Genomic DNA, 57,671 nt, shown 5'->3' with positions numbered 1-57,671 from the left:
CCCGCCGCCCGCGCACGACGACGTCGTGGAGGACATCGCGTGAGCGCCGCCGACGATCCACGGGCGGCGCAGAACAGCATCCGCGACCAGCTCGTCGCGGCCGCGCACCGTGAGCCCGACCCCAGCCGGACCGCGCAGACCGCGCTGCGCGACGCGCTGGTCGCCGCCGGCGTGCGCGAGCACGAGAGCGCGGTCGCGGCTCACCGCGGGCGCCGCCGCCGGCGCCACCGCCGGACCGCGGGGTTCGCGGTGCTCGCGCTGCTCGGGGCCACGGCCGTCGCGGAGGGCACGGGCCTGATCTCGGTCGGCGAGCCGATCAAGCCGGCCCCGGGCCTTGAGGCGAGCGACCCGAAGATCACGGCCGCGAACGGCGAGCGGATGGACATCGTTGCGACTGCGCCAGACGAGCAGCGCAACGTGTCCTACGGCTTGGCGACCTATACCTCGGCGGCCGGCAATGACTGTGTGATCGCCGGCCAGCTCCGCGGCAACCAGCTCGGGCTCGAGCGCTATGGCACGTTCCATCGCTTCAGCGACCTGCGGCCCGGCGTCTGCGTCGAGGACGGAGGCCAGCGGACGAACGACCTCGTGAACGTGGACAGCGATCCCCCGCGCACGTTGCTCTACGGCATCACCACACCCGACAAGCCGGGCACGGTGACGCTCCGCGCGACGGGCGAGAAGCGCGCGATCGACCCGGTCGACGGCGGGGCGTGGCTCCTCGTGTACGAGGGCCGGCTCACCGTGGCGGACTTCAAGCTCGAACGACCCTAGCCGAAGCGACTTGCCTTGATCGGCCGTTGCGGAGATGGTCAGCACTGCTGATACCTCACTCGCTACGGAGGGCGTTGCCAATGCCGCTCAACCGACTCGTCGCTCTGCTGACCCCCGTCCTGGCCCTCGCCGCCGGGGGCTGCGCCACCTGGCTGGCGCAGAACTTCCCGGGCGTGAACATCCCCCAGGACACGCTGCAGGAGATCTTCATCGCCGGCGCCGTCGCCGTCCTCGCCCCCGCGCTGCACTGGCTGCACGGCTGGCAGAAGTGGGAGGCGCGCGACGCGATCGCCGTCGCCGCCGCCGACGCGAGCGACAGCGCGCACGCCGCCGCGGCCGAGGAGGCCGCGGTCGACGACGATGACGAGGACGACGACTGGGATCTCGACCTCGATCACGCCGGGCTCGACGACGACGAGGACGCCCTCGCGCTGGAGGCGGGCGACGAGCAGCCCGCCGGAGTGGCGTGATGGCGGCGGCCACCCAGGTCGACCGGCTGCGCGCCGGCAAGATCCTCAACCCCGAGATGGTGATCGAGGAGGCCAAGCGCGAAGGGCTGCGGCTCTCGCTCGCGTGCGCGATCCTCGAGAAGGAGTCCTCCGGCGGGCAGAACGTCTTCGGCCACGACCGCGACACGATCTTCGCCGGCGCGGGCGCCGTGACGCGCGAGAAGTACCTCGACTACAAGCGCCAGCGGGACGCGCAGCGCGGCCGGCACCGGATGCAGGGCGTCGGCCCCGCGCAGCTGACCTGGTGGGAGTGGCAGAACGAGGCGGACGCCGAGGGCGGCTGCTGGCAGCCGCGCTTCAACATCCGGATCGGCTTCCGCAACCTCGTGAAGCTGATGCGCGCGCACGGTGAGCCGGACGGCATCCGCCGCTACAACGGCACCGGCGACGCGGCCGAGGCCTACAGCCGCGACATCCGGGCCCGCGCCCGGCGCTGGCACCAGACGCTGTCGGGCGCCCGGCCGCCGGCGCCGGCGACGTCGCTGCGGCGCGGCGACACGGGCAAGGCCGTCCTGATCCTCACCCGGCGGCTCTCGTTCGTGCGCGCCGCCAAGACCCACAAGGGCTACCTGGACGGCAAGCGGACCACGTTCGACGCCGAGACCGAGCTCGCGCTCAAGCGCTTCCAGCGCCAGCACGGGCTCAAGGGCACGGGGGTCGCGAGCGCGGAGACGCTGCGCACGCTCGACCGCGCGACGCGGGCCGAGAAGGCGCGCCGCAAGCGCCCTGTGCCCACGCCCGGCACGCCCGCGCGCAAGCCGAAGCCCGCGCTGGCGGAGCTCGTCAACCACTACGAGCGCCGCGCCGCCCTGTCGGACCGCGCGTGGGCGGAGCTGCTCGCGTACGGCGGCCGGCTGCGTGAGGTGCTCGAGCACGAGAAGGCGCACCCCTCACACCCGTCGCCGAACGGCGGCGGGTCGGACGCGCTGGCCGACGCGCTCGCGCGGATCGAGGCCAAGCTCGGCATCCTGATCACGATCGAGGAGCGGCAGACCGAGCTGCTGACCGGCGGGCCGCGCCCACCCGTGATCGACGTCACCCCCACGCCGCCGGTGATCGACGCCGGTGTCCCGGCGGGTTCCGTGGCGACGGCGACGGCGCCCGCGGAGGCCCCGGTCGCCACCGCACCGGTGGCGCCGCCCAAGCGCCGCGCGCTGACCGAGCTCGACCACGCGGAGCTCGTGGGCCGGATCGCGCTGCTGGACCGCATGGCCCACCGCGCCCGCGCCGAGCTGATCGAGCGCTACGAGGACGCCGAGTCCGAGCTCGCGACGTTGCGGCCGCGGCGCACCAAGGTCCCGGCCGTGCGCGACAAGATGCGCCGCCCCGAGCACGGCGGCAACGGCAGCGGCAAGCTGCCCACCAAGCCGACGCCCGACCGCAAGCCGGACCCGGGGCCCGCGCAGGGCGGCCGCTCCGTCGTGGCCAAGCGCGGCGACACGGGCGTGTTCGTGCGCCGCTCGAAGCTCGCGCTCGCCCGCTACCTGAAGGGCCAGGGCGACCCCGATCTCGCCCTGCGCAAGCAGCTGCGCCGTGACGCGCGTGCCCCCGGGCGCCGCAACCTCGCGACCGGCGTGTGGGAGAAGGGCGTCCGCGCCGCGCAGCGGGTCGCCGGCCAGCGCGTCGACGGCCAGCTCGACGGCGAGCTGATGCGGCTCCTGCAGCCGTTGTGGCCGACCGACAGCGCGGCCAAGCGCGCCGTCCGCTCCACCCCGGCCTGGCGCACGATCCCCGGGCAGCTCACGCCGAACTTCAACGTGAAGGAGTTCGCCTGCAAGGACCGCGGCCACACGACGTACATCGCAGGGCTCATGCGCGAGCAGGGCCTTAGCCGCAAGGAGGCCAAGCTGCGCGCGAAGGGCCTCGCGAAGCGGCTCGAGCACCTACGGAAGCTCGACGGCGGCAAGCGGCTGGTCATCACCTCGGCCTACCGCTCGAAGCCGTACAACAAGTCGGTCGGCGGTGAGCCGAACTCCGCCCACCTGCGGGGGTACGCCGTCGACGTGCAACCGCCGAGCGGGGTGTCGCTCGATCGCCACCACGAGAACGCCAAGAAGGCGTTCGAGTGCGGGATCGGCTACTACGCGAAGGGGCGTGGCTACTTCATCCACTGCGACTTCGACCACACGCTCGGCAAGCGGCGCACCTGGCGGGGGTGAGTGTCCCGCCGGCGGGACAGGCGACGACTCGGCCTGCGGCCTCGCGTCGCTAGGAGGGCTCGCCCGGGGGCTCGCCCGGGGGCTCGCCCTCCCGGGCGCCGTCATCCCGACGCTAGTGGAGAGTCGCGTCGGCCGCGGCCGTCGTCACCGCGCGTACCCACTCGCGCAGCTCCTGGTCGGCCGCCTCGGCGGCCCGCCGCCAGCGCTCGGCGACGTCCGAGCTGACCTCGACGCGCACGACCGTCGCCGGCACGGCGCGGTCGGCGGCACGGTCCGCGCGCATCCGCCGGCGCAGCTCGTTGCGCGACCAGCCGTGCATCACGGCCCGGTGCAGCCACAGGTCCTGCTCGGGCGCCGGCAGCGACGCGACCTCCGCGTGATGCTGGAAGCTCAGCTCGTCGCGCCGCCGGGGCGCGTCGACGTTGCGCGCGACCCAGGCGTAGTTGCGCAGCGTCTGGTAGTCGAGGTCGGTCGCCTCGATCGCGGAGCGGTAGCGAGCGCCGAACCGGCGCTCGCCGAACAGCAGCCACTCCCCCAGCGCCCAGGCGCTCCCGCTGGCGATACGGGCGATCCGCCGGCCCACCCCCGACCACTCGTCGAAGGACATCGAGGCGCGGAGCTCGAGACTCGCCGCTCGCGGCGGCGCCATGACATCCGCGTGCATCAGGACGCGATGGTGGCCGACGCCGTTGAGGTGTGTCAACGCGGGCCCCGCAAACCCTCGCGGGGCCTTTCAGTCCGATTAGTGGTCTGTTTTCGTTCTGACTGGATTCACTGCCCGATGGTCGCGAACCGCAGCAGGTCGCCGAGCGTGAAGTGCCCCGCCTTGACCGCCTTCAGGCCCTGCGGCTTCCAGGTCGGCTGCTGGCGCAGGAAGCTCTGCGGGTCGTGCGCGAGCAGGCCGACGAGCACCTCGCCCACGATCCGCCCGCCGACCGGCCCGAGCCGCTGGCCGTTGCGCGGCGCGTTCTCGGCCTCGCGCAGGACGTAGTACCAGAGCGGCGTCTCCGCCTCGAGCGCGGCCCGGTGCGCCGCCGACAGGTTGAAGCGGTCCAGCCCGAGGTTGCTGACGGGTGTCGCGCCGATGGCCTGCGCGACCGCCTGCCCGGACGGCAGCTGCAGGGCCTTGCCGCGGCGCAGGTTGAGCACCGGCAGGCCCGTGTTGGCGCCGTCGATCGAGCCCGGGAGCTTGAGCAGCGGCTTCGCGAGCTGCGTGTCGATCTCGCGCGTGAGCTGCGGCTGGGAGCCGTCGATCTCGACGAAGTGGCGCCAGTCGATCGTCCACAGCGCGGGCAGCGGCCGGAAGCCGTTCAGGTGGCCGAGGATGTCCTCGTCCGCGGTCTTCGCGGCCGAGAAGAGCGGCACGCCGACGACGATGTCGTTGAGGTCGTAGGTCGGGCGGACCTGGCTGTGCCCGTAGCGGTAAGCGGCGCCGGAGAACTCGACCGGGATGAACGCGCCTTCGCGCGGGTCGAAGAAGCGCAGCTGCGGCTCACCGGCGTCCGGGAGCAGCTCGTTCGCCAGGTCCTCACCGATGATCCGCGGGAGGAAGTCGTGCACCACGACCCACTGGTAGTGCCACGTGACCACGCGCCGCGCCTCGGCGAACAGCGCCGCGCCCTTGAGCGCCGGCTGGGCCTTGGCGACCTTCTCCACCACGTTGTTGTGGAAGCGGATGAACGCGTGGTGCAGCTGGGAGACGATGATGTTCTCGTCGTTGCGCGGGTCGGGGATGATCGCCCGGCCCTGGGCGTTGCGCTGCAGGTCGCGACGCTCGAATGGGCTGTCCTCGGGGTTGCGGCCCTCCAGCAGCCGCACGCCGCGCCGGTCGGCCTTGGCGAACTCGTACAGGAACGGGCTGCCGGACGGACCGTTGCCGTAGAGCGAGTCCAGGTCGAAGCGCGGTGAGCGGAAGTTCGTCAGCGCGTCCGGGTCGTTGAACTTGCTGAGCTCGGAGAGCGGGTCGAACGTGATGTCGTGGTCGACGAACTGGCCGAAGTACGTGTAGGCCGACGGGATCTTCGGGTTGTCGCCGCTCGGCGCCTCGCGGTCCGCCATCGCCTTGCCGAGCGCGATCAGCGCGTCGCGGTCGTGACGCGGGGCGGGCAGCGAGCGGAACATGCGCCCGAAGCGGCCCTCGAACAGCGGCGAGCGGGGCACCGCGTCCTGGCCGCGCGGGATCAGCGTGCCGTGGTGGGTCTCCCCCTCGGCGGTCGCGGTCGTGGGCTCCTGCTCGACGATCGACATGGACGTGCTCCTCGGCGGACGACGATGTTGATCCGACCGTAACCCGCATGGACGTGCCGGTGGGAAAACTCGGGCTTGAGCGACCTTGACCGAAACTTGAGAGAACCCGGGTGCAACCAGGATTCACGTGATCGTCACCGCTCCGATGACCTTGAGCATGACCCGCCGTGTGCTCGCCTTCGCCCTTGCCGTCCTGACCGTCCTCGTCGTCGCGCCCGCCGCCCGCGCGGACCGGGAGTTCACCACCCGCTTCGCCGCCGACCAGTACGGCGACATGGCGCTGATCGGCAATGGACTCATGACCTGCCCGGCCGCCGACGCCGACTGTGCTGCTGCGCAGAGCGGCACGGCGACCACGCGTGCTCGTGACAACGACTTCAACATGACCTACGTAGACGTCGACGGCGACGGCAGCACGTTCGACTCGAGCACCTCGACCCTGACGATGCCGGCCGGCGCGACCGTGCTGTTCGCGGGCCTGTACTGGAGCGGCGACACGTCGGCGAACGCGACGATCCCGTCGGGCGCCACCTCCACCCCGACCCCGGCGGCGGCGCCGAACGCGGCGTTCGCGAGCGTCGCGCTCTTCAAGACGCCGGGCGCGTCGAGCTACGCGTCGCAGACCGCGGACGCGTTCGACACCTGGAACGGCGGCACGGCGCGCTACAGCGCGTTCAAGAACGTCACCGCGCAGGTCAAGGCCGCGGGCAACGGCGTCTACACGGTCGCCAACGTCCAGGCCGGCACGGGCGCCGACCGCTACGCCGCGTGGTCGCTCGTCGTGATCTACAAGGGCGGTTCGGTCGAGCGCAACCTGCGCGTCGCGGACGGCCTGAAGACGGTCTCGAGCACGAGCGGCACCGTGTCCTTCCCGGTCAACGGCCTGAAGGTCCCGAGCGGCTCCCCGGCCGCGCGCCTGGGCATCGTGGCCTGGGAGGGCGACGCGACCCGCACCGGTGACACGGCGACGTTCGCGGGCTCGGCGCTCAGCAACGGCCTGAACCCGGCCGGCGACGTCTTCAACTCCTCCAACACGCGCAGCGGCGTCGCGTTCACGGCCAAGAACCCGAACAACCCGAACCAGCTCGGCTCCGACATCGACGTGTTCAACGTGTCGGGGGCGCTGGCGACGAACGCGAGCACGGGCACGCTGTCCTTCACCAGCACCGGCGACGTCTACGCGCCGGCCGCGGTCGTCACCGCGATCGACCGCGCGCCGGACGCGCCGAGCAACGAGGTCGCGCCGACCGTCTCCGGCACGACCACCGACGGCCAGACGCTCACGGTCGCCGACGGCACCTGGAACGGCACGCCGGACCTCGCGTACACGTACCAGTGGCAGCGCAACGTCTCGGGCACCTGGACCGACATCGCCGGCGCCACCGCGAAGACCTACACGCTCGCCTCGGCCGACGCCGGCACCACCGTGCGGGCCGCGGTCAAGGCCACCAACGACCTCGGCAACACGACGACCAACACGGCCGCCACCGCGACGATCGCGGCCGTCGCGCCGGTCAACACCGTCGATCCGGCGCTGTCCGGCACGACCAAGGTCGGCCAGACGCTCACGACCTCCAACGGCACCTGGAGCGGCACGACCCCGACCTTCACCTACCAGTGGCAACGCTGCGACGCGGCGGGCTCGGGCTGCGCGGACATCGCCGGCGCCACGGCCCAGACCTACACGCTGGTCGCCGCCGACGCGGGCGTGACGGTCAAGGCGAAGGTCACCGCGACGAACGCCGCGGGCAACGCCGCCGACGTCACCGCCGCCTCGTCGGTCGTCACGATGGCGCCGGTCAACACGGTCGTCCCGGCCGTCACCGGCACGCCGGTCGCGGGGAACACGCTCACCGCCTCCACCGGCACCTGGACGGCCACGCCGACCGCGACCTACACCTACCAGTGGCAGCGCCTCGTCGGCTCGACCTGGACCGACATCTCCGGCGCCACTGCCGCTTCGTATGTGGTCGCCCGCGCCGACCAGGACGCCAAGCTGCGCGTCCAGGTCAAGGCCACCAACGCGGCCGGCAACGCGACCGCCGCCTCCGCCCAGACCGCGACCGCCACGGCCGCCCCGCTCAATACGACGGTCCCGGCGATCACCGGCACCGAGCGTGACGGCGAGACGCTGACCGTCGGCGACGGCGCCTGGTCCGGCACGAGCCCGCTCACCTACGCCTACCAGTGGCAGCGCTGCGTCAGCGGCACCTGCACCGACATCAGCGGCGCGACCGCCAAGACCTATGCACTCACCGCCGCGGACGCCGGCAAGACGCTCAAGGCGCGCGTGACCGCGACCAACAGCGCCGGCAGCGCGCCCGTGACCACCGCGGCCACCGGGACGATCGCCGCGACCGCGCCGGTCAACACCGTCGCCCCGGCCGTCACCGGCACCAAGCGCGTCGGCCAGACGCTCACGACCTCCACCGGCACCTGGACCGGCACCGCGCCGCTGACCTACACGTACGCGTGGCAGCGCAACGTCGACGGCGTCTGGACGACGATCGCCGGCGCCACGAGCTCGACCTACACGCTCGCCGCCGCCGACACGGGCAATACGGTCCGTGCCCGCGTGACCGCCACCAACACCGCCGGCAACGCCACCGCCGACACGACCCCGACCGCCGCGATCGACGCCGCCCCCGTGAACACGGTCGCCCCGACCGCGACCGGCCTGGTGCGCGAGGGCGCGACGCTGACCGCCACCGACGGCACGTGGACCGGCTCCCCCGCGCCCACGTTCACCTACGCCTGGCAGCGCAACGTCTCCGGCACCTGGACGACGATCGCCGGCGCCACCGCCAAGACCTACACGCTGACCGCCACCGACGTCGGCAAGACCGTGCGCCCGGTCGTCACCGCGACCAACAGCGTCGGCGCGGCGAGCGCGAACGGCACCGCCACGGCGACGATCACGGTCTCGCCCCCGGTCAACGCCGTCAAGCCGACGGTGAGCGGCACGGCGGCCGTCGGGTCGACGCTGACCGTCGCCTCGAACGGCACCTGGACCGGCACCGCGACGATCACCTACGCCACCCAGTGGGAGCGCTGCGACGGCGCGACGTGCGCGCTCGTCGGCACCGGCCCGAGCTACAAGCTGGTCGCCGCCGACGGCGGCAAGACCGTCCGCGCCCGCGTGCTCGCCAGCAACGGCGTCGGCACGGCGAGCGAGGTCGGCGAGCCGACCGCGCTGGTCGCCTCCGCCCCCGTCAACACCGTCGCGCCGGTCGTCTCCGGCGTCTTCACCGCCGGCCGGACCGTCACCACCAACAACGGCGAGTGGAGCGGCACGCCGGACCCGGTGCTCGCCTACCAGTGGCAGCGCTGCAACACGGCCGGCACGACGTGCACCGACATCCCGGGCGCCACCGCCCAGTCCTACACGCTCACGGCGAGCGACGTCGGCTACGCCCTGAAGGCGCGCGTGACCGCGTCCAACGGCGTCGGCTCGGCCGGTGTCGAGGAGGCCGCGTCCGCGCCGGTCGTCGCTCCGGCCAAGGCGACGGGCCCGCAGCTCGTCACCGCGCCGGTGGTCACCGGCGACCCCGCCCCGGGTGAGCGCCTGACCGCGACCAAGGGCGAGTGGCAGACCACGGGCGACGCGACCTACCGCTACCAGTGGCAGCGCTGCGACGCCGCCGGCGTGTGCACGGACATCCCGGGCGCGACCGGCGACACCTACGACGTCACCGACGCCGACAGCGGCTTCACCGTCCGCGCGACCGTGGTCGTGACCGACAGCGCCGGCACGGGCACCGCCGTCGCGGGCACCGGCACCGCCGTCAGCGACCTCGGCTCGCTCGCCGGCTCGCTCGTCGCCCCGACCGCGTGCACGACGCTCTCGAGCACGGCGATCGCGCGCAGTTCGGTCGTCCCGGGCGCGGGCAAGTTCAAGCTCGCGCTCAAGGCCTCCAGCAAGCAGGTGAGCAAGGCCGCGCCGGCCACGCTCGCCGTCGTCGGGCCGACGCGCAAGCTCAAGGCGATCGCGATCACCGTGGACGGCAAGCGCGTCCGCGGCAAGGTCACCGCCGCCCAGCTCGTCGCCGGTCGCAACCACACGATCGTCGCCAAGCTCACGCCGAAGACGGGCCGCACCCGCTCCGTGAAGCTGGTCATCGCCACCGCCAAGTGCGCGCCGATCCTCACCGCCACGCAGAAGCGCGGCGCCCGCAGCCGTACGCTGCTGCTGCGCGTGGACTCGCGCTGGGCCGTCGGCGGCGTGAGCTTCAAGCTGACGCCCGCGCTGGCCAAGGCCATCAAGCGGGGCGGCGGGCTGCAGATCACCGGCCGCACCGTCAAGCACGCGACCTACAAGCTCGGCAAGAACGCCACGCTCTCGGGCGCCGGCAAGCCGACGGTCAAGCTCGCCGGCCGCACCGCGGTCGTCACCGGCCCCCCGAAGGGCACGGGCATCGTGACCCTCACGATCCCGGTCAAGACGACCGCACGCGGACGCTTCAACGCCACGGCCACCCTGTCCGGCGGGAAGGCCGCGGCGCTGAAGACGTCGCTCGGCGCGAAGAAGCGCCGTTAGCGGCGGACCACCGTCGTCGGGAACGGGAGCACGAAGAACGGACCGAACACGCTGACGCCGGGCTGGCCGAGCACCGTCGCCGTCTGATGGCATGTGCCCTCGTCGACGATGTCGTGCTTGGCCTCGCCGGTGCGGCGGTCCACGCTCACCCGGCCGACGAGCGAAGCGCGGTCACGCACCCGGCCGCGCGAGTCGACGAAGTACGCGTGGATCGGGTTCGTCGACGTGAACGACTTGCTCGTCAGCACCTCGTGGGCGAGGTCGGACATGTAGAGCTTGAATTGCTCGCCGGCCTCGTTCTGGACGACCGCGCCGTCGAGCGTCCCGACGAACGTAAAGATGTCCGGGAAGCTGTTCCCGAACGCGGGCGGGTACGGCAGCGGCCGGAGCGCCGTGACCGACGCCCGCTCGACGGTCTCGAACGTCGCGGACACCACGCGGTAGGTGCCGTTCTCGCACTGGAACGGGCGCACGGTCGTCGGCATCGGCTGCGACTCGCGCACGATCGGGAACCCGGCCTGCGGGATGCCGAACCGCCGGTCGTCGATGTGCGTGAACAGGCCGAGCTGGCTCAGCCCGACGACGAAGCCCGGCCCGTCGACCGCGACGAACAGCGGGTTGTCGATGATCCTCAGCGCGTCGGACCGGCCCCCACCGGTCGCGGCGGCGGTGCCCGCCGGCACCAGGCTCAAAGCAGCGACCAACGCAACGAAGCGCTTCACGGCAACTCCCTCCCTCGACGGTGACGAGCGTCACCGTATGGACCTCTCACGCGATCTTCATGGTCCGAACGGTGGTTGCGCATCACCCTTTTGGTGCGAGTGACGACGCGCGGCACTGGCACAATCAGTCGTCAGTGATCGACGCCGGCCCCAACACGCTGCTCGAGCGCGGGGCCGAGCTGGAGGGTCTCGCGAGCCAGCTGGGCGCCGCGCGGGCGGCGCAGGGCTCGGTCGCGCTGCTCGAGGCGCCGGCCGGGCAGGGCAAGACGTCGCTGCTGCGCGTGCTGCGCGCGGAGGCGGCGCACGACGGGCTGCGCGTGCTGACCGCGACGGGTGCGCCGCTGGAGCGCGACTTCGCGTTCGGGATCGTGCGCCAGCTGTTCGACGCCGAGCTGCACACCGCGGACGAAGCTCGCCGTGAGCGGCTGTTCGCGGGGGCCGCGGCGCTCGCCGAGCCCGTGTTCGCGACGGCACCGACGAGCGACGAGGAAGACCCCGCGCACAGCACGATGTACGGGCTGTACTGGCTGGCCGCGAACCTCGCGGCCGAGCAGCCGCTGCTGCTGGTGATCGACGACGCGCACTGGGCGGACGCGCCGAGCCTGCGGTTCCTGGACGCGCTCGCGCGCCGGGTGGAGGACCTGCCGGTGCTGCTCGCGATCGGCGCGCGGCCCGCGGAGCCGGGCGCCGAGCAGGCGTTGCTGGACGGCCTCGCGACCGCGCCCGCCACACGCCTGCTCCGCCCGCAGGCGCTGTCGGAGCGCGCCGTGAAGGCGCTCGTGAACGCGAAGTTCGACGCCGAGCCCGCGTTCGTGACCGCCTGCTTCGAGACCACGCGCGGGAACCCGCTGCTGGTGACCGAACTGCTCAAGGGCACGCCGTTCACGGGCCGCGCCGACGAGGCCGAGGCCGTCCGCACCACCGTTCCGGGCACGGTCGCGCGGACCGTGACGGCGCGCATCCGGCGCCTGTCCGATCACGCGCTCGCCGTCGCCCGCGCCACCGCCGTGCTCGGGGACGCGACGAGCCTGGAGCGCGTGGCGGCGCTCGCCGGGATCGCGCCCGAGGAGGCCGCGATGGAGCTCGATCAGCTCGCCCAGGCCGACCTGATCGACACCGCCGACGCGCGCTTCACCCATCCGATGGTCCGCGAGGTCGTCGAGTCCGACCTCGGCGCCCAAGGCGCGCGACTGCACCGCGAGGCCGCGCGAATCCTCCACGAGGCGGGTGCGCTCGACGGCGTCGTCGCCACCCACCTGCTGGCCGCGGAGCCGGCGCAGGACCCGTGGGCGTCGGCGATCCTCGCCCGCGCCGGGCGACGTGCGCTGGCCGAGGGCGCGCCGGACGTCGCGCTCACGCTGCTCGCGCGCTGCTCGCCTCCAACCCCGGACAGCCTGCTCGGGCTCGGCGTGGCCCAGTTCCGCGTCGGCGCGGACCCGATCGCCGCGCTCGACGAGGCCGCGCGCACCGGCTCGCCCGAGGTCGCGGCGGAGGCCACGAAGGTCGCGGCCGCCGCGCTCGTCCTGCGCAGCGAGCCGCGGCGCGCCGCCGCGCGACTCCGGGCCGTCCTCCCGTCCACGCCCGAGCCGGCCCGCGGCGAGCTGCAAGACCAGCTCGTGGAGACGCTCGCGTACCGCGACGACGACGCCCAGGAGTACCTCGCCGCGGTCGACGAGCACGCGCACACGGGTCGCCCGACGATGCTCTGCCACCTCGCCCACGCCCGGGCGATGGCGGGCGCGCCGCGCTCGGAGGTGCTGCCCGCGTGGCGGCGCGCGTTCGCCGACTCGCGGGTGTTCGCGCGGCTCGGCGTCGAGCGGTTCGCCGCGCTGTGGGCGCTCGACGCGCTGCTGGCGGTGGAGGCCGCGGACGAGGCCAAGGAGGCCATCCGCGCGATGACCGACCTCACCAACCGCGCCGGTTCGCGGTCCTCGGCGGGCGGCGCGGCCTGGATGGAGGCCCGCTGGGAGCGGCGCTTCGGCCACCTGCGCCGCGCGGAGGAGCTCGCCCTGCACGGGCTGGAGCTCGCGAGCGGCGACCACATCCCGGAGACCGCGATCGGGACGACGCTCGCGGGCATCCGGCTGGACCGCGGGGACGTCGCCGGCGCTCGCGAGGCGATCTCCACGATCCCCGAGCCAGGCGCGACCGTGGCCATCTTCGGCGTGTGGGCGATCCGCGCGCGCTTCCACCTCGAGGAGGGCGACCCGGAGGCCGCGCTCGCCTCGCTCGAACGCCAAGAGCGCGCGGACACCTCGCGGCGCTGGCTGATCGGCCTGCGCGAGGACTCCCACGCGCTGCGCGTGCGCATCCTCGCCGCGCTCGGCCGGACCGAGGAGGCCGAGGCGTTCGCGGCCGCCGAGATCGCCAAGGCCGCGGCGCGCGAGGCGTTCGGCGCGGAGTCCGTGCTGCGCCTGGCGATCGGTGACGTCGAGGGTGCGGTCGCCGCGGCCGAGCGCTCGCCGCTGCCGCTCGTGCACGCGACCGCGGTCGCCGAGCTCGGCTTCAAGCTGCGCCGCGAGGGCCGCCGCGCCGACGCCCGCATCCCTCTCCGCGAGGCCCGCGACCTCGCCCACCGCTGCGGCGCCACCGCCCTCGAAGCCCGCGTGCACGAGGAGCTCGTGGTCGCGGGCGCGCGCCCGCAGCGCCTGGCCTTCAGCGGCGTCGACGCGCTCACGGCGCAGGAACGACGCGTCGCCGAGCTGGCGGTCCGCGGCCTGCGCAACCGCGAGATCGCCGAAGCGCTGTTCGTGTCCCTCAAGACGGTCGAGGTGCACCTGGGCCGCGCCTACACCAAGCTCGGCATCCAGGGCCGCTCCCAGCTCGCCGACGCCCTTTCCGATTAAACGTCTTACTTAAACGTCCAGGACGTTTAAGTAGGGGTAGGGGTTGAAATAGGGGTAGGGCGCTGATGAGGGTCGGCGCGTGGGTGCGGAGGATCGGCGGTGTATGAACCTCCTCCCCGGCATCACCCTGAACGTGACCGTCGCCGGTCATGCGACCCACGGCGAGTACGCGCTCGTCGAGGCGGTCGTGGCCGACGGCGCCGAGATCCCACCGCATGTCGCCCAGCTCGAGGACGTGATCCTGCACGTCCTGCACGGTGAGCTGGAGCTCGTCGTCGACCGGCGGCCCAGCACGCTCGCCACCGGTGCGACCGTCGTGCTCGAGCGTGGCGTGCCGCGCCGCCTCACCGCGACGCGGCCCAGTCGCGTGCTCGCGCTGATCACGCCCGCCGGGCTCGAGCAGCTGCTCACGGTGGTCGCCGACCCGGCCACGGACCCGGACGACCGCGCGGCGCTGCTCGCGGTCGGCGGCGTCCAGGCCGTGCCCGCGGCATGAGCCGCCGGCCGACGCGGATCGTCCTGGTCGACGACCACCTGCTCGTCCGCAGCGGGATCAAGGCGCTGCTGAACGCCGAGCCCGACCTCGAGGTCACCGGCGAGGCGGCCGACGGCGCGTCCGGCGTGGAGCTCACGCTCGAGCGCCACCCCGACGTGGTGCTGATGGACGTGTGGATGCCCGGGATCGACGGGATCGAGGCGACCAAGCGCATCAAGGCCGCGGGCTCGCGCGCCGAGGTGCTCGTGCTCACCAGCCACGACGACCACCAGCTCGCGCTGCAGGCGATCCGGGCGGGCGCGACCGGCTACTTCCTCAAGGACGCGCCGCCGCAGCGGCTCGCCGAGGCGGTCCGGGCGGTCGCGGCGGGTGAGACCCTGCTCGCCGCGCCGATCACGAAGCGGCTCGTGGAGCTGCAGCTCGGCGACGCGCGCGGCTCGCTGCTGCATCGGTTCGAGACGCTGACCGTCCGCGAGCGCGACATCGTCCGCCAGCTCGCCCGCGGCTTCTCCAACGCCGCCCTCGCGCTCGAGCTCGAGCTCAGCGAGGCGACGGTCAAGACCCACGTGAACCGCGTGCTGACCAAGCTCAGCGTCACGAGCCGCGTCCAGGCCGTGGTGCTCGCCTACGAGAGCGGATTCGTCAAACCTGGACACACGGACGGGATCGAGCTGTGAATCATCCTTCCGGACCAGCGCGCAACACCTTTCGGTCGATGGCGCGGCTTCAGCCAGAGCGTACGTTCGCGGACCTGATGGTCCGCTTACTTGCTCCCCTGATCGCGCTCACGCTGGCGATCCTCCTCCCCACCTCCGCCCAGGCCGCGCCCTTCGCACCGGCCGGGACGATCGTCGTCAACTCGACGGCCGACACCGGCAAGCGCTGTGACGACCCCACCGCCACCGAGTGCACGCTCCGTGGCGCGATCAACCAGGCCAACGCCAGCGCCGGCCCGGACACGATCACGTTCAACCTGCTCGGCCCCGCCAAGTTCACCCCCGCGACCCCGCTCCCGCCGATCACCCAGGAGATCACGATCGACGGCACGGGCGGCGGCACGGTCCCGAAGGTCGAGATCGACGGCAGCCTGATCCCCGAGGACACCCGTCCCACGCTCGCCGCCACGGGCGTGCTCGCCGAGCCGCTCGACAAGCCCAAGGCCAAGGCCACGCGCTCGTCCGACGACAGCGTGATCCGCTTCTTCCGCCCGTGGGGCCTCGATCTGCGCAACGCCGACAGCTCGACGATCCGCGGCCTGATCATCCACTCGTTCCCCTACGCCCAGATCGGCATGGACGGCACCGACGCCGCCAACATCAAGGGCAACTGGCTCGGCCTCAAGCCGGACGGCAGCGTGTCCGAGCGCAAGTCGACCGAGGACCGGATGCTCGGGCTCTCGCTGATCAGCAGCGCGATGAACGTCATCGGCGGTCCCGGCGCCGACAAGAACATCATCTCCGGCACCGAGATCGGCGTCGTGCTGATCGGCCAGGCCACGGGCTTCGCGAACGACAACCTCGTCTACGGCAACTACATCGGCACGACCACCGATGGCCGCGGCCGCCGCCCCAACACCGAGACCGGCATCCTCCTCACCGAGCCGACGAACCTCGCCGGCCGGGGCACGGAGGAGAACCGGATCCTCGGCAACGTCGTCGTCGGCGCGCGCGACGGCTCCTACGGCATCAGCGTCCTGGCCGGCAAGAAGACCGAGATCTCCAGCAACTTCGTCGGCGTCAGCGCCGCGGGCATCTCGGAGTCCCCGACCGGCGAGGCGCTCGGCCACGACATCGGCATCTACGTCCACGACTCACCCGACACCGTGGTCGGCGACACCGGCCCGGCCGGGTTCAACATCGTCTCCGGCAACAAGGTCGGGATCGAGGTCAACGGCGGGTCGGACCGCACCGCGATCGCCGGCAACCTGATCGGCACGGACTACTACGGCACGACCGCCGCGCCCAACACCAACGGCGTCGCGATCGTCGCCGACGGCCTGGACGAGGCGCCCGCCGACGTCACGGTCAACGCGAACACGATCGCCGGCTCCACCAACTACGGCATGTACATCACGGGCGCGGCCAAGCGCCCGACGCTGACGAACAACCGATTCGGCACCGACCTCGACGGCGTGAAGGCGCTGCCGAACAAGATCGGCTTCGCCACCGGCGCCCCGGCCAGCGGCGGCGCGGCGCCCACCGACCTCACGTTCGGGCCCGGCAACGTCGTCGCCGGTAACAGCACCGACGGCGTGCAGATGTTCGGTCCCAGCGCGGTCGTCAAGGGCAACCGGATCGGCGTCAGCGCCGACAGCAAGCCGCTCGGCAACGGCAGCGTCGGCCTCAACGTCCAGGGCGACAGCGTGCTCGTGGAGAGCAACACGGTGTCGAGCAACGCCCAGGGCATCGTCGTCGCCGGCCCGACCGACAACGTCCACGTGCGCGCCAACCGCGTCGGCACCGCGCCCAACGGCGAGGCCAACGCGGCCGACTTCGGCAACGCCGGCGCCGGCGTGCTCGTGCACGGCACCGCGCCGGACGCGCCGAGAAACACGCGCATCGGCGGCTCCAGCAGCACCGACGCCAACGTCATCTCCGGCAACGGCCGCGGTGTCCAGGTCCAGGGCGACGCCGCCGACACGGCGATCCGCCAGAACATCATCGGCCTCGACAACGTCGCCACCGCCGCGATCCCGAACGACGTCGGCATCTCCCTCGCCGGCGGCACCGGCACTGTCGTCGGCGGCGCGCTCGGCATCGACGCGCGCAACTACATCGCCCGCAACTACGAGGCCGGCATCCGCATCAACGGGGCGAAGAAGTCCGTGATCATGGGCAACTACATCACCGACAACCAGGGTCCAGGCGTGCTCGCCGACGCGCGCGGTGGTGACGCGGTGATCGGCTACGACGCCGAGACCGACGGCAGCATCGAGGACGTCAACTGCCGCGACACGCGCTGCAACCGGATCGAGAACAACCGGGGCGCGGGTGTGCGGGTCGTCGCCGCGTCGCAGATCACCGTGCGTGGCAACCGCATGCGCGGCAACACCGGCCTCGACGTCGACCTCGCCGAGCAGGGCGCCACGGCCAACGACGAGACGGACGCCGACGACTGGGCGAACACGCCGATCGGCGTCCTCAAGTTCCCGGACAAGCTCGCCGGACGGCTCGACCGCTTCGACGCGCAGAACACGCAGATCGACGTCTACGGCTTCACCTCGGCCCAGACCCTCCAGGGCCGCCCGCGCGGCGGCGAGTACCTGGGCACCGCGTTCCCCGACGCGCACGGCGAATGGGCGCTCACGAACGCGAAGACCTACGCCGCCTACGGCGCGGTCATGACCGACCGCCTCGGCAACACGAGCGAGCTGTCGCCGCTCTGCACCGGCGACCAGGACGGCGACGCCCTGTGCGACAACTGGGAGACCGGCGGCATCGACTACGACGCCGACGGCACGCCCGACCTGCGCCTGCAGGACCAGGGCGCCAGCCCGGTCAAGCCCGACGTGTTCGTCGAGGTCGACTGGCAGGCGGGCCGCAAGCCGCACATGAGCTCGCTGTACGCCGTCAAGGAGGCGTTCGAGCTCGCGCCGCGCCCGGTCAGCCTGCACACGGCGATGGGCGAGGAGGTCCCGTCCAACGGCCCGATCAACGCCGACGGCCGCAACCCGCTCGGCCGCTGGGACGACGTCAACGACTTCCTGCGCGGCCTCAACGACGACGACCCGTGCGCGGGCTGGTTCGGCTCCGCGGACGACCGCGACGGCGAGCGGTGCTACGGGATCCTCGGCGCGCGCAAGCTCGCCTACCGCTACGCGCTCTTCGCCGGCCAGGAGAAGGGCGGGCACTCCGGCGCGGCCGACCCCGGCGGCGACGCGTTCGTGGTCACGCTCGGCGACTTCCCGCGCGAGGACATCATGCTCGGCGGCGGCTCGGGCGAGGACGGCTGCAACCGCCAGTACGACGCGTGCCTTGCGCAGCTCGAGTCTGCGGTGTTCATGCACGAGCTCGGGCACACGCTCGGCCTGCTGCACGGAGGCGACAAGACCGGCGAGAACAACGAGCCGAACTACCTGTCGATCATGAACTACTGGTACCTGACGAAGGTGCCGCTCAACAGCCGGCCGCTCGACTTCTCGCGCAAGACCCCGGTCGCGCGCAACGAGGCCGAGTTCGACGAGAACCTGCCGTTCTACGACAGCTACCCGCAGCGGGCGCAGGACCCGTGGACCGAGGCGGCGATCACCACGTACGACGCCGCCAAGGACGAGTGCCGGCTCCAGCGCGTGAGCCTCGGCCAGAAGATCGACCTCAACGGCGACCATGCGTACTCCACCCGCGCGATGGGGCTCAACGACGTCGACATCGAGCACGACGCCAATCAGCTCGAGGAGTGCCAGAAGCCGGAGAACCACACGTTCCTGACCGGCGCCGACGACTGGTCGCGCCTGCGCTACTCGCGCCACGGGCTGGCCGGTTGGAGCGAGGGGCGGTACGGCGACGGCGAGGCGCACGGCGTGCCCTCGGCCGCTTCGCTCGCCGCGGCGATCGACACCGACGGCGACGGCGTCGATGACGACAAGGACGTCTGCCCCGCGGCCGCCGATCCCGGCCAGGAGGACGCCGACAAGGACGGGCTCGGCGACGCGTGCCTGCCGTTCATCACGCAGCGCGACGTGTCGGTGGCGCTGAAGGCCGCTTCGGCCAACGTGCCGGTCGGCGAGACGCGCACCGTCGAGGTCGAGGTCGCCAACGCGTACCCGAAGCCGGCGACCGGCGTCGTGGTCGCGATCACGGCCCCCGCCGGCGTGACCGTCGACACGCCGCGCTGGGAGGTCGGCGAGATCCCCGTGCGCGGGTCCAAGACGCTCGAGCTGAAGGTGACCGGCACCGCGACCGGCCGGGGCGAGCTGACGGCCGAGGTGGTCGCGGCGGTCGAGCCCGACTTCGACTCGACACCGAACAACCACGACGCCACCGAGGACGACCAGGCCGGCAAGCGGCTGACGGTGTTCCAGCCCGGCGCGGCGCCCACCGCGGCGCTTCCGGCCCGCGCCGCGCGCGAAGCGGACGACGGCGAGGAGACCGGGCAGGTGCGGATCGAGCTGGACGCCCAGTCCGGCATGTCGGTCGAGGGTCGCCTGCGCTCGGTCGGCGGCACCGCGACCGCCGGTGAGGACTACAAGCCGATCGACATCCCGGTCACGCTCTCACCGTTCGACACCTCCACGCACGTGGACATCACGCTCTACGGGGACGTCGCCGACGAGCCCGACGAGACGATCGAGCTCGAGCTGAGCGGCGTCGACGGCGCGCAGCCGGAGACGGTGCGCGGCGTGTTCACGATCACCGACGACGACGATCCGCGCAAGCCGGGCGAGCTGGCCTACCTCGGCTGCGTCTCGCGCGACTACGGGCCGGGCAAGTCGTGCGACCAGCGTGAGCGCAAGCTCGCCGCGCCGACCGGCACGAAGGCGATGACCTCGGACGGCCGCTTCCTGTGGGTCGCCGACGAGACCAGCATCGTGCGCCTCAAGCGCGATCCGGCGACGGGCGCCCTCAGCGACACGAAGTGCTGGGCGACCAGCGGCCCGGCGGGTGACTGCGAGACGCTCGGTGACCTGAAGCTGGAGCCGTCCGCGGTGCTCCTCACACCCGACGACAAGCAGCTGATCGTGCAGGGCGGCAACTGGGAGGACGACGGCAACCCGCGCCTGAGCCTCATCTCGCTCGCGCTCGACGCCAACGGCGACCCGACGCTGACGGGCTGCATCGGCATGGGGGCTCCGGGCTGCACCACCCCGATCGAGGCCGACACGCCGATCATGTCCCCCGGCGGGCGCTTCCTGATCACGTCCCCGGGCGGCCAGAAGCGCAACTACGGCGAGATCAAGGTCTACCCGCTCTACAACGGCAAGATCGAGGCGCCCGTGCACTGCTACCGGCATCCCGCCGAGAAGCACCTGGGCTGCGAGCCGCTGACGGTCAACCTGTACAGCACGCCGTGGCTGGACTTCTCGCCCGACGGCAAGACGCTCGCGGTCCGCACGATGGACCACCTGGCGCTGCTCGGCTGGGACGAGGCGACCGGCACCCTCAGCCAGGACGGTGGCTGCCTGCGCGAGGGCGGCCAGTGCCGTCCCGCGACCGAGTGCCGACTCGACGGCCAGGGCGAGTTCATCTGCCCGACGCCGCCGGACTTCCTGTTCGGGTACGGGCCGGTGCGGTTCGCCGCCGACGGGCGCGCGCTGTACGTCAGCGCCCACCGCGGCAACCGCGTGACCGCCCTGCCGCGCGTGGCCGACCGGACGTGGTCGGTCGACCACGCGATGTGCGCCGGGCGCCAGGACACGGACTGCGCGATCAAGACGACGGTCGTCGACGAGGCGATCGAGCTGGCCGTCTCGCCCGACGGCGGCGACCTGTACGTGACCGGTCTCGGCGGCGGCGTGATGTCCTTCAGCGCCGACCGCGTGAACGGCACGCTGTCGGCGCCGCGCTGCACGCTGCTCTTCGATGGCGCCGTCTCCTGCAGCACCGTCATTCCACAGGTCGGCACCTTCCCGGCCTCCCGCGGCAACATGCTGTTCGACCCGTCCGGACGTGATCTCTACACCACGGCGATCCTCCCGGGCTCCAAGTACGGCATCGGCCGCTTCCTGCGCACCTCGCGGCCGCCGGGCGGCGGGAACCGCGCGCCGCTGTGCTCGAACGCGGACGCGGCGCTCAACCCGGGCGCGACGGTGGAGCTCACGCTGCGCTGCGCCGACCCGGACGGCGATCCGATCACGCTGCGCAAGACGCGCGGCGGCGGCGAGCTGACGGGGACGCGTCTGCGCTACACGGCGGGCGCGACCGCGGGGATCGAGACGGTCGGCTTCGTCGCCTCTGACGGCGGGCTGGAGTCCGCCGAGGCCGAGGTGCGCGTGGTCGTCGGCAACCCGCCCAAGTGCGACGACGGCGCGGTGAGCGTGCTGCGGCGCGGCAGCGTCGGGCTGCCGTTCAAGTGCGACCGCGGCACGATCGAGATCGTCGAGCATCCCGCGTACGGCGGCGTGGTCGGGAGCACCTTCAACGCGCACCCGGCCGGGCACGACGGCGTCGAGTACGTCAAGTACGCGGCGTATGACCCCGAGACGGGCGTGCGCTCGAACGTGGCCACGATCACCGTGACCGTGTTCCCGCCCCCGCCCGGGCCGGAGATCATCGAGTTCGGCGAGGTCCGGCTCGAGAACGACCGCGGCGGCGCGAACAACGGCTGCTCGGGCTCCTCGTGCCGGCCGTCCGGCGGCGGTGACCTGCCGTTCCCGATGCGCTGCAACGGCTCGCCGACGCAGACGCCGGGCTCGTGCTCGGGCACGCTCGAGGCGTGCACGCCGTCGGGCTGCTCCAAGCGAGCGGGAGGCACGCGCGCAACGGCGTCCGCCGCCGCCAAGCTCAAGGGCTCGCTCGGCAAGGCCAAGTTCACGATCCCGGTCGGCCAGTCCAAGACCGTCAAGCTGCGGCTCAACGCCAAGGCCCGCAAGGAGCTCACCAAGAAGGGCAAGCTCAAGCTGCGGATCGTGACCACCGTCAAGCTGCCGACCGGCAAGACGGTGACGAGCACGCGGACGCTGACGGTGAAGAAGCCGCTCGCGAAGAAGAAGCCCGCGAAGAAGAAGGCCGGCCGCTAGGGGTTGCGGCCGTCGCGACAGGCGCCGTCGTCGAGCGCGCTGATCCGGTGGCGGAAGCCGCCGGGCAGCACGACGACGGCGTCGAGCGCGACCTCCGTGCCGCGGCGGACCAGCTCCCCCGGGCGCGGGCACTGCTCGACGACGCGGGCCAGCTCGTCGGGCGGCCCGACCGGGGTCCAGGGCGCGGTCGCGGCCGCGCCGAGGCAGTCGGCGGAGTAGGTGAGGTCGGCGGTGACCGCCTGGCGTGAGGCTTCGGCGAGCGTCAGGTCGCGCAGGTCCGGCACCTCGATCGAGCCCTCCCGCGCGAGTGGGCGCTCGGTCTGGGTGCAGGTCGTCGGGCGCGCGGCCGGCTCGCGCTGGACGCACGTGCCGGGGAACTGGCGCTGGACGTAGGCGACGTTGGGCGCGGTCGGGTTGGCGAGCGCGATCTTCGCGCAGCCGTCCCCCACGCCCGCGCTCATCACGTAGATGCCCTGGTCGACGAGACCGTCCTCGTCGCGCGTGATCTGCTCGACGAGGCGGGTGAGCTGCGTGTAGGCCGGCGTCGGCGTCGCCGCGGGCAGCGTCGCCTCCTCGTTGTCGCTCGTGCGCGCGAACACCAGCACCGCCGCGAGGGCGGCGAGTGACGCGACGAGCAGGACGAGCGCGATCCGCATGGGACGGCGTCTACCCGTTTCCGAGCAGCGCGACGATCTGGGCGTGCCCGGTCCCGAGCTCGCCGACGGCGCCCTCCTCGACCCGGACGACCTCGATCCGCTCGGTTCCGTCCTCGAGCGGCTCCCGCGTGACCTCGACCGGGCCGTCGCCGGGCAGCGACGCGACCAGCGCCTGCTCGACGTCCTCCCCGACCCAGGCCTCGGCGGCTTCGAGCGCGGTCTGCCCGTCGGCGTCGCGCAGCGCCGGGTCCGCGCCGTGGGCGAGCAACGCGCGGACGACGCCGAGCGCGCCGCGCCCGGCCGCTCGCACGAGCGGCGCGCCTTCGCCGTTCGGGTTCGCGCCCGCCTCGAGCAGCGCGACCGCGGTCGCCGCGTCCAGGCGCAGCGCCGCGTAGACGAGCGGCGTCAAGTCGTTCTCCGCGTAGTCGGGAGCGGCGCCGCCCGCGAGCAGCGCACGTACCGCGTCGGTGTGGCTCCAGCACGCCGCGGCGCACAGCGGCGTGCCGTCCTCGTCACCCTCGTCGGGAGCGGCCCCGGCGGCCAGCAGCGCCTGCACCTCGGCGGCGTCGCCGTCGAGCGCGGCGTCGTAGAGCGGTGTCGTCACGGCGCGAAGGGTATGAAACGTGCCGGCTCAGGGCATCTCGACCGCATGCACGCACGCTTCGCCGGACTCGTGGTCGCCACGGCGCTCGCCCTCCCCGGGACCGCCGCCGCGCAGGGCGACTCCCCCAGCGAGTGGGGTGGCGGCGCGGGCGGCCACATCGCGCTGATCACGCAGGACCAGGACGACGGCATCGCGCGGCTCCAGGTGATCGGCCCGGACGGCGCGCGGTCGGCGTCCGAGCCGGTGACCAGCGGCTCCGCGCACCCGATCGTGACCGTCGGCCCACGCGGCGACGTGGTCGTCCTCTGGTACGACGGCGACCGGCAGCTGTGGGTCCGCTACCGGACGGCGGCAGGCGTGCTCGGGGCGCCGGAGCTCGCGGCCACGGGGGTCGAGTGGTCCGAGGCAGGCGTCCAGGTCGCGCTCGACGCGGCCGGCACCGCCACCGTCGTCTCCCTCACCCCGACGTCCAACCTGGACGCCGACGTGCGGGTGCGCACCCGCACCGAGAGCGGCGTGTGGAGCGAGCCGCAGACGCTCCCGGGCGGCGAGAACGTCTACGCGCCCGCCCTCGCGGTGACGCCGAACGGGTCGGCCGTGCTCGCCTGGCGCCAGCTGAGCCGGCGCCGCAACGCGACCGAGATCGTCGGCAGCACCCGGGCGCCGGGCGCGGCGACGTTCGCCCCGGTCTCGCGGCTCGTCGGCGCCCGACACGACCCGGGCGAGCCGTCCGTCGCGGCCAACGACCGCGGGGACGCCGTCGTCGGCTGGACCGAGTCGACGAAGGACTCGACCTTCTCCGTCCACGCGCGCTTCCGCTCGCCCGGGAAGGGGTTCGGCCCCGCGACCAAGCTCAACCGCACGCGTGACATGGCCGGGCCGTACGTCACGGCGCTCCCGAACGGCCGGATGGTGCTCGGCTGGACCGATCACATGCGGCGTCGCGCCGAGGGGCGCGTGCGGCTCGCGAGTGGCAAGCTCGGCCCGGTCCGCAAGTTCACCGAGGATCTGGAGCAGAACTCCGAGCTGTTCCCGCTCGCGGTCGGGCGCGGCGCGATCGCCTGGGCCGACCGCGATCCGGGCGTCGGCACGCTGCGCATCGCCCGCACGACGGCGAGCGGGCGCATCCTGAAGGGCGAGACGATCACCCGGGTGCGGGGCTGGACGCCCGGCCCCGCGTTCGCGGTCGGGCCGCAGGGTGCGGTCGCGGTGGCGGTCATCCCGCGCCTTCCGACCGACCCGTTCCGATGGGTGCGGGTCCCGTGAGCGGCCTGGTGTCCGGGCGCGCGCCGGTGGGCGCGACCGCCGCCACCGTGATCGACGACCGCGGCGACGAGCACCGCGTGCCGGTCGTGGACGGCGCGTACGCGGTCGACCTCGGCGACGTCGGCTTCAGCGAGCCGCTCGTGCGCTTCGAGGACGCGGACGGCGCGCTCGTCGCCGCGCCGCTGCCGGACGGCCCCCGCACCCGTGTGGAGGACGCGCGGGACCCGTGCCCGGTGTGCGCCGCACGCGCGTGGGTGCAGCTCGATGACGGCCTGCGCTGCGAGCGCTGCGGCTTCGACGCGGGCGCGCTGTGGGGCACGATGGCCAAGAGCGTCGCCGTGATGCCGGGCGACCCGATCGCGCTCGCACCGGGTGAGGAGAGCCCCGGTGAGCGGCGCGACCGCGAGCGCCGCGAGGCGCTGGCCGCCGCGCTCACGTTCCCGGTCTACGCGGTCCCCGACTGCGGCGCCTACCTGAGCTCCTTCGACGAAGACGCGACCTACGTCTCGATCACCCACCGCGCCGGCGAGGAGCTCGACGTCGTGACCGGCACGCACCCGGAGGTCGCGCGCGGGGACCTGCGCGACCAGCTCACCTACCGGCTCGACCCACCGTTCGACGAGGACGCGCAGCTGTCCCCCGCGGCGCGCCAGCTCAGCTACGACCACGCCGACCGGCTCCTGCGACGTCGCGTGGCGCGCCTGCCCGTCCGCACGCGGGAGCTCCTCGTCGACGGCGCGCCCGTGCCGTTCGCGTTCCTGGCGCTCGACGAGGCGTGGGTCGCGCGCGCCGAGCTGGGCGGCGCGACGGTCACGATCGCCGCCCTCGAGGTCCCGCCGGAGCAGGTCACGCTCGGCCGGCTGCTGGACGTCACCGACCCGTCCGCCGGGACGACCGTGGACGCTCCCCCGCGCGACGTCACCAGCCGCGCCGGCGTCGAGCGGCTGATCGCGGACTGCGGGCTCGAAGCCCACCGGGAGCGGATCCTGGCCTCCATCCGCCCGGGCTACCGGCTCGAGGAGGCCGACGACGGCCCGCACCGGATGGGCGGTCTGCCGGACCTGGCGCCCGGTGAGACGTGGCCGCTCGACGAGGAGGGCGAGCCGTACACGTTCGTCGCGCAGATCGACTGCTCCGCCCTACCGCCGCTGCCCACCGGCTTCGGAGCGCCGGCGTGGGACCACGGCGGCGCGCTGCTGCGGATCTTCGCCGCGGTGGAGGGTGCGGTCGAGGAGTTCCCGGCGGTCGTGCTGGCGTGCCCGGCCGACGCGCCGCTCACGCGCGCCTCCGGCGAGGATCTGGCCTACGAGACGGAGGAGCAGCACGCGCAGGCGGTGCCGTCGCTCACGACCGTGCTCGGGTACGGCTCCGGCGCCGACGACGAAGCGCGCGAGGCCTTCGCCGCGCTCGACCAGGAGCTCAAGCGCGGCGCAACGTTCACGAACCAGCTGCTCGGCCACGCCCGGTCGCCCTACGACGACGACGTGCGACCGGGCGCCCGCTGGGGCGGCATGGAGGACGAGGACCCCGACCAGTGGTGGGTGCTCGCGATGTTCAACACGGCCGGCTTCGAGGTCGGCGACGGCCACGGGCTGGCGTTCATGGTCCCAGCCGAGGACCTCGCCGCCGGGCGCTACGACCGGGTCGTGACGGAGATGTCGACGGGTTAGGAGCTCGCCCGCCGCGTCCAGAAGGACGTCTTCTTGGCCGCACCCCGCTTGGTCATGCCGATGTGCAGGTGGTCGCGGTGCGCGATCGTCTTGTTGACCTTGCGCTTGAGCTTGCCCTTCTTGGACAGGCACGGCGAGTACGGCCGGAAGCGGTCCATGCCCGCGCCCCAGTAGCCGCAGTCCCAGATGATCTCCTCGACGCCCATGCGGCGCGCGAGCGCCTGCGGCTGGCCGAGCTTGTCCGGCGCGAGCAGCAGCGCGATCAGGCGCTCGGCCTCCTTGCGCTGGGCGGGGACGGCGACGTCGAGCGCCCAGTCCACGGCGCGACCTTCGGCGTGCAGCGACGCGGAGCCCTTGCCCCACTTCTCGCACCGGTACGTGCCCCAGAACACGCCGTCGGCGTGCCTTCCGAGCCAGTTCACGAGCGCGGTCATGCCCGGCTTCGGGCGCTTGGAGCAGCGCGTGGCGGGATCGTACGTGGGCTCCTCGAGCGGCAGCTCGGCGAGCGCGTCGGCCGGGTTCTTGGCGACGGCGGTGTAGGCGACGGGTGACTCGTAGGCGTGTGCGGCAGCGACGGACAGCGACAGCGTGAGACCCACGGCGAGCGCGGAAAGACGGACCAGCATGCCGTATGTATCGGCACGCTCCGCGAGGAGCTACAACCGCAGCGTCACGTGGTCGTTGCCCGAGTAGGCCCCGAAGTGATCGGGCTCGATCTGCCACCCGCGCGGGCCGCGCTGGGCTCCGCAGAAGAAGCGCCAGCCCGCGGCGCGCCAGGTCAGCACGTCCAGGTCGCGCACGATGTAGCGCAGCGGCGCGACGATCCCCGGCTGGTCGGCCGACCAGATGAAGAACACGGATTCGAACGCGCCGACCGGCGTGCGCTGGACCTGATCCCACAGGGTCGCGTCGTCCAGGTGGATGCGCACGGTGCCGATCGCGGACCAGTCCGGCGCGGCCACGCGCCACGGGAGCGCGCCGAGCGTCGCGTCGAAATGAGCTGCGTAGCCCGCGTCGAGGACCGTCGCCTCATGGGACTGCACCCAGTCCTGGATGTACCCATGCTCAACGTACACCGTCTGTCTCCGTCGCCAACCATACACTCAGCCGTCGTCGAGCACTGCGTCAATCGAGTCGGAGAGCTTCGGCTTGATCACCCGGAAGGCTGCGTCGATCGCCGCGACCGCGTCGGGCAGGCCCCGCGCGGCGCCGAGCCGCACGTCGAGCCACGGCTCGTCCGGCCACCGCTCGCCGCAGCGTGCGAGCGCCGGAAGCGCGACGTCGGGGAGCAGCACGGCGGCGCCCGCGCCGTGCAGGAACGCGGTCGCCCAGGTCGCGTCGCCGGCGGCGCGCTCCGCGAAGCGCCCACGCGCGAGCGCCAGCCACTCCCCCACGGCGGCGTCGGCGGCCACCCCGTCCTCGGTCCGCGTCAATGGCTTGCGCGCGAGCCCGTGCTCCACCAGCGACTCCACGCAGGCCGCGGTCAGCGCAAGGTCCTCCTTGCCCAGCGCGTCGAGCCGGACGCCCTCGACGGCACGCTCACGGTCGGCGTACGCACGCGCTCGCACGACGCCGTCGCCGGCCCGCGCGCGCTCGAACGCCGCCACGAGCGGGCGCAGCGCGGCCGGCGCGAGCGCGAGCCGCGGCCCGGCGGTGAAGACGTGGTCGAACCGCCACCCCGGTCGCAGCCGCCGGCGCACCCACACCGGCTCGACCCGCAGGACGCCGCGCGCGACGAGCTCGATCAGCGCAAGCCGGAACACCGGCTCCTCGACCGCCGCGCCCTCCTGGAGGTAGCGCAGCAGGTACGCCTCGGCGGCGGTCAGCTCCCACGGCCGGTCGGGACCGGACGGCGTCTCGTCGGCCCGCGCCTCGGGTGCGGGCGCAGGTGGGGAGATCAGGTCGGCCAGCGCCGCGCGCGCGTCCTCCGGCAGCACCTGGGCGAGCTGCACCACCTCGACCCCGAGGTCCAGCCGCAGCCCGTCCTCGACCACGTCCGCCGCCCGGACCCACGAGCGGTGCGTGGACCACTCGCGCAACGCCTGTCCCGGCGCCCGGCCGAGCAGCAGCACGCGCCGGTCGGTGACCACGAGCAGCCCCCGGAAGTCGAGCGTCGCCGCGGCGACGCCCTCGACCACCTCCCCCGGCTCGAGCCGCTCCGGCAGCGCGACGATCGCCGCGTCGAGCTCGAACGTCGCCCACCGGCCCAGCGCGGCACGCACCTCCGCGCGCACGTCCCGCGCCGCGGTCTCGACCGCCGCGCCGGGCAGATGGCCGCGCGCGGTGTCGACGAAGCGCGCGTACTCGTCGGGCGGGCCGAGCGCCCCGAGCCGCACGTCGCGGCCCTGGAAGCGCAGCGTGAGCGACATGCCCGAGCCGCCCGTCTCGACCGCGGTCAGCTCGCTCCACGGGAAGTGCACGTCACGAGCGCGGCCGGCCAGGTACGGGCGTCGGATGAGCTCGACCCCGGCGGGTGAAGCGGCCGCGAGCCACCCGCGGCGCCGCCACAGCCCACTCGTGACCGCGTCGATCGGCTCGTCCGCGAACCGCTCCGCGAGCGCGTTGAGCGAACGCCGCTGCCCGAAACGGTAGATGCGCAGGCGGGTCTTGAGCTGGTCCGGAGTCGTCACACCCGCCGGAGCACGAGAATCGCGAGGTCGTCCTCGGTCGCCCCCGCGTGCTCGATCGTCGCCTCGTGGACGGCGTCCGCGATCGCGTCGGCCGACAGCCGGCGCGGGCCGACCGTCTTGAGCACCTCGGCCAGGCGTTCCTCGCCGAACAGGTCACGGCCACGCCGAGCCTCGATCACGCCGTCGGTATACAGCACGAGCGCGTCGCCTGCCGCGAGGGTGGTCTCCGTGTCGGTGATCCGGGGGCCGTCGAGCAGGCCCAGCAGCGGCCCGCTGGTCGCGACCTCGTCGACCACCCCGGACGGCCGGGCGACCAGCCCGGGAGGATGGCCGGCGAACGCCGCGCGAACGGTGCCGTCGGGCTCGAGCAGCACGCAGCCCGCGGTGACGAAGCGCGCCGAGTCCCGGCCCTCCTCGGCGATGATCGCGTCGTGCAGCGCGAGCAGGATCTCGCTCGGGCGCTCGAGGTGCTGGGCCTGGGCGCGGATCGTGTGGCGGGCGAGGCTCGTCAGCTGGGCGGCCTCGGCGCCGCGGCCGCAGACGTCGCCGATCACCATCACCCAGGCGTCGCCGCGCGGGAAGACGTCGTAGAAGTCGCCGCCGACGTCCATGGCGCGGGCGCCGGCGTTGTAGCGGGCCGCGACCTCGGCGCCGGGGATCGTCGGCAGCGACCGGGGCAGCAGGCCGTGCTGCAGCGTCGTCGCGATGTGGTGCTGATGCTCGTACAGCCCGGCGCGCTCGAGCGCCTGCGCGCACTGGCCGGCGAGCACGAGCAGCAGGCTGCGCTGGGCGTCGGGCAGCGCGTCCTCGCCCGGGAAGGAGACCACCATCGCGCCGAGCCGCTTGCCGTAAGCCACGAGCGACACGGCCGCCCAGCTGCCGCCGCCGTTGCCGCGATACGCCGCGACGAGGTCCGGATAGGCCTTCGCGAGCGCCGCCTCGTCACCGAACATCGCGTCCCCGGCGCGGGCGACCTGCACGACCGGCACCTCGGCCTCGAACGGCAGCGACGCCATCTCCGGATCGACGGTCTCGAGCGTCGTGTGCGCGAGCTCCAGGCGGCGCCGGTTCTCGTCGAACAGGTAGAGCGTGGCGTCGCGGGCGCCGACCTGGTCGCGCAGCGTCTCGGCGACGACCCGCATGACCTCGGCGCGGGTGAGCGCGGTCGCGAGCGCGACCCCGACCTGGTTGAGGAGCCGGAGCCGGTTCTCCGCGCGGCGCACGCGCAGCAGCGCCCGAGCGGTCGCGACGAGCACGGACGGGTCGACCGGCTCGGTGAGGTACGCGTCGGCGCCGCTCTCGAGCCCGTACACGCGCGCGGCGTCGTCGACGTGCGACTGCGAGCGCTGGAGCACCGGGATGTGCCGCGTGCGCTCGTCCTGCTTGAGCCGGCGGCAGACCTCGAAGCCGTCGATGTCGGGCAGGTGGACGTCGAGCACGATCAGGTCCGGATCGCGCCGCGCCAGGTCGAGCCCTTCCGTGCCGGTCTCGGCCTCCCACACCTCGAACTCGCCACGCAGGTAGCGCCGGATCGCGTAGCGGTTCTCCGGGCTGTCGTCGACGACGAGGACCGTCGCCGGCGCTTCCGTCATCGGCTTTGTCCCGGCAAGGTCGCGATGCGCCAGAAGTCGTGCAGGCTGACCACGATCCGGCGCAGCTCGGTGTAGTCGAGCGGCTTGCTCAGGTAGGCGTTCGCGCCCGCCTCGTAGGCGGCGTCGATGTCCTCCTCACGCGAGGAGCCCGACAGCACGACCACGGGCACGACCCGCAGCCGGGCGTCGGCCTTGAGCTGCGTGAGCACGTCCATGCCGCGGATGCCGGGGAGGTTGAGGTCCAGGAGGATCAGGGCGGGCCGCGGGTCCTCGCCGAGCAGCCCGGCGAGCGCCTCCTCGCCGCTGGCGTAGCGCTTGACGCCCTCGCGGGAGGTCGTCTCGCGCAGGACGCGGGAGAGGGCCTCGAAGTCCTCGTCGCTGTCTTCGACGACAGCGAGGGGCGAGAGTGCGCGGGCGGCTTCCATCAGTCTCCTTCGAGGGTAAAGCAGAAGGCCGAGCCCGCTCCGGGCGTGGAGCGCTCCAGCCAGAGGCGGCCGCCGTGACGCTCGGCGATCCGGCGCGCGATCGTGAGCCCCGCGCCGGTCCCGCCGCCGTAGGCCTCACGCGGATGCAGGCGGCGGAAGACGTGGAAGATCGCGTCGTGATGCTCGGGCGCGACGCCGATGCCGTTGTCGGTCACGCAGACGACGCCGTCGGACGCCGTGATCGCGATCTCGGGCTCGTCCGGGCTGTACTTGACCGCGTTGCCGATCAGGTTCACGAGGACCTGGCGCACGCGGATCCGGTCGCCGCGCAGGGGCATCTCCCCGCCCTCGACGGTCAGCTTCGGCGGGGCGGCGAGCAGCTCGAGCGCGTCCTGGACGACGTCGCCGACGGTGAAGTCGCTCATCTCCAGGTCGGCGCGACCGATCCGCGAGTACTCGAGCAGGGAGTCCAGCAGCGAGGCCATCCGCTGCGACAGGCGCTGGATCGTCGCGAGCCGCTCGCGGGCCTCCGCGTCCAGCGTGTCCTCGTAGTCCTCCACCAGGAACGCGGTGAAGTTCGAGATCCCGCGGAGCGGCTCCTTGAGGTCGTGCGCGGCGACGTACGCGAACGCGTCCAGCTCCTCGTTGGAGCGGGCGAGCTCGGCGTTGAGCGCCGCGAGCTGCTCGGCGCGGGTGATCAGGAACGTGCCGAGCGCGCTGCGCAGCTCGGCGACCGACTCGACCTCGACCGTGCTCCACGGCTTGCTCTCGCCCTCCACCGACTCCGCCCACGTGCGGAACGAGCCGTCGGGGTTCAGGCGGTCCACCTCTTTGATCGCGAGGCTCTTCGGGGCGTGCGCCCACTCGATCGTGCGCACGTACTCGCGCCGGAACCAGACGATGTGGTTGCCGCGGGCGACCGCGAGCGGAGCGGCGAGCACGCCCGGCATCTCGCCGGCGTGATCGTCGGTGGCGAACACCTCCGCGCTGGTCAGGCCGTCGAGCAGGGCGGTGACGTCGCCGGGGGTCTCGCCGATCAGCCGCAGCTCGTCGTCGATGCGGATCGCGGCGCCGTCCGCGCCGCACACCGCGAGCAGGTCCTCCCCGGCCGCGGCCAGGCCGTCGAGGATGCTCGAGGAGGCGGCGACGCGGTCGAGCACGGCGGAGCGCTTGGTGGCGAGCGTGCCCTGGCGGCGGCTGACCTCGAGCGCTTCGAGTGCCTGGAGCTGCATCGAGCAGACGATGCCGATCAGCTCGCAGGTGGCGCGGACCTCGTGCGGGACGAACAGCGGGCCGCTGTAGTGGTGGCCGGAGATGAGGCCCCACAGCCGGTCGCCGGTGGTCAGCGCGATCGACATCGACGCGGTCGCGCCCATGTTCTTCAGGTACTGGATGTGGATCGGCGAGACCGCGCGCAGCACGCCGCGCGACAGGTCCAGCCACTCGCCCGTGAGCGGGTTGACGATCGGCTCCAGCGGCGTCGCCGACGTCTCGACGTCGTGGATGAACCGCAGCCGGTTCTGGAAGAAGAGCGCGCGCGCCTGCGGTGGGATGTCGCTGGCGGGATAGTGCAGGCCGAGGAACGCGTCGAGGTCCTCGCGCTTCTCCTCGGCGACGATCACGCCGTGGTCGTCGGGCTCGAAGCGGTACGCCCACACGCGGTCCGAGCCGGTGAGCTCGCGCACGACCCGCGCGGCGCGCCACAGCAGCTCCTCCACGGACGGCGCGTCCTGCAGCAGGCCGAGCGCGCGGGCGATCTCGTCCTGGTAGCGCGTCAGGCTCGCCGTGCGGCTGCCGACCGGCTCGAGCTCGACGACGAGCACGCCCTCCGCCGGGCGGTAGGCGTACGCGTCGAGCATGTGCGTGCGCAGCGGGCGCAGGTTGGGCGTGGCGTCGGCGGCGGAGGCCTGGAGCTGCTCGACGACCTCGGCCGTCAGCAGCTCGTTCAGCGAGACGCCGAGCACCGAGCGGTTGAAGATCGTGGCCGCGTTGGCCGACGCCTGCACGATCTCGAGCGTGGACTCGTCGGCGGCGAGCAGCGCGCCATGGGCCTGGATGCCGCCGGGCGTGCGGATCGGCTCGCGGTGGCAGTTGGTCAGGTCGACCGGGGTGCCGGGCTCGAGCAGCGGCTCAGACATTCGGACCCTCCCCGAGGCGCGAGTGCGAGCCCTCCGGGCGAGTACTCGCCGCGACGCGAGCCTCTCGGCGAGCGTCGCCGCACAGCCAGCGCTCCATCTCTTCGAAAGTGGCGATCGCGGCGGTGGTGGAGACGGGCGCGTGGCGCTCGACGACCTCACCGAACGCGCGCCAGCGGGGCGCGAGGCCAGGGCCGCCGGCGAAGAAGGCGCTGTCGATGCCGAGGTTGCGGCGGACGAGCGTGCCGATCAGCGCGCCGCCGAGCGCGGAGCCCTCGATCACGTAGGCGACCCCAAGCGCTTCCCCGACGGTGGTGACGCTCGGGACCTTGCGGGCCAGCGGGAGCGTGTCCGGTGTGCTGTCGAGCGTGCGCAGGTCGGCCTCGATCAGCGGCAGCTTGCGAGCGTAGTCGAAGCCGGGGATGGTGACCGGCGCGAGCACGTCCTCAAGCGGGCGGTAGAAGCCGTAGAAGCGCTCCAGCAGCGCGCGGTAGCCGTCGCGCGTGGTGAGCGCGCGCTCGATGTCCACGCGCCGCTCCAGCCGTTCGTGATGGACGGCCGTCGCGGCTTTGAGGGCGCCCATAGCCGACGACATGACCCGCGCGACCCTAGCGAGTTCTGCGCTCGAAGTCCGTGCCTTGGCGTGTTCGATTCATGTCACGTCGAGCGGGAGCGAGGCCACGATCGTCGTGCCCTTGCCCGGCGGGCTCGCGAACGACAACGTGCCGCCGACCGCCTCGGCCCGGTCGCGCAGGCCGAGCAGGCCCGTGCCGCCCTCGGGGTCGGCGCCGCCGCGGCCGTCGTCGGCGATCGTGCAGCGGAGCACGCCGCCGTCGCGCGCGACCGTCACCGAGGCGCCGTCCGCGCCCGCGTGGCGCGCCGTGTTCGTCAGCGCCTCGGCCGCGATGTAGTAGACGGTGGCCTCGAGCAGCTCGGGCAGGCGCTCGTCGATCACGGCGAGCGTCACGGGCACCGGGAGGCGTTCCGCGAGCACTTCCAGCGCGCGGCTCAGGCCGTGGTCGACGAGCAGCGCCGGGTGCAGGCCGCGGGCGATCTCGCGCAGCTCGGCGAGGCCGGCGTCGAGCTCGCGCGCCGCTTCCTCCAGCAGGTCCGGGACCGCCTCCGGCCGGCGCTGGAGTGACGCGCGGGCCACGCGCAGCTGCAACGCGACGGCGACGAGACGGGCCTGCGCGCCGTCGTGGAGGTTGCGTTCAAGCCGGCGGCGCTGGTCGTCACCGGCCTTCACCAGCCGGGCGCGGGACGCGATCAGGTCGGTGCGGGCCTGTGCGGACGCGACCGCCAGCGAGACGAGCTCGGCGAACTCGCCCAGGCGGGTCTCGGACTCGGTCGGCAGCGGCTGCTCGCTCGCGATCCCGACCGCGCCCCAGAGCGCGCCGGAGACGAGGATCGGCGCGGCGGCGGTGGAGCGGTATCCGGTGCGGAAGCGCGTCTCGGCGGTCTCGCCGCCCCAGTCGTCGATCCGGGCGGGCGTGAGCGTGCGGACGACCTGCGCGAGCGCGGAGTCGTCGTCGGCGGGGAGTACCTCGCCGAGCGGGAAGACGTCCGCGCTGTCGCGGTTGTAGCGCCCGACGATCTCCGCGGTGCCGTCGCCGACGTAGCGCAGCACGACGGACGCGTTGACCTGCAGGACGCGCGCGACCTCGGCCGACACCGACGTGAAGATCCGGTCCGGCGAGGCCTCGGAAGCGACCAGCGTCGCGACGCGGCGCAGCGCCTTGTGCTCGTTCGCGACGCGCGAGACCTCGATCAGCTTCGCCTCGGGATCGCCCTCGAGCGCGCCGTCGCGGTTGGACTCGCGGTCGGTCAGGTCGATGCCGGTGGTGATGAGCCCCGTGCCGTCCATCGGCTGGTTCGACCACGCGATCAGCCGCCGCCCGCCGTCCTTGGTCTGCCAGTGGCCGACCTGCGGGCTCGACGTACCGGTCTTCCACACGAAGTCCAGGAACTCGCCGAACGCCTCGCGCTCCTCGGACGGGATCACGAAGTCCTGTGCGAGCTGGCCGAGCACCTCGGCGCGGGTGAAGCCCGTCGCCCGCTCGCACGCCTCGTTGAACAGCAGGATCCGGCCCTCGCGGTCCAGGACGCAGACGAGGGATTGGGTGGTCTCGGTGAGGATCCGTGCGAAGGAGTCACCGAGCTCGAGCTCCTCCGGCTGAGGCGTGTCATCCATGGCGCGCGGAGCAGCCTATCCATGCCCGCTTTTCGGTGAGTGACGCTCTGTTGATTGGACCAACAATGCGGTTGGGTATCCACCGCCTCGGTCCTGTCTCACCCGCTCTCTGGAAGGCCCCCACTCCATGTTGCGTCGAGTCATTGCCGCCGGTGCGGCAACCCTCGTTCTGCCCGTTTGCGCGACCTCCGCGCACGCCGCGACCGTCACGGCCAAGGCGACCTTCACCGCTGCGACCGACACGTTCAAGCCGGTCAACAACACGTCGCCACGCGGAACCGTGACGTTCCGCCAGACCGACAACGGCCCGATCACCGCCACCGGCACCGTCACCGGGCTCACGGCCAACCGCGCGTACCTGACGGTGCCCTACAGCGATGGCGTCTGCGCACCGCTGCCGGGCGTCACGGCGTTCCCGTCGGCGACCTGGACGACGAACGCCAACGGCGCCGCGACGTTCTCGGTCACCGTCAACCCGCAGGCGATCAACCCGCTGGCCATGTTCACCCTCGACCAGACGCACAGCATCTCGATCCGCGAAGCGCTCGTGCCCGGCCAGACCACCGGCCCGCTGACCACGCCCTCGATCCCCAACCCGATCACGGAGGCGTGCGACACCGATCCAGTGGTCCGGTAGCGCTGCGGCGGGCTCAGGCGACCTGAGCCTCCACCAACCGCTCCTGCACCCGTCCGTAGAGGGTCGTCCGCTGCTCGAGCGGACGGCCCAGCGCCGCGGTCAGCTCCGCCAGCGCGACCTCGTCGAGCGACTGCCCGTGCGAGGCGCCGGCGGCGCGCGAGATGTTCTCGTTCATGAGCGTGCCGCCGGCGTCGTTGACGCCCGCCTGCAGGAGCTGGCGCAGGCCGCCGAGGCCGATCTTCACCCACGAGGCCTGGATGTTGTCGATCTGCCCGTGGTACGCGATCCGGCCGACCGCGTGCATGAGCAGCGTCTCGCGGAACGTCGGGCCGCGGCGCGCGTCGCGCTTGAGGTAGATCGGCGACGCCATGTGCACGAACGGCAGCGGCACGAACTCGGTGAAGCCGCCCGTCTCCTTCTGCAGGTCGCGCGTGCGGAGCAGGTGGCGCGCCCAGGACACCGGCGACTCGACGGCGCCGAACATGATCGTCACGTTCGACCGCAGGCCGACCGAGTGCGCGATCCGGTGCGCTTCCAACCACTGTCCCGTGTCGATCTTGTCCGGGCAGAGGATCTCGCGGATCGGGTCGTCGAGGATCTCGGCGGCCGTGCCCGGGAGCGAGGACAGGCCGGCGTCCTTCATCCGGCGCAGGTAGTCCTCCAGGGGTTCTCTTAGACGCCGGGCGCCCTCGGTCACCTCGAGCGCCGTGAAGCCGTGGATGTGGATGTCCGGGACCTCGGCACGGACGGCCTTGGCCACCTGCCAGTAGAAGTCGCCGTCGAACGTCGGGTGGATGCCGCCCTGCAGGCACACCTCGGTCGCGCCGACCTCCCACGCCTCGCGGGCGCGCTCGGCGACCTCGGCGTGCGTGAGCAGGTACGGCTTGCCGCGCAGGTTCAGCGACAGCGGGCCCTTCGCGAACGCGCAGAACTTGCACTTGAAGGTGCACAGGTTCGTGTAGTTGATGTTGCGGGTGCGGACGAACGTGACGGTGTCGCCACTCGCCTCACGGCGCAGCTCGTCGGCGGCCTGCGCGACGGCGCCGACGTCGGTCCCGCGCGCGGAGAAGAGCGTGACGATCTCCTCCAGGCCGACCTCCTGCCCGGCGCGCACGCCGTCCAGGACCTCCTTGATCGCCCCGCGCGGCTCGCCGGTCAGCGGCAGCTCCATCGGCTGCGCGTCGGCGCCGGAGTACCAGGCGGTCGAGCGGCGGCCGACGAGCTGCACCTCCGCGCCGTCGGCGACGTTGGCGACATCCTCGAAGCGCTGCGGGAGCACCGCGCCCGGGTCGTCACGGCCGAGGCCCTCGGCGTCGGCGCGGTCGATCGTCGGGAAGCGCAGGTCCGGGTGGACCCAGTCGATGAACTCGGGGTAGACGGCCAGGCGCGGCGCGAGCTGCTTGCCGGCGGCCTCGGTGGCCTCGCGCAGACGGGCGAGCGACGGCCACGGGCGCTCCGGGTTGACGAAGTCGGCGGTGACCGGGGACACACCGCCCCAGTCGTCGATGCCGGCGTCCAGCAGGGCGCCCATGTCCGAGGCCAGGTTCGGCGGCGCCTGCACGTGCACGTCGGCCGGGAGGATCTCGCGGGCGAGGCGGATCGCGTCCAGGTGGTCCTCCTCCGGGCACGGCGGGTGATCGCGCATCGCGGTGCCCGGCTTGGGCAGGAAGTTCTGGACGATCACCTCCTGCACGTGGCCGTGGCGCGCGTGGCTGTCGGCGATCGCCTGCAGCGCGTCGACCCGGTCCTGCCGGTCCTCGCCGATGCCGACGAGGATGCCCGTCGTGAACGGGATCTTCAGCTCGCCCGCCCACTCCAGCGTCGCCAGCCGGCGCGCGGGATGCTTGTCCGGCGCGCCGCGATGGCACGGCAGGTCCTCACGCAGCGACTCGAGCATCATCCCCTGCGACACGCTCACGCCTTTGAGCAGCTCGAGCTCGTCGCGGCTGATCGCGCCCGCGTTGGCGTGCGGCAGCAGCCCGGTCTCCTCGACCACGAGCTTGCACATCGCCGCCAGGTACTCGACCGTGCTCGCGTAGCCATGCTCCGCGAGCCACTCGCGCGCGACCGCGTACTGGGCCTCCGGCGCCTCACCGAGCGTGAACAGCGCCTCGTGGCATCCCGCCTCCGCCCCACGTACGGCGACCTCGACCACCTGCTCGGGCGACATGTACGGCGCGGCCAAGTTCTTCGGCGGCTGCGCGAACGTGCAGTACCAGCATCCGTCGCGACAGAGCTGCGTCAGCGGGATGAAGACCTTGGGCGAGAACGTGATCCGGTCAGGCATGGATCGCTACAGCGTGGCAAATCGCGATGACGGGCTTCTCACAGCCCGCGCAGGACGTAGGCCTGGACCGGCTCGGCCTTGCCCTTGATGGCCAGCGGTGGGAGCGGCTCGACCCGCGCCGCGTCCGGCAGATGGTCGCGGGTGGTGGCCGCGATCACGATCTCGCCGGGCTTGGCCTGACCCTCTAGGCGGGAGCCGAGGTTGACGGTGTCGCCGAAGACGCCGTGGATGCGGTGCCCGCGGTCCCCCACCACACCCGCGAGCACCGGGCCGGTGTTCACGCCGCAGCGGAAGATCGGCCAGTCGGGCTGGCGGATCGCCGCCGCGCGGCGTTGCAGCTCGAGGGCGGCCTTCGCGCCCCGGAGCGCGTGGTCGGGGTGGTCGCCGCGCTTGTTGAAGATGGCGAAGATCTGGTCGCCGACGAAGTCCTGCACCTCCCCGTCGAAGTCGTCGACGATCATCGGCGCGAGGTCGCCGAAGTAGCTGACGAGCATCGCGTGCACGGCCTCGGGGCCGTTGGCCTCGGCGAACGGCGTGAACCCGCTCAGGTCCGCGAACAGCACGGTCACCTCGCGGTGCCCGGCGAGCGTCTCGTCGAGGTAGAGCGCGCTGAACCGCTCCTCGAACCACTCGCGCTGCGCGGCGGCGGCGATCGTGAAGAAGCTGATCGCCATCAGCACGTGCCATTCCCACCAGCTCAGCTGCCAGCTCGTGGTCAGCGAGGCGAGCACGATCACGAGCGACTCGGCCAGCAGCGCGAACGCGAAGGCAATCGCGAACGCCAGCTTCGAGTCGCGACGCGCGGCGATCCGGAAGTACTGGACGGCGGCGAACCCGTAGCTGAGGACGCCGAGCAGGGCGAACACGCCGAGCGTGGCCTCCGCGTCCTCGGGCGCCACGGTGTCGCGGAGCGGCGGCAGCTCGGCGAGCGAGAAGAGCGCCCACAGCGCGAGCAGCCCCAGCACCCCGCCGACCAGCGCCCGTGCGTGACGGACGATCACGAGGGCCGTCCGCAGCGGGTACTCGATCGCGGAGGCCGCGGCGAGCAGTCCGGCGACCACGAGCCCGACGGGCGTCGCGAGCACGAACCCGGCGTTCCCCTTCTCCAGCAGCACGCCCGGCGTGGCCAGCGCGTGCAATCCGAGGAACCCGGCGCTGGCCAGGAACGCGAGCCCGATCAGCAGCAGCCGCGCGTCCTTCCTTCTCCGTCCCGCCTCGCTCACCGCGACCGCGAGCCCGGCGTTGACCACACCGGCGACGAGCACGATCCAGAAGTGCGCGGGCTGGTCCTCCCAGCGCGCGTCCAGGTCGGGCGCGGCCCGCAGCGCCACGATCACCACGATCGGCAGACCCAGCGCGATCACGATTCGAACAGGCACGGCCAAACAATACGGTCTCGACGTGATCGGAACTCGTGCGCGTGGATGGCCGTGGTTCCGGCGTTCTACGCCGCGCGTGTGACCGTCACGCTTCCCCCAGACGATGCGTGTACGACCCACGAGCTGTAGTCGCTCACGCCGTCCCAGCTCACCGACAGCTCAAGCGGCATCTCCGCGTCGAGTGTGGGTTGCGTAATGAGCATCACGTCGACCTCGTACGCGCCGACGACATCGACGTCATGGAGAATGCCGTTCCAATAGGAGATCGTCTCGCTCCCATTGCCCAGGTCCGCGACCTCTTCACTGACAGACGAGTGGAACACGAAGGCTTCGTGCGGCCGTAGACGCAGTCCAGCGCCTTTCGGGACGGCGGCATTGGCCAGCACCCTGCTCGCGGCCCGGTCGCCGACGTTGCGAAAGCTCAACCTCAGCAGGAACTCCGTAGGCGGTGCGTCCGGCGCCGGCTGACTCACCGAGAGCACTCGGACGGATGTCTCAATCTGCGGCTTCTTGGACCTCTCAACTCGCCAGGAAGCGACTTGCTCGCGCGAGAGCTCTGCTTCCTCCTCGGCCGCCTGCGCCGTACGTTCTGCGGCGGCGGCCGTACGATTCGCCGACGCGCTCGCCTGCTTCGCCTGATGCGCGCTGCTGCGTGTCAGGACTAGCGCAAGCACCGCCGCGATCCCGCCAATGACCCCGGCGCCCGCCCCGATCCATTCAAGGGGGCCGGGTGAACCATCGTCGCAGTTCGTGCATCGAAACTCTTCGACGCGTTGTGCGAACAGACATAGGTCGAGAAAAGTCACGGAGTTATAGGTATCACCCTCAACTGGCGCACGGCAACCGGACGCCGTGGTTCCCGTTCAGTACGCGATGAACTCGAGGAGGCTGCCGTCGGGGTCGCGGAAGTAGACGCTCGTGCCCTCGCCGCGGGCGCCGTGACGGGTCACCGGGCCGTCTTCGATCGGCACGTCGTGGCGCTGGAGATGGGCGACGGCGTCCTCCGGGGAGCCGTCCCAGACGAAGCAGAGGTCGCTGTTGCCGGGCATGACCGGCTCGCGGGCGACGAGGGTGCCGACGTCCACCCCGGGCCCGTGGACGTTGAGCTGCGTGTCCCCGAGCCGGTACGCGACGCGGCCGGAGCCGCCCTCGACGATCTCCGCGCCGACGACGTCGCGGTAGAAGGCGTTGGAGACGTCCCAGTCGGAGACGTGGATGACGCAGTGGTCGAGCCGGATCATCCCCGTAGGCTGACGGGCATGTTCGGCAAGCGCGACGTGATCGTCCACGGCACCGACCCGTACAACGCCGAGACCGAGCGCGCGGCGCTGGCGGCCGGGCCGATCACGGCCACCAGCGCGTTCTACGTGCGCAACCACGGCGAGGTGCCCGAGGCCGGCTCGGCGTGGCGGTTGCGCGTGGACGGCCTGGTCGAGCGGCCGCTGGACTTGTCGCTGGCGACGCTGCGCGAGGCGCTGCCCGAGTACGAGGTGACCGCGACGCTGCAGTGCGCGGGCAACCGGCGCGCGGGGCTGATCGCGATCCGCGACATCCCGGGCGAGGCGCCGTGGGGTCCGGGCGCGACCGGCACGGCGACCTGGACGGGCGCGCGGCTCGCGGACGTCTTGAAGCTCGCCGGCCCGCGGGCCGGGGCTGCGCACGTCGGCTTCGAGGGCGCCGACCTGAGCCCCGAGGCCAAGCCGCCGCAGCACTTCGGCGGCTCGATCCCGCTCGGCAAGGCCGAGCGGCCCGAGGTGCTGCTCGCGTGGGCGATGAACGGCGAGCCGCTCGAGCCCGTGCACGGCGCGCCGCTCCGGGTCGTCGTGCCGGGCTACATCGGCGCGCGCAGCGTGAAGTGGCTGAACCGGATCGAGGTGCGGGCGCACCCGTGGAAGGGCTACTTCCAGGACGTCGTCTACCGGCTGCTGCCGCCCGAGGGCGCGCCGGCGTCCGGAGCGGGCATGCCGCTCGGCCTGGTCGCGCTCAACGCGGACATCCTCTCCGCGACGGCCACCGAGGTGCGCGGCTACGCGTTCGCGGGCGGTGAGCGCTTCGTCACGCGCGTGGACGTCTCCACCGACGGCGGCGCCACCTGGACGCAGGCCGAGCTCCTCGACGACCTCGGCCCCTGGGCCTGGCGCCACTGGCGCGCGCCGCTCGATCTCCCACCGGGCGAGCACGAGCTGGTCGTCCGCGCCTGGGACTCGTCCGCCGCCACCCAGCCCGACGACGAGGCCGGCCTATGGAACCCGAAGGGCTACGTCAACAACGCCCGCCCCCGCGCAACCCTCGAGGTGCCTCGACGAAGTTAAAGGCCCAGGGCCTTTAACCGTCCCTTAGCATCGCTTTAGAGTCGGCGGCCGACGCCCGAAAGGATCTCCTTGATCCGCAAGGGGCCGCCGGCGTGGGGCTTGAGCGGCGGTGTGTCGAGGCCTGAGGCCTCGCGCATGCCGGCGAGCAGCTCGCGCAGCGCGGTCGCCGCGTCGACGGTCGGGGTCCAGCCGAGGTGCTCCTTCGCGCGGGTGGTGTCCATGGTCGGAACGGCGAGGCCCATGTCCACCCAGCCGGCGGGAGCGGGCTGCAGGTGGGCGCGGAAGGTGAGGTCGGCGCCGACGCGGATCGCCTTCTCGGGCACGGTCACGCGACGGGTCTGCAGGACCTTGGCGAGCGTGTCGGGATCGAGCACCGGCTCGGCGGCGATGTTGTAGGCGCCCTCGGCGTGCTCTTCCAACGCCGCGAGGCGGTACGCGTTGCCGACGTCGGAGGCGTGCACGCACTGCACGGACAGGCGGTCCGGGAGCGGGAGCACCGGAAGACGGCCGGGCTTGAGCAGCCACGCGGGCAGGAACGGACCGGCGAACAGGCGCCGGATCTCCGGGCCCGCTTCACGCTTGAAGATCAGGCCGGGCCGCAGCCGGACGATCCGCGTGCCGCGACCTTCCAGCTCGTCCAGGATGTGCTCGCACGCGGCCTTGTGACGGGCGTAGAACAGCGACGGCACGCCCTCGCGCGCCCAGGACTCGTCGACCGCGCGGTCCTTCGGGCCGGGCGAGTACACGCCGACCGAAGACGCGTGCACGAGCACCTCGACCCCCGCCGCCAACGCGGCCTCGAACACGCGCCGCGAGCCCTGCACGTTCACGCGCTCGAGCTCGGCGTCGTCGCGGGAGGGCTGGATGAGCCACGCGAGGTGGATGACGGCCGAAGCGCCCGCGAAGGCGCCGGACAGGTCGTCGGAGGCGACGTCGGCGGAGACCCAGGTGACCTTGGGCGGCGTCCAGTTCGAGATCCGCCGCGCGATGCCGACGATCTCGTCGACCCGCTCGTCGGCACCGAGTGCCTCCAGGACACTCGTCCCGACGTTCCCCGTCGCACCTGTGACCACCACTTTGCGGCTCATCTGTAGGCCCTACCCAGTGTGGGTAGCGAAACCCGCAATGAAGGCATTGACTTGGCATGGCGTGCACGACGTGCGCGTGGACAACGTTCCCGACCCGACGATCGAGCACCCGACCGACGCGATCATCAAGGTCACCTCGACCGGCATCTGCGGCTCCGACCTGCACCTGTACGAGGTGCTCGGGGCGTACATCGACTCGGGCGACATCCTCGGCCACGAGCCGATGGGCATCGTCGAGGAGGTCGGCGCCGAGGTCACCGACATCAAGCCGGGCGACCGCGTCGTCATCCCGTTCAACATCTCCTGCGGACACTGCTTCATGTGCGGCACCGGCCTGCAGTCGCAGTGCGAGACGACCCAGGTGCGCGAGTACGAGACCGGCGCCGCGCTGCTCGGCTACACGAAGCTCTACGGCCAGGTCCCCGGCGGCCAGGCCGAGTACCTGCGCGTGCCGCAGGCGCAGTACGGCCCGATCAAGGTGCCCGAGGGCCCGTCGGACGACCGCTTCGTCTACCTCTCCGACGTCCTCCCCACCGCCTGGCAGGCGGTCAAGTACGCCGACATCCCCAAGGGCGGCAGCGTCGTCGTGCTCGGCCTCGGTCCGATCGGCGAGATGTGCACGCGCGTCGCGCAGCACCTCGGCGCCGAGAACGTGATCGGCCTCGACCTCGTGCCCGACCGGCTCGCCCGCGCGAACGCGCACGGCGTCACGGCGGTCTCGATCGAGGACCACGACGACATCGCCGCCTACGTCCGTGAGCTCACCGGCGGCCGCGGGCCGGACGCCGTGATCGACGCGGTCGGCATGGAGGCGCACGGCGCCCCGATCGGCAAGCTCGCCCACCGCCTCGCGAGCTTCCTGCCCGACGCGGTCGCGCGCAAAGCGATCGAGACGGCCGGCATCGACCGCCTCTCCGCCCTGCACCTCTCGATCGAGCTCGTCCGCCGCGGCGGCACGATCTCTCTGTCAGGCGTCTACGGCGGCGCGGCCAGCCCGATGCCGCTGCTGCAGATGTTCGACAAGCAGCTCACGTTCCGGATGGGCCAGGCCAACGTGCGCAACTGGATCGACGAGATCCTGCCGCTGGTGACCGGCGACGACGACCCGCTCGGCGTCGACAACTACGCCACCCACCACATGAAGCTCGAGGACGCCCCGCACGGCTACGACATCTTCCAGAAGAAGCAGGACGGGGCGTTCAAGATCGTGCTGAACCCCTAGCGCGCGACGAACTTCCCGAGCTTCTTGGGCGAGTCCGCGGCGGTGATGTCCATGCCGTCGCGGATCTGCCGGACCAGCCCGATCAGCACCTTGCCGGGGCCGAGCTCGAGGAACGTGTCCGCGCCCTCCTCGACGAGCGTGTTCACGCAGTCCACCCAGCGCACGGGCTTCGCGATCTGCGCGAGCAGCGCCTCGCGGATGCCGTCGCCCGTCGTGACCAGCTCGCCGGACGCGTTCGAGACGAGCGGGATCGTCGGGTCGCTGAACGTGACGTCGGCCATCCGCTCGGCCATCTTCTCGCGCACCGGGACCATCGCCTCGCTGTGGAAGGCGGCGCCGACCTGGAGCTTGACGGCGCGCTGCGCACCCGCTTCGGGCGCCGCCTCGACGAGCTTGTCGATCGCGTCCAGATCACCGGACACGACGACCTGCGACGGCGTGTTGAAGTTGGCGGGCGCAACGCGGCCGTCGATCGACTCGCACAGCTCCGCGACCTTGTCGGCGTCGAGCCCGAGCACCGCGGCCATGCCGCCCGGCACCTCGCTCTGGGCCTCCGCCATCAGCGCGCCACGCGCGGAGACGAGCTTGATGCCGTCCTCCGGGCTGAGCGCACCCGCGACGACCGCGGCCGTGTACTCGCCGAGCGAGTGGCCGGCCACGTAGTCGGGCGTGATGCCCTGCTCACGCGCGAGGTCGGCCATCGCCAGCGCGACGCAGAACAGCGCCGGCTGCGCGACGTCGGTCGCGGTCAGCGCCTCGATCGGCCCTTCCAGGCACAGCTGGCGGATCGGCTTGCCGGACGCCGCCTCGGCCGCCTCGAAGTACGGCTCGAGCAGCTCCGGCCGCTCCTCGAGCAGGTCGCTGCCCATGCCGACCTTCTGAGAGCCCTGGCCAGGCAGCAAGAACACAAGCTTTCCCATGCGGGCGAGTCTTGCATCGCGAAGCCGAGCGCCGGGTGCCCGCGGTGGGGATTACCCCGCTTCGGGGGGTGAGACCGGCGGGCGGCCCAGCAGGCGCTCCAGGGTCGGGTCGACCGCGGCGAACTCGCCTGCGCGGGCCGCCTGGAAGAAGCCGAGCGACATCTCGACCTGCCACTCAGGCACGCCGCGCTCCCGCATCCCCGCCGCAAAGTCGTCGTCGCTGACGACGACACGCTTGATGGATTGGCCGTGGCGCTCGGCAAGGCCTTCGAGGTCGAGCGCCTCCCGGGCCGCGAGCGGCGGCGTCGCGCCCTCGAAGCCGCCGTCCGTGAGGATGTGCGCCGCGGCCTGAGCGAGGTCGGCGTGCGTCGTCCACGACACCGGGCCGTCCTCGGGCGCGATCAGCTCCCCCGTCGCGAGCGCGTGGCCGAGCATCATCACGCCGCTGGACGCGTAGAAGCCGTTGCGCAGCGACGTGAACGGCACGCCGGACTCGGCCAGCAGCGCCTCCGACGCGGCGTGACTGGGCATCGGGGGGAACGGCGAGGTCGCGCTCACGCCCATGTGGCTCGTGTAGAGGATCCGTCGCGCGCCGGCCTCGACCGCGGCCGTGATCGCGGCGCGGTGCCGGCGCAGCGCCTCCTCCCCCGTGGCCGCCGCGGAGACGATCAGGACCTGCGTCGCGCCCTCGAAGGCGTCGCGCAGCGTGTCGGGCTCGGTGAAGTCGCCGCGGCGCACGCGGACGCCGCGCGCCGCGAGGTCCTGCGCCTCCGCCGGATCGCGGACGCTCACGGCCAGTCCCTCGGCGGGTAGGCGGTCGACGATGGCTCGGCCCAGCTTCCCGTTCGCTCCGGTGATGACGATCATTGCGGCACTCCTCGTTATCGGCGCTACCAGTACATCGTTAGCGTTGATAGTAGCGGCGCTAACATCACCTTCGTGGAGGACACGCGAGAACGGATCGTGAGCGCCGCCGCCGAGCTGCTCGCCGCCGGCGGGCGCGAAGCGGTGACGACGCGCGCGGTCGGCACCGCCGCCGGCGTGCAGGCGCCGACGATCTATCGCCTGTTCGGCGACAAGCGCGGGCTGCTCGACGCCGTCGCCGAGTGGGGCTTCGCGACGTACCTGAGCGGCAAGGACTTCTGGGTCGCCAACCGCGACCCGGTCGAGAACCTCCGCGCCGGAATGGACCTGCACGTCGAGTTCGGGCTCACGCACCCCGACCTGTACGCGCTGATGTACGGCGAGCCGCGCCCGACGCCGTCACCCGCCGCCACGCACGCGCGCTCGATACTCGCCGGCCACATCCGTGCGATCGCCGCGGCCGGCCGACTGCGGGTGAGCGAGGCGCACGCCGTGCACGTCATCCACGCCACGGGCTGCGGCAGCGTCTTCGCCCTGCTCGAGCAGCCGGCCGATCAGCGCGACCGGGCGGCGGCCGCGATCGCCCGCGACGCCGCGCTCGCCGCGATCACGACCGACGCGCCGGCCACAGAAGCTCCTGGCCCGGCCGCCGCGGCCAACGCGCTCCGCGCCGCCCTCCCGGACGCGCCGGAGCTCAGCGACGCCGAGCGCGCCCTGCTCGGCGAGTGGCTGGACCGGCTCAGCTGAGCGAGGCCGCGACCGTCGCCGCGTACTCGACGGTCGTCGGCGGCCGGTCCGCCGGGTCCTTCGCCAGGCCGGAGAGCACCGCCCACGCCATCGGCGCCGGCACGGACGCCGGCAGCGGCGGCGGGTCCTCCTGGATGTGCGCCCACAGGACGCCCATGCCGGTCTTCGCCGCGAACGGCGCCGCGCCGCTGAGCGCCGTGTAGATCACGCACGCGAGCCCGTAGACGTCGGTCTGCGGCCCGACCTCCTCGGCGCGGATCTGCTCCGGCGCCATGTAGTCGAGCGACCCGACCGCCTGGCCCGGCCGCGTCAGCGCGCTCGCCTGCGAGTCCTTCGCGAGCCCGAAGTCGATCACGTGGGCGACGTCGGCTTCGTCGAGCAGGATGTTCCCGGGCTTGACGTCGCGGTGGACGAGCCCGACGGCGTGGATGGCGTGCAGCGCGCCGCCGGCCTCGGTCGTCAGCCGAGCGGCCTCGGTGGGCGTGAGCGGCCCGGTCGCGTCGAGGCGATCCTGAAGGGAGCCGCCGCGCACGAACGCCTGCGCGAGGTAGGGCGAGCCCTCGTGCACGCCGACGTCGAGCACGGGCACGACGTTCGGGTGATCGATCCGCTGCGCCATCCGCGCCTCGCGCTCGAAGCGCTTGCGGGTGAGCTCGTCGCGCGCGAGATCGGCCTTGAGCAGCTTGAGCGCGACCACCTCGGCGTGCGGGCCGAGCGCGAGGTAGACGGTGCCCATGCCGCCGTGGGCGATCGTGCCGCGGACCTCGTACGGCCCGATGCGGGTGCCCGGCGCGTGCTCGATCAGCGGGTCGATGTCGGTGACTCTAAGGCATCGAGAAGTGGCTTCAGGCGTGCGAGCAGCATCTCGATGCCCGCGGCCTCCGCCTCGCGGTACGCCGTGGTCACGAGCTCCCGCGCGCGGACGCCGTCCTCCGGGGTCCCGCGGGCGAGCAGCCGTTGCGCGTACTCGACGCGGATGAACGGGATCAGCGGCAGCACGCCGCGGTCCGCGTTGAGCGCCAGGCACGCCTCGAAGTGCTCCGACGCCGCATCGACGTCGCCGAACGTCGCGGCCAGCAGGCCGAGGAAGCGCTCGGCGCTGCCGAAGCACGCGGCCTGCGTGACCTGCACCATCCGGTCGCGATACGGGAGGAGGAGCGCGTGCAGCTCCTTCGCCCGCTCGACGTCGCCGATGTGCGAGCACGCCTCCCCCAGCACGCACGTCGCTGTGAACCAGAACATGTCGCGCGGAACCGCCGCGAAGCCGTCCTCGGCCAGCTCCTCGAACACGGCGACGGCCTCGTCGCGCTCGCCGTTGAGCAGGTGCGCGAGCGGCAGCACCGCGCGCCACGCCACCAGCGCGGGATGGCGCTCGACGTACGTCTCCACCGTCGAGACGTACTCGGCCAGCCGGTCCTCACGCCGGCGCAGCGTGAGCAGCTGCGCGGCGTAGATCGTGTCCGCGTCGCGGGCCTGGGCGCGCTGGCCCAGCTCGTGCGCCTCGCGCGCGAGCCGCTCGGCCTCGGTCACGCGCCCGCTCATCTGCGCCCACACGACCTCCCAGCCGCCCGCGAAGTGGCGGTAGAGCGGCTGACGCAGCGCGACGGCGAGCTTCGTGAGCGCTTCGTGCTCGGCCAGCGCCGCGGCGGTCGAACCCGCCTCGAGCAGGTCGTAGATCCGCCAGTGGCGACCGAGCGCCTCCAGCTCGCGCACGCCGATCCGCTCGGCCAGCGCGAGGATCTCCTCGTCCAGCCGCAGCCGCTCGTCCAGATACTGCACGTGCAGGAGCGCCGCGTGGCGGCTCTGGAGCGCGGCGACCTGCGCCTCGGGGTCCTCGATCCGGCGCGCCATCTCCAGCGCGGCGAGGCTGAGGGCGAACGTCCGCTCCGGCGCGTCGGCGAAGTGCAGCGAGTCCGCCAGCCGCGCCCGCACGCGGACGCCCAGCGGCGAGTCGCCCTCCCCCAGCGCTTCCAGCGCCTCCTCGAGCAGCGCGATCCCGTCGCGGTCGACGATCCCCGCCTCGGCGTGCCGCCCCGCGAAGCCGAGCGCGGCGCGCGCGAGCGCCTCCGGCCCGACCGAGCGCCGGGCGAGCATCGCGGCCCGCGCGAACGTGTCCCGCGCCGACGGGTGCCCGGAGCGCTCCTCCGCGCTGCCGAGCGCGAGCAGCAGCTCGCAGCGGCGGTCGGCCGGCAGGTCGCCCTCCAGCGCGCGCCGGTAGTGGCCCGCGGCCTGCTCCCACGAGAGCATCGCCGCCGCCTGCTCGGCCGCCGCGACCGCGTAGTCGATCGCGCGCCCTTCGCGGTCCAGGTGGCGGCTCTCCAGGTAGTGATGGGCGAGCTCGGCGGGCGGCGCCGGGAAGCGCGGCGCGAGCAGCTCGAGCGCCTGCGCGATCGCGTAGTGCGCGCGCACCCGGCGCGAGGCGCTCTGCTCCTCGTAGAGCGCTTCGCGGATGAGCGCGTGGGCGAACACGAAGCGGTCCACGTCGTCCTCGACCTCGCGGATCAGGCCCGCGCCGATCGCCGCCTCCAGCGCGCTGATGAGCCGCTCCACCGGCTCGTCGATCAACGCCTCGAGCACTTCGAGCCGGAACTCGCGGCCGACCACGGACGCGACGGTGACCACGCGCGCGGTGAGCTCGTCAAGCCGCGCGAGGCGCCGAGCGATCATCGTCTTCACGCCCTCGGGCACGCCGAGGTCCTCGCCGCCGCGCAGCAGCTCCTCGATGAAGAACGGGTTGCCGTCGGTGTCGGCGTGCAGGCGCGCGATCGCGTCGTCGCTGACGGCGCCGCCCTCACGGGCGAGCACGAGCGCGAACGTCTCGGCCTCGTCGAGCCCGGCCAGCGCGATCTGCTCCATCGACGGCGTCCGCCGCAGCCGCGCGAGCAGGTCCAGCAGCTCGTCGGCGACCGTCTCGGAGTCGCGCATCGTCGCCACCACGAGCAGCTTCACCGGGTCCGGGTCCTGGAGCATGTGCGCGAGCAGCAGCGCGGTCGACGCGTCGGCCCACTGGATGTCGTCGAGGATCAGGACCACCGGGTGCTCGCGCGCGACGAACGCCAGCAGCCGCGTGACCGCCGCGAACAGGCGGTAGCGGTCGACCTCGGGCTCGCCGGAGACCGGCGCGCTCGCCGGTGTGTGGCGGCGCAGGGCCGGGATGAAGCGCCCGAGCTCGGCCAGCGCCGGCATCAGCTCGGGCGGGAAGTACAGCGTCTGGCGGTGCGCGACCCGGTGCTGGATCGCCGTGATGAACGGCTGGTACGGGACGAGCGACTCCGCGTCCGAGCGGCCGAACAGCACGGTCGCGCCGCCCGCGTGCGCCTCGCGCGCGATCTCCGACGCCAGCCGCGTCTTGCCGATCCCCGGCTCGCCCGAGAGGAGCACGAACTGGCGCGTGCCCTCGGACGCCCCGGCGTAGCGCGCCCGCAGCCGCGCCATCGGCTCCACGCGGCCGATGAAGCTGCCGCCGCCGACCTCGCTCGTGAGCGCGGGCGGGAGCGGGATCGCGGTCACGTGGTCGCCGCCGTTGACGTCCTCGCTGACGAGCGTGACGTCCCCCGGGAGCGTCGGCCGCGCCGACAACGTGCGCAGCGCCGACGCCAGCTCCCCCGCGCTCTGGAAGCGCTCCGCCGGGTGCTTGGCCATCGCGCGCGAGACGATCTCCGACAGCACCGGCCCGACGTCGTCGGTGAGCACGTCCAGCCGCGGCGGCGGGGCCTGCAGGTGCGCGTACATCTTCGCGGCGTCGGATTCCGCCGGGTACGGGACGCGGCCACTGAGCGCCTGGTAGAGCACGCAGCCGAGCGCGTAGACGTCGGTGCGCGCGTCGACCGTGCCCGCGTCGAACTGCTCCGGCGCGGCGTAGTCGAGCGTGCCGACGAACACGCCCTCGCGCGTGAGCGGCTCGTCGCTGACGTGCTTGGTGAGCCCGAAGTCGCCCAGCAGCGCGGAGCCGTCCGTGTCCAGCAGGATGTTCGCGGGCTTGACGTCCCGGTGCACGAGCCCGGCGGCGTGCGCGGCCTGCAACCCGTCGGCGACATGCTTGACCACGCGCATCGCGTCGTCGATCGGCAGCCGGCCGCGGGCCATCAGCGCGCGCGAGAGGTCGGTGCCCTCGACGAAGCGCATGGTCACGTACAGCAGCCCGTCCTCCTCGCCCGCGTGGTAGATCGGCACCACGCGCGGGTGCTGGATCGAGGCCGCCGTCTCGCACTCGCGCTGGAAGCGGACGCGGAACTCGGGCGAGCCCGACAGCTCACCGCCGATCACCTTCAGCGCGACCTCGCGCTTGAGCGCGAGATGCACCGCGCGGTAGACGACGCCCATGCCTCCACGCCCGGCGACCCCGCGGATGATGTGATCGGCGAAGGTGGCGCCGACGGCAAGCTCAGGCATTCACGTGGAAGGATTGCATCCATGCTCGCCAAGGCACTGATGCCGCTCGCCGAACGGCTGCAACGGAGATTCGGGTGGCAGCGGCTCCCGTACTACCTGGGGCTCGCGACGCTCGTCGGCCTGCGCGAGCGCCTGCGGGAACGCAACCTCTACGACACCGGCGTGCCGGCCGTGACCGACGCGATGCCGCCGGTCGCGCGGGAGGAACGGCTGACCGACGGCACGTTCAACGACCTCGAGACGCCCGGGATGGGCAGCATCACCGCGCCGTTCGGCCGCAACGGCCCGTCGCTCCCGGACCCCGATCCGCTCGGCGCGCCGCACCCGCGCGAGATCAGCGACGCGCTGATGGTCCGGCGCGACTTCCTCCCCGCGAGCCATCTCAACGTGCTTGCCGCCGCGTGGCTGCAGTTCGAGGTCCACGACTGGCTCAGCCACGCGAAGGAGCCGTCGATCGGCGACTGGATGCTCGAGGAGGACATGCCGCTCGCGAAGGCGATCCCGATGCCGGGCAGCGATCCAGCGAGCTTCCTCTCCCGCGAGACGCACTGGTGGGACGCGTCGCAGCTGTACGGGTCGCGCGAGCCGTACATCAGCGACATCGAGACGGGCGACGGCGAGATCCTCGTCGACGACGCGCTGCTGATCCAGATGGAGGAGGAGGCCAAGACCTTCAACGCGCCCGAAGCCAGCCTGTGGGTCGGCCTGGCCGTGCTGCAGGTGCTGTTCGCGCGCGAGCACAACGCGATCGTGCGGCGGCTGCGCGAGGTCTACCCGCACTGGCGCGCGGACCGGCTGTACGCGAAGGCGCGGCTGATCAACAGCGCGCTGATGGCGAAGATCCACACCGTCGAGTGGACGCCCGCGATCATCGGCCACCCCACGACCGAGCGCGCGATCAAGGCGACGTGGTGGGGGCTGCTGGGCGAGAACGTCCGCCGTCGCCACGGCCGGATCGGGGCCAACGAGGTCCTGTCCGGCATCCCCGGCTCGCGCACGAACCATCACGGCGTGCCGTACACGCTCACGGAGGAGTTCGTGACCGTCTACCGGCTGCATCCGTTGATGCCCGACGACTACGCGTTCGGGTCGCTCTCGTTCGACCTGCGGGCGTTGGCGATCCAGCCCGGCCGGATCAGCCAGCCGCGCGACCGGATCAACGAGGTCGGCGGCGTCGCGAGCGCCCTGCACGCGCTCGGCACCCAGCCGCCCGGCCAGATCGAGCTGTTCAACTACCCCGAGACGATGCGCCGGTGGGAGCGGATCGGCGACCTGCCGCCGGTCGACCTGGCGGCCGCCGACATCCTCCGCGCGCGGGAGACCGGCGTGCCCCGCTACACCGCGTTCCGGCAGCTGCTGCGGATGCCGGTTCCGAAGACGTTCGAGGAGCTCGCGGGCGGGAACGTGAAGACGGCGGCGGCGATCCGCGAGGTCTATGGGGGTGATTTGGACGCCGTCGATGCCGTCGTCGGCCTCTACGCCGAGCCCAAGCCGCGCGGCTTCGCGTTCAGCGAGACGGCGTTCCGGATCTTCCTGCTGATGGCCTCACGGCGACTGCAGAGCGACCGGTTCTTCACCGACGGCTACACGCCCGAGACCTACACGCCGGTCGGGCTGCGCTGGATCGAGGAGACGAGTATGGGCGACGTGCTCCGCCGCCACTACCCGCAGCTCAAGCCCGCCGAGAACGCGTTCAAGACCTGGCCGGCCAGTACGGCCCCTTGAGCAGCGACTCGAGCTTCTGCGTCGTGTTCTCGGTGACGGGCTGCCCGTGGCCGGTGAGCACGATCTCGGGCTCGAGCGACACGATCTTCTGCAGCGACCGCTGGTAGCGCGCCTCGTCGAGGTTGAACCCGGGCCAGCCGGCGTCCAGCTTCGGCCAGGTCGCGACCGCGTCACCGACCGCGAGCACGCCCCGCTCGCGCCAGAGGAACGAGACGCTGCCGGGCGTGTGGCCCTGCGTCTGGATCACCTCGAGCGGCCCGATCCGCTGCCCGTCCACGTCCTGCAGCAGCGCGTCCGGCGGGCAGCCGCGGTGCGCGTCGTAGTTGATCAGCGCGCCGATCCGCATCGGGTAGATCGTCAGCGGCCGCAGCGGGCGGAACGGCATCGGCTGCGCCATCCGGGCCCCGGCGACGATGTCCGCCTCCCACTGGTGCACGTGGATCGTCAGCTTCGGGTTCAGCCGCTTGAGCGCCGCCACCGCACCGAGATGCGACCGGTGCGCGTGCGTGAGCGCGAGGTCCGTGATGTCCGCGGGCGTGCGCCCGAGCTTCCACAGGTACTCGAGGATCCGGTGGCCGTCGTGCTCGTACCCGGCGTCGACCAGCACGAGCCCGCCGCTCTCGTCGTCGATCAGGTAGCACTGCGCGTAGCCGCCGAGCTTCCAACCCTTCTTGGTCGGCCCGATCCGATGGACGCCCCTCGTGATCTCCACGACGCGCGAGCCTACCGCGTCTACGCTCCCTGAATGGGCGACGGAACCGTCTGGATCTCCGAGGACACGGAGTGGGATGAGCACGAGGACACGTTCCTCACCGGCGCCTTCTCGGGCTACCACGACACCGGCAGGATGGCCGAGGAGTTCGAGGGCCTGACGGTCGAAGCGGCGGTCGAGTGGGGCCGCGCCCGCGCCGACCGCGTCTACGTCCAGCACGACGGTGAGCACTACTCCGCGGGCACCGAGCACCCGCCCGAGTTCCCGCTCTGGCCGCCCCCGAACCTGCCGGACTTCGTGTGGCGGCGCGAGCCCGCCGACGCCTGGAAGGACCGCACCGACGCGGACCCACCGATCGCGTGGGCGGTCACCGCGTGGGTCTCGCCCGACGACGACCGCATCCCCGAGCCGAGCGACGACGAGCCGCTGCGGGCCGTGGCCGAGCGCGCGGGCGCGCGGTTCGACCTCGACCAGCTCACCGAGCTCCGCGCCCAGCTCGCCTCGGCGCGCGACTCGACGTACATCCTGGGCCGGATGGCGTACCGGATGCGACTCGAAGTCCCGGCCTCCACGGCCGCTCAGGCGCAGTCCATCGCGTCCGAGCGGCTCAGCCTCCCAGACGGCTGGGAGCCGCACTTCGAGGTCGCGCCCCAGGACGGGGCGCGACCTTCAGCGTGACAACTAGCGGGTGAGCGTGCCAGTGACGTCGCTGGTCTCGTTGCCGGACGTCGCCGTAATCGTGACCTTCAGCGAGCCCTTGGCCTTGTCGACGGCCTTGGCCGCCTTGCTGACGAGGGCGAGGTCGACCAGCGCCGCGCCCTGCGCGCCGAGGCCGGCGTTCTTGGTGGCGAGCGTGCGGTTGATCTTGAGCTTCTTCGCGTCGTTGCTGCTGATCGTCATCGTCACCTTGGCCGTCGTGTTGGCCTTGCCGGTGATCATCGCGACGCCCTGGTCGAACTTCTTGGCGCTGAGCGACGCCAGCAGCGGGCGGTCGAGCAGGACCGCGCGGGCGGTCTCGGAGTCCTTGAGCTGCGCGCCGACCGCGGTGAGGGCCTGCTCGAGCTGCGGGACGCGCGTGGTGGCGTTGGTCTGGGTCGCCGCCGCGGCCTCGAGCACGCCGACCTGGTTGGTCAGCTGGTCGACCTGGCTCTGCAGCGTGGAGATCTGCGTGTTGAGCGGCGCCGTGGCGTGCTCGACGGCCTCGGCGATCTGCTCGTTGGTGATGGCCGAGGGCGTGTCGGCGACGTAGTAGGTGCCGCCGGCCGTGACGCACGCGGCGGGGAGGTTGGCGTCAGCGATCGTCGTGAGGTCGACACCCACCTTGTCCTTGATCAGCGCGATCCACTTGTCCGCCTCGTCGCCGATGCCGGCCGACGTCTTCTGCCACGGGATGTAGTTGTAGAACGGGTCGTTCTGCCAGGCGAGGCGGTTGTCCTCGGTGTCCCAGGGCGCGCCCATGCAGGTCGCGTGCGCCTGCAGGTCGGTCTGCGCGGGGGCGTACTGCAGCCACGACTTACGGGTCGCGGCGGCCTGCGCGGGGGGCGTCGTGGCCGTGATCGTGCCGCGCCAGCTGCCCGCGAGCTCCTTGTAGTTGATGAGGCCGCGCCCGGCCGGAGCGCCGTTCGTCGCAGTCGGGGTCGCCGGGGCGGTTGCGGCCGGGTTGCCCTCCGTCCACGCCTTCGCGTAGCCGTCGTTGGCGACCGCGTACTGGCGGCGGGTCTCGATGCACGCCATGTCCGGCATCACGCAGGTCGTGCCGGCCTTACGGACCTTCTGGTCGATGAAGTACACGCCCGGGTGGGCAGCGGCAGCGGCGGGCAGTGCGAGGGTGCCGGCGGTGACGGCGAGCGCGACGGAACGGGACAGCTTCATCGGATGACTCCAGTGTTCGAGGTGGACCGCTCGGCGCGCTCGCCGGTCGGGATGTAGACGGCCTGGTAACGACCCGGCCGGGGAGACTTGAGGCGCAACGTGAACTTGCCGTTGCGGACGGTGGCGCGCGCGGACTCCTTGATGGCGTTCGCGCGCAGCCAGAGCACGCGGCCCGGGAGCTTGGGATCGACGGTGCCGGTGACGACGGCCGAGCCGTCGGCGCGGTTGCGGACCTTGATCTTCACCTTCGAGTAGGCGGTGACGGTCAGCTCACCCGAGGCGGTTCCGCCGACGCTCGCCCGCAGCCGCGTGGTCTCGCCGACCACGACGCGGAGCTTGAACGTGCCGTCGGCCGCCGTCTTCGCGGTGCTCTTCGCGGTCGCCTTGCCGTGGCGGGAGAGCGTGACGTCCACGTTCGCCCGCGCCGGAAGGACCTTGCCCGTGACCGTCACCGTCTTGCGACCGGTGACGCGCTTGGGCGCGGAGAGCTGAACCGAGGTGATCGCCGTCTCGGTGCCGGGACCGGGTGCGGTGGGCGTCGGCGTGGCTCCGGGCGGCGGTGTCGCCCCACAGGAGCCGACGACGTAGTCCGCACCGCGTGCCGGGTCCGTCCACGCCTCGCCACCGGGCGCGTGGTCGACCTCCGTGAAGACGCCGCCGTTGGTGACGCCGTCGTAGGTGATGACGAACGCGCCGGTGAGCTTCGTGCCCGCGGCGATGCCGGGAACGTCGATCGTGACCGTCCCGCCCGTTCCGCTCGCGCTCGACTCGACGAGGCCGGTCGTGGCGCCCTCGTTCGCGAACCCACCGACACCCGAATAGGTGCCGTGGTCGAACTCGTGCCGGCCGCCGATCGGGAGCACCGCCCGCACGTAGCGGGTCTGGCCGTTGGCGGTGTACACGAACGCATAACCGGCGGCGGGGACGTCGGCCTCGTCGTGCTCGGCCACGGGGGTGCCGGCGAAGACCTTGATCACGGCCTGCAGGTGCCCAGCGCCTTCGGTCCACCACGCCGACGTGACGTTCGTCGGCGAATGGTGGCCGTCGTTCGCGACGGCGTCGGTGATCTGTGGTGCGTTGTTGCACGGCGCGGGCGGGACCGCCGCGGCCGTGGATGCGGAAAGGGCCACGAACGCCGCGAGCGATGAGACGCCGGCAGCGAGGGCCCCAGAGCGGAACATCTGAACGACGTCCTCCGGAGATCTATGGGTGATGGAGGTGCGCGTCGACGCGTGCAGGGGCACGCGGACGCGACGGTCGGCGAACTACCTCAGGCGGCGAGAGCGGCGGGTGGTCCGCGCAGGGACCACGGCGCCCGCTCGAGGGCGGCGCTGAAGGGCAGTTCGGCGAGGCTCGGCCAGCGGCGCGAGACGCTCCGGCGGCGCGGGCGGGGCTGCGAGCGGTAGATCGCGAGGATGCGTTCCTCGGCGACGTAGCGGCCGCTCGCGAGCAGGCCGACGATGGCCAGGAACGGCGCCGCGTAGAGCGCCATCTCCATGGCGCTCGCGTTGCCCGCGACCACGTTCGCCACCGACAGCGCGGCCACGAAGGCGGCGCCGGCGGAGATGAGAACGCGGCGAGAAGACAACATCGACCGCCAGCAATGTACAGCCGCGCCTCCCGGAAGCGCAACTGAACGGATGTTGAGTGCGCTACACGGAGGCGGTCGCGCCCGTGAACGGGCACACCGCGGTGGCGGGCTCAGGGGCCTCGACCGCGGGCTTCTCGACGCGCACGAAGTTCGGGAGCTTCTCCTCGTTGCGGTACTCCTGGTGGAACACCTTCGTGAGCGAGGCGGAGATCGGCGGGATCATCCAGGACCAGTCCGCGTCGACGACGCGACCGCGCTTCTCCTCGGCCTGCGTCCACTTGTGGAACTTCTCGGTGGCCGTGTAGTGGTCGTCCATCCGCATGCCGGCCTTGTCGTAGGAGTGCAACACGGCGGTGGTCATCTCGATCACGGCACGGTCCTGCCACAGCGAGCGGCGGTCGGCGGTGTCGATCCCGAACGCGGCGGCGATCTGCGGGAGCATGTTGTACCGGTACTCGTCGCTGAAGTCGCGGGCCGACAGCTCCGGCGCGACGTACCAGCCGGTGAACGGCGACGTCGGGTAGGTGATGCCGCCGATCGTCATCCCCATGTTGGCGATGCTCGGGAAGCCGTACCACTTCAGGCCCAGGTCCTTCAGGCCCGGCAGCGTCGGGTGCTCGAGGTCGATCTCCCAGACGATCTCGTCCGGGATCGGGTGCGCGCTGAGCTCGCCCTCGGGCGTCTCGATGATCAGTGGGAGCACGTCGAACGGGGTCTTGTCCTCCGGGTCCCAGCCGCAGCTCTGCGCGAGCTCGGTGACCGCGGTCGCGCCGCCGTCGCCGAGGACGG

44 protein-coding genes (2 of these 44 cut by a window edge) are annotated in these 57,671 nt (G+C 72.6%); 17 read left to right on the top strand and 27 right to left on the bottom strand.

What is annotated here, in order from left to right:
- The 4 genes from OJ997_RS00430 to OJ997_RS00415 all read left to right on the top strand — a co-directional run.
- A protein-coding gene (locus OJ997_RS00430; RefSeq protein WP_270022999.1) for an RNA polymerase sigma factor crosses the window boundary here: on the top strand, nucleotides 1–43 show its end. 563 nt of this gene lie to the left of the window's left edge; only the last 43 of its 606 coding nucleotides appear in the window; its start codon lies off the left edge, out of view; it ends in the stop codon at nucleotides 41–43.
- Nucleotides 40–774 (top strand): hypothetical protein, encoded by a 735-nt coding sequence (locus tag OJ997_RS00425; protein WP_270022998.1) that lies wholly within the window; start codon nucleotides 40–42, stop codon nucleotides 772–774. The genes OJ997_RS00430 and OJ997_RS00425 overlap by 4 nt, the downstream gene beginning before the upstream one ends.
- 80 nt (nucleotides 775–854) lie before the next feature.
- Nucleotides 855–1,244: a hypothetical protein gene (locus tag OJ997_RS00420; protein ID WP_270022997.1), complete on the top strand. Its 390-nt coding sequence runs from the start codon at nucleotides 855–857 to the stop codon at nucleotides 1,242–1,244.
- A complete protein-coding gene (locus tag OJ997_RS00415; protein WP_270022996.1) occupies nucleotides 1,244–3,442 on the top strand; it encodes a D-Ala-D-Ala carboxypeptidase family metallohydrolase in 2,199 nt (732 codons plus the stop codon). The genes OJ997_RS00420 and OJ997_RS00415 overlap by 1 nt, the downstream gene beginning before the upstream one ends.
- Before the next feature lie 112 nt (nucleotides 3,443–3,554).
- Here OJ997_RS00415 and OJ997_RS00410 read toward each other — a convergent pair whose 3' ends face one another.
- The gene (locus OJ997_RS00410; protein ID WP_270022995.1) at nucleotides 3,555–4,106 is read right to left on the bottom strand and encodes an LmbU family transcriptional regulator; all 552 of its coding nucleotides are present in this window, start codon (nucleotides 4,104–4,106) and stop codon (nucleotides 3,555–3,557) included.
- Nucleotides 4,107–4,213: 107 nt separating this feature from the next.
- A complete protein-coding gene (locus tag OJ997_RS00405) occupies nucleotides 4,214–5,689 on the bottom strand; it encodes a peroxidase family protein (protein WP_270022994.1) in 1,476 nt (491 codons plus the stop codon).
- A 157-nt stretch (nucleotides 5,690–5,846) separates the two neighbouring features.
- Between OJ997_RS00405 and OJ997_RS00400 the strand changes: the two genes are divergently transcribed.
- Nucleotides 5,847–10,226, top strand: a complete 4,380-nt coding sequence (locus OJ997_RS00400) for a hypothetical protein (RefSeq protein WP_270022993.1) — start codon at nucleotides 5,847–5,849, stop codon at nucleotides 10,224–10,226.
- Here OJ997_RS00400 and OJ997_RS00395 read toward each other — a convergent pair.
- The gene (locus OJ997_RS00395) at nucleotides 10,223–10,948 is read right to left on the bottom strand and encodes a hypothetical protein (protein WP_270022992.1); all 726 of its coding nucleotides are present in this window, start codon (nucleotides 10,946–10,948) and stop codon (nucleotides 10,223–10,225) included. The two genes, OJ997_RS00400 and OJ997_RS00395, sit on opposite strands and share 4 nt — an antisense overlap.
- Nucleotides 10,949–11,082: 134 nt before the next feature.
- Here OJ997_RS00395 and OJ997_RS00390 point away from each other — a divergent pair, with 134 nt between their 5' ends.
- The 4 genes from OJ997_RS00390 to OJ997_RS00375 all read left to right on the top strand — a co-directional run bounded on the left by OJ997_RS00390 (nucleotide 11,083) and on the right by OJ997_RS00375 (nucleotide 21,965).
- Nucleotides 11,083–13,794 carry an ATP-binding protein gene (locus OJ997_RS00390; protein ID WP_270022991.1) on the top strand — a complete coding sequence of 904 codons (2,712 nt, stop codon included), beginning with the start codon at nucleotides 11,083–11,085 and terminating at the stop codon, nucleotides 13,792–13,794.
- 103 nt (nucleotides 13,795–13,897) lie between these two features.
- The gene (locus OJ997_RS00385) at nucleotides 13,898–14,290 is read left to right on the top strand and encodes a cupin domain-containing protein (RefSeq protein ID WP_270022990.1); all 393 of its coding nucleotides are present in this window, start codon (nucleotides 13,898–13,900) and stop codon (nucleotides 14,288–14,290) included.
- Nucleotides 14,287–14,967: a response regulator gene (locus tag OJ997_RS00380; protein WP_270022989.1), complete on the top strand. Its 681-nt coding sequence runs from the start codon at nucleotides 14,287–14,289 to the stop codon at nucleotides 14,965–14,967. Before OJ997_RS00385 ends, OJ997_RS00380 begins: the two co-directional genes overlap by 4 nt.
- A 77-nt stretch (nucleotides 14,968–15,044) precedes the next feature.
- A complete protein-coding gene (locus OJ997_RS00375) occupies nucleotides 15,045–21,965 on the top strand; it encodes a right-handed parallel beta-helix repeat-containing protein (protein WP_270022988.1) in 6,921 nt (2,306 codons plus the stop codon).
- Here OJ997_RS00375 and OJ997_RS00370 read toward each other — a convergent pair.
- Together OJ997_RS00370 and OJ997_RS00365 are read right to left on the bottom strand one after the other, a co-directional pair.
- Nucleotides 21,962–22,621 (bottom strand): PASTA domain-containing protein, encoded by a 660-nt coding sequence (locus OJ997_RS00370; protein WP_270022987.1) that lies wholly within the window; start codon nucleotides 22,619–22,621, stop codon nucleotides 21,962–21,964. The two genes, OJ997_RS00375 and OJ997_RS00370, sit on opposite strands and share 4 nt — an antisense overlap.
- Nucleotides 22,622–22,631: 10 nt before the next feature.
- A complete protein-coding gene (locus OJ997_RS00365) occupies nucleotides 22,632–23,225 on the bottom strand; it encodes an ankyrin repeat domain-containing protein (protein WP_270022986.1) in 594 nt (197 codons plus the stop codon).
- A gap of 45 nt (nucleotides 23,226–23,270) precedes the next feature.
- On the opposite strand from OJ997_RS00365, the gene OJ997_RS00360 reads away from it, so the two are divergent.
- Nucleotides 23,271–24,491: a hypothetical protein gene (locus tag OJ997_RS00360; protein ID WP_270022985.1), complete on the top strand. Its 1,221-nt coding sequence runs from the start codon at nucleotides 23,271–23,273 to the stop codon at nucleotides 24,489–24,491.
- Entirely contained in the window at nucleotides 24,488–26,161 is a 1,674-nt protein-coding gene (locus tag OJ997_RS00355; protein WP_270022984.1) for a DUF1963 domain-containing protein, read from the top strand. Before OJ997_RS00360 ends, OJ997_RS00355 begins: the two co-directional genes overlap by 4 nt.
- Here OJ997_RS00355 and OJ997_RS00350 read toward each other — a convergent pair.
- From OJ997_RS00350 to OJ997_RS00315, 8 genes are read right to left on the bottom strand one after another with little or no spacing between them, the layout of a single operon-like run.
- A complete protein-coding gene (locus tag OJ997_RS00350) occupies nucleotides 26,158–26,787 on the bottom strand; it encodes a VldE C-terminal domain-containing protein (RefSeq protein ID WP_270022983.1) in 630 nt (209 codons plus the stop codon). The two genes, OJ997_RS00355 and OJ997_RS00350, sit on opposite strands and share 4 nt — an antisense overlap.
- A 30-nt stretch (nucleotides 26,788–26,817) precedes the next feature.
- On the bottom strand, nucleotides 26,818–27,237 hold the full coding sequence (locus OJ997_RS00345) for a hypothetical protein (protein ID WP_270022982.1): 420 nt from the start codon (nucleotides 27,235–27,237) through the stop codon (nucleotides 26,818–26,820).
- Between the two features lie 27 nt (nucleotides 27,238–27,264).
- The gene (locus OJ997_RS00340; RefSeq protein ID WP_270022981.1) at nucleotides 27,265–28,791 is read right to left on the bottom strand and encodes a hypothetical protein; all 1,527 of its coding nucleotides are present in this window, start codon (nucleotides 28,789–28,791) and stop codon (nucleotides 27,265–27,267) included.
- Nucleotides 28,788–30,383: a SpoIIE family protein phosphatase gene (locus OJ997_RS00335; protein WP_270022980.1), complete on the bottom strand. Its 1,596-nt coding sequence runs from the start codon at nucleotides 30,381–30,383 to the stop codon at nucleotides 28,788–28,790. Before OJ997_RS00335 ends, OJ997_RS00340 begins: the two co-directional genes overlap by 4 nt.
- Nucleotides 30,380–30,808, bottom strand: coding sequence for a response regulator (locus OJ997_RS00330; protein WP_270022979.1), 429 nt, complete (start codon nucleotides 30,806–30,808; stop codon nucleotides 30,380–30,382). The genes OJ997_RS00335 and OJ997_RS00330 overlap by 4 nt, the downstream gene beginning before the upstream one ends.
- Nucleotides 30,808–32,946, bottom strand: a complete 2,139-nt coding sequence (locus OJ997_RS00325) for an ATP-binding protein (protein ID WP_270022978.1) — start codon at nucleotides 32,944–32,946, stop codon at nucleotides 30,808–30,810. Before OJ997_RS00325 ends, OJ997_RS00330 begins: the two co-directional genes overlap by 1 nt.
- Nucleotides 32,939–33,538: a biliverdin-producing heme oxygenase gene (locus tag OJ997_RS00320; protein ID WP_270022977.1), complete on the bottom strand. Its 600-nt coding sequence runs from the start codon at nucleotides 33,536–33,538 to the stop codon at nucleotides 32,939–32,941. The genes OJ997_RS00325 and OJ997_RS00320 overlap by 8 nt, the downstream gene beginning before the upstream one ends.
- A gap of 57 nt (nucleotides 33,539–33,595) precedes the next feature.
- The gene (locus OJ997_RS00315; RefSeq protein WP_270022976.1) at nucleotides 33,596–35,134 is read right to left on the bottom strand and encodes a PAS domain-containing sensor histidine kinase; all 1,539 of its coding nucleotides are present in this window, start codon (nucleotides 35,132–35,134) and stop codon (nucleotides 33,596–33,598) included.
- A gap of 127 nt (nucleotides 35,135–35,261) precedes the next feature.
- Between OJ997_RS00315 and OJ997_RS00310 the strand changes: the two genes are divergently transcribed.
- Nucleotides 35,262–35,771 carry a hypothetical protein gene (locus tag OJ997_RS00310; protein WP_270022975.1) on the top strand — a complete coding sequence of 170 codons (510 nt, stop codon included), beginning with the start codon at nucleotides 35,262–35,264 and terminating at the stop codon, nucleotides 35,769–35,771.
- A 13-nt stretch (nucleotides 35,772–35,784) separates the two neighbouring features.
- Here OJ997_RS00310 and cofH read toward each other — a convergent pair whose 3' ends face one another.
- From cofH to OJ997_RS00290, 4 genes are all read right to left on the bottom strand, one after another.
- Nucleotides 35,785–38,058, bottom strand: a complete 2,274-nt coding sequence (gene cofH, locus OJ997_RS00305) for a 5-amino-6-(D-ribitylamino)uracil--L-tyrosine 4-hydroxyphenyl transferase CofH (protein WP_270022974.1) — start codon at nucleotides 38,056–38,058, stop codon at nucleotides 35,785–35,787.
- 38 nt (nucleotides 38,059–38,096) lie between these two features.
- Nucleotides 38,097–39,437: an adenylate/guanylate cyclase domain-containing protein gene (locus OJ997_RS37270; RefSeq protein ID WP_270022973.1), complete on the bottom strand. Its 1,341-nt coding sequence runs from the start codon at nucleotides 39,435–39,437 to the stop codon at nucleotides 38,097–38,099.
- Nucleotides 39,438–39,502: 65 nt separating this feature from the next.
- Nucleotides 39,503–40,243 carry a hypothetical protein gene (locus OJ997_RS00295; protein WP_270022972.1) on the bottom strand — a complete coding sequence of 247 codons (741 nt, stop codon included), beginning with the start codon at nucleotides 40,241–40,243 and terminating at the stop codon, nucleotides 39,503–39,505.
- Between the two features lie 57 nt (nucleotides 40,244–40,300).
- The gene (locus tag OJ997_RS00290) at nucleotides 40,301–40,678 is read right to left on the bottom strand and encodes a VOC family protein (RefSeq protein ID WP_270022971.1); all 378 of its coding nucleotides are present in this window, start codon (nucleotides 40,676–40,678) and stop codon (nucleotides 40,301–40,303) included.
- Between the two features lie 18 nt (nucleotides 40,679–40,696).
- Here OJ997_RS00290 and OJ997_RS00285 point away from each other — a divergent pair, with 18 nt between their 5' ends.
- On the top strand, nucleotides 40,697–41,749 hold the full coding sequence (locus OJ997_RS00285) for a sulfite oxidase (RefSeq protein WP_270022970.1): 1,053 nt from the start codon (nucleotides 40,697–40,699) through the stop codon (nucleotides 41,747–41,749).
- Between the two features lie 35 nt (nucleotides 41,750–41,784).
- On the opposite strand, the gene OJ997_RS00280 is transcribed toward OJ997_RS00285, so the two are convergent.
- Complete coding sequence (locus OJ997_RS00280; protein WP_270022969.1) at nucleotides 41,785–42,837, bottom strand: NAD-dependent epimerase/dehydratase family protein; 1,053 nt, start codon at nucleotides 42,835–42,837, stop codon at nucleotides 41,785–41,787.
- A gap of 37 nt (nucleotides 42,838–42,874) precedes the next feature.
- Between OJ997_RS00280 and OJ997_RS00275 the strand changes: the two genes are divergently transcribed.
- Nucleotides 42,875–44,059 carry a zinc-dependent alcohol dehydrogenase gene (locus tag OJ997_RS00275; protein ID WP_270022968.1) on the top strand — a complete coding sequence of 395 codons (1,185 nt, stop codon included), beginning with the start codon at nucleotides 42,875–42,877 and terminating at the stop codon, nucleotides 44,057–44,059.
- Here the strand turns inward: OJ997_RS00275 and fabD are convergent.
- On the bottom strand, nucleotides 44,056–44,979 hold the full coding sequence (fabD, locus tag OJ997_RS00270; protein WP_270022967.1) for an ACP S-malonyltransferase: 924 nt from the start codon (nucleotides 44,977–44,979) through the stop codon (nucleotides 44,056–44,058). The genes OJ997_RS00275 and fabD overlap by 4 nt on opposite strands.
- A 51-nt stretch (nucleotides 44,980–45,030) precedes the next feature.
- Complete coding sequence (locus tag OJ997_RS00265; RefSeq protein ID WP_270022966.1) at nucleotides 45,031–45,846, bottom strand: SDR family oxidoreductase; 816 nt, start codon at nucleotides 45,844–45,846, stop codon at nucleotides 45,031–45,033.
- 72 nt (nucleotides 45,847–45,918) lie between these two features.
- Here OJ997_RS00265 and OJ997_RS00260 point away from each other — a divergent pair, with 72 nt between their 5' ends.
- Nucleotides 45,919–46,590 carry a TetR/AcrR family transcriptional regulator gene (locus OJ997_RS00260; RefSeq protein WP_270022965.1) on the top strand — a complete coding sequence of 224 codons (672 nt, stop codon included), beginning with the start codon at nucleotides 45,919–45,921 and terminating at the stop codon, nucleotides 46,588–46,590.
- Here OJ997_RS00260 and OJ997_RS00255 read toward each other — a convergent pair.
- Together OJ997_RS00255 and OJ997_RS00250 are read right to left on the bottom strand one after the other, a co-directional pair.
- Nucleotides 46,583–47,368 carry a serine/threonine-protein kinase gene (locus tag OJ997_RS00255; RefSeq protein WP_270023104.1) on the bottom strand — a complete coding sequence of 262 codons (786 nt, stop codon included), beginning with the start codon at nucleotides 47,366–47,368 and terminating at the stop codon, nucleotides 46,583–46,585. The genes OJ997_RS00260 and OJ997_RS00255 overlap by 8 nt on opposite strands.
- A 23-nt stretch (nucleotides 47,369–47,391) precedes the next feature.
- Nucleotides 47,392–50,982 (bottom strand): serine/threonine-protein kinase, encoded by a 3,591-nt coding sequence (locus OJ997_RS00250; RefSeq protein ID WP_270022964.1) that lies wholly within the window; start codon nucleotides 50,980–50,982, stop codon nucleotides 47,392–47,394.
- Nucleotides 50,983–51,003: 21 nt separating this feature from the next.
- On the opposite strand from OJ997_RS00250, the gene OJ997_RS00245 reads away from it, so the two are divergent.
- Nucleotides 51,004–52,707 carry a peroxidase family protein gene (locus tag OJ997_RS00245; RefSeq protein ID WP_270022963.1) on the top strand — a complete coding sequence of 568 codons (1,704 nt, stop codon included), beginning with the start codon at nucleotides 51,004–51,006 and terminating at the stop codon, nucleotides 52,705–52,707.
- On the opposite strand, the gene OJ997_RS00240 is transcribed toward OJ997_RS00245, so the two are convergent.
- Nucleotides 52,676–53,419, bottom strand: a complete 744-nt coding sequence (locus OJ997_RS00240; protein WP_270022962.1) for an MBL fold metallo-hydrolase — start codon at nucleotides 53,417–53,419, stop codon at nucleotides 52,676–52,678. The genes OJ997_RS00245 and OJ997_RS00240 overlap by 32 nt on opposite strands.
- A gap of 33 nt (nucleotides 53,420–53,452) precedes the next feature.
- Between OJ997_RS00240 and OJ997_RS00235 the strand changes: the two genes are divergently transcribed.
- The gene (locus tag OJ997_RS00235) at nucleotides 53,453–54,097 is read left to right on the top strand and encodes a hypothetical protein (RefSeq protein ID WP_270022961.1); all 645 of its coding nucleotides are present in this window, start codon (nucleotides 53,453–53,455) and stop codon (nucleotides 54,095–54,097) included.
- Between the two features lie 3 nt (nucleotides 54,098–54,100).
- On the opposite strand, the gene OJ997_RS00230 is transcribed toward OJ997_RS00235, so the two are convergent.
- The 4 genes from OJ997_RS00230 to OJ997_RS00215 form a co-directional block, all read right to left on the bottom strand.
- On the bottom strand, nucleotides 54,101–55,291 hold the full coding sequence (locus OJ997_RS00230; protein ID WP_270022960.1) for a hypothetical protein: 1,191 nt from the start codon (nucleotides 55,289–55,291) through the stop codon (nucleotides 54,101–54,103).
- The gene (locus tag OJ997_RS00225) at nucleotides 55,288–56,421 is read right to left on the bottom strand and encodes a hypothetical protein (RefSeq protein WP_270022959.1); all 1,134 of its coding nucleotides are present in this window, start codon (nucleotides 56,419–56,421) and stop codon (nucleotides 55,288–55,290) included. The genes OJ997_RS00230 and OJ997_RS00225 overlap by 4 nt, the downstream gene beginning before the upstream one ends.
- A gap of 140 nt (nucleotides 56,422–56,561) precedes the next feature.
- Nucleotides 56,562–56,882 carry a hypothetical protein gene (locus tag OJ997_RS00220; protein ID WP_270022958.1) on the bottom strand — a complete coding sequence of 107 codons (321 nt, stop codon included), beginning with the start codon at nucleotides 56,880–56,882 and terminating at the stop codon, nucleotides 56,562–56,564.
- A gap of 61 nt (nucleotides 56,883–56,943) precedes the next feature.
- Nucleotides 56,944–57,671: the 3' portion of a nitric oxide synthase oxygenase gene (locus OJ997_RS00215; RefSeq protein WP_270022957.1), read on the bottom strand. Its footprint extends 505 nt past the window's final position; only the last 728 of its 1,233 coding nucleotides appear in the window; the start codon falls outside the window, past its right edge; it ends in the stop codon at nucleotides 56,944–56,946.

This window comes from Solirubrobacter phytolaccae (genome assembly GCF_027587195.1).
In the GTDB taxonomy this organism is placed as follows: Bacteria; Actinomycetota; Thermoleophilia; order Solirubrobacterales; family Solirubrobacteraceae; genus Solirubrobacter; species Solirubrobacter phytolaccae.
Note: the sequence above shows the minus strand (reverse complement) of the source record. Positions and strands in the feature narration are given on the sequence as shown.

Coding starts and splice junctions, on each gene's coding strand:
- OJ997_RS00420 (WP_270022997.1), top strand. CDS start 855: ATGCCGCTCAACCGACTCGTCGCTCTGCTGACCCCCGTCCTGGCCCTC.
- OJ997_RS00415 (WP_270022996.1), top strand. CDS start 1,244: ATGGCGGCGGCCACCCAGGTCGACCGGCTGCGCGCCGGCAAGATCCTC.
- OJ997_RS00410 (WP_270022995.1), bottom strand. CDS start 4,106: ATGCACGCGGATGTCATGGCGCCGCCGCGAGCGGCGAGTCTCGAGCTC.
- OJ997_RS00405 (WP_270022994.1), bottom strand. CDS start 5,689: ATGTCGATCGTCGAGCAGGAGCCCACGACCGCGACCGCCGAGGGGGAG.
- OJ997_RS00400 (WP_270022993.1), top strand. CDS start 5,847: ATGACCCGCCGTGTGCTCGCCTTCGCCCTTGCCGTCCTGACCGTCCTC.
- OJ997_RS00385 (WP_270022990.1), top strand. CDS start 13,898: ATGAACCTCCTCCCCGGCATCACCCTGAACGTGACCGTCGCCGGTCAT.
- OJ997_RS00380 (WP_270022989.1), top strand. CDS start 14,287: ATGAGCCGCCGGCCGACGCGGATCGTCCTGGTCGACGACCACCTGCTC.
- OJ997_RS00375 (WP_270022988.1), top strand. CDS start 15,045: ATGGTCCGCTTACTTGCTCCCCTGATCGCGCTCACGCTGGCGATCCTC.
- OJ997_RS00370 (WP_270022987.1), bottom strand. CDS start 22,621: ATGCGGATCGCGCTCGTCCTGCTCGTCGCGTCACTCGCCGCCCTCGCG.
- OJ997_RS00360 (WP_270022985.1), top strand. CDS start 23,271: ATGCACGCACGCTTCGCCGGACTCGTGGTCGCCACGGCGCTCGCCCTC.
- OJ997_RS00350 (WP_270022983.1), bottom strand. CDS start 26,787: ATGCTGGTCCGTCTTTCCGCGCTCGCCGTGGGTCTCACGCTGTCGCTG.
- OJ997_RS00335 (WP_270022980.1), bottom strand. CDS start 30,383: ATGACGGAAGCGCCGGCGACGGTCCTCGTCGTCGACGACAGCCCGGAG.
- OJ997_RS00330 (WP_270022979.1), bottom strand. CDS start 30,808: ATGGAAGCCGCCCGCGCACTCTCGCCCCTCGCTGTCGTCGAAGACAGC.
- OJ997_RS00325 (WP_270022978.1), bottom strand. CDS start 32,946: ATGTCTGAGCCGCTGCTCGAGCCCGGCACCCCGGTCGACCTGACCAAC.
- OJ997_RS00320 (WP_270022977.1), bottom strand. CDS start 33,538: ATGTCGTCGGCTATGGGCGCCCTCAAAGCCGCGACGGCCGTCCATCAC.
- OJ997_RS00315 (WP_270022976.1), bottom strand. CDS start 35,134: ATGGATGACACGCCTCAGCCGGAGGAGCTCGAGCTCGGTGACTCCTTC.
- OJ997_RS00310 (WP_270022975.1), top strand. CDS start 35,262: ATGTTGCGTCGAGTCATTGCCGCCGGTGCGGCAACCCTCGTTCTGCCC.
- cofH (WP_270022974.1), bottom strand. CDS start 38,058: ATGCCTGACCGGATCACGTTCTCGCCCAAGGTCTTCATCCCGCTGACG.
- OJ997_RS00290 (WP_270022971.1), bottom strand. CDS start 40,678: ATGATCCGGCTCGACCACTGCGTCATCCACGTCTCCGACTGGGACGTC.
- OJ997_RS00285 (WP_270022970.1), top strand. CDS start 40,697: ATGTTCGGCAAGCGCGACGTGATCGTCCACGGCACCGACCCGTACAAC.
- OJ997_RS00280 (WP_270022969.1), bottom strand. CDS start 42,837: ATGAGCCGCAAAGTGGTGGTCACAGGTGCGACGGGGAACGTCGGGACG.
- OJ997_RS00275 (WP_270022968.1), top strand. CDS start 42,875: ATGAAGGCATTGACTTGGCATGGCGTGCACGACGTGCGCGTGGACAAC.
- fabD (WP_270022967.1), bottom strand. CDS start 44,979: ATGGGAAAGCTTGTGTTCTTGCTGCCTGGCCAGGGCTCTCAGAAGGTC.
- OJ997_RS00265 (WP_270022966.1), bottom strand. CDS start 45,846: ATGATCGTCATCACCGGAGCGAACGGGAAGCTGGGCCGAGCCATCGTC.
- OJ997_RS00250 (WP_270022964.1), bottom strand. CDS start 50,982: ATGCCTGAGCTTGCCGTCGGCGCCACCTTCGCCGATCACATCATCCGC.
- OJ997_RS00245 (WP_270022963.1), top strand. CDS start 51,004: ATGCTCGCCAAGGCACTGATGCCGCTCGCCGAACGGCTGCAACGGAGA.
- OJ997_RS00235 (WP_270022961.1), top strand. CDS start 53,453: ATGGGCGACGGAACCGTCTGGATCTCCGAGGACACGGAGTGGGATGAG.
- OJ997_RS00230 (WP_270022960.1), bottom strand. CDS start 55,291: ATGAAGCTGTCCCGTTCCGTCGCGCTCGCCGTCACCGCCGGCACCCTC.
- OJ997_RS00220 (WP_270022958.1), bottom strand. CDS start 56,882: ATGTTGTCTTCTCGCCGCGTTCTCATCTCCGCCGGCGCCGCCTTCGTG.